56 protein-coding genes (2 of these 56 running past the window's edge) are annotated in these 55,221 nt (G+C 65.2%); 21 read left to right on the forward strand and 35 right to left on the reverse strand.

Features of this window, described 5'->3' with window-relative positions:
- Both AC20117_RS09640 and AC20117_RS09645 read left to right on the forward strand, forming a co-directional pair.
- Positions 1–641: the 3' portion of a CaiB/BaiF CoA transferase family protein gene (locus AC20117_RS09640; RefSeq protein WP_074699910.1), read on the forward strand. The gene continues 580 nt to the left of window position 1, outside the view; the window shows 641 of its 1,221 coding nt (coding positions 581–1,221); its start codon lies off the left edge, out of view; it ends in the stop codon at positions 639–641.
- Entirely contained in the window at positions 638–1,465 is an 828-nt protein-coding gene (locus tag AC20117_RS09645; RefSeq protein ID WP_074699909.1) for an enoyl-CoA hydratase/isomerase family protein, read from the forward strand. Before AC20117_RS09640 ends, AC20117_RS09645 begins: the two co-directional genes overlap by 4 nt.
- A gap of 210 nt (positions 1,466–1,675) precedes the next feature.
- Here the strand turns inward: AC20117_RS09645 and AC20117_RS09650 are convergent, their stop codons facing one another.
- From AC20117_RS09650 to AC20117_RS09685, 8 genes are read right to left on the reverse strand one after another with little or no spacing between them, the layout of a single operon-like run.
- Complete coding sequence (locus AC20117_RS09650; protein WP_158300451.1) at positions 1,676–1,945, reverse strand: hypothetical protein; 270 nt, start codon at positions 1,943–1,945, stop codon at positions 1,676–1,678.
- A 35-nt stretch (positions 1,946–1,980) separates the two neighbouring features.
- Positions 1,981–2,196: a tautomerase family protein gene (locus AC20117_RS09655; protein WP_074699907.1), complete on the reverse strand. Its 216-nt coding sequence runs from the start codon at positions 2,194–2,196 to the stop codon at positions 1,981–1,983.
- A 9-nt stretch (positions 2,197–2,205) separates the two neighbouring features.
- On the reverse strand, positions 2,206–3,687 hold the full coding sequence (locus tag AC20117_RS09660; RefSeq protein ID WP_170837943.1) for an aldehyde dehydrogenase: 1,482 nt from the start codon (positions 3,685–3,687) through the stop codon (positions 2,206–2,208).
- Entirely contained in the window at positions 3,680–4,432 is a 753-nt protein-coding gene (locus AC20117_RS09665; protein WP_074699906.1) for an alpha/beta fold hydrolase, read from the reverse strand. Before AC20117_RS09665 ends, AC20117_RS09660 begins: the two co-directional genes overlap by 8 nt.
- A gap of 2 nt (positions 4,433–4,434) precedes the next feature.
- Positions 4,435–4,986: an amino acid synthesis family protein gene (locus AC20117_RS09670; RefSeq protein ID WP_074699905.1), complete on the reverse strand. Its 552-nt coding sequence runs from the start codon at positions 4,984–4,986 to the stop codon at positions 4,435–4,437.
- A complete protein-coding gene (locus AC20117_RS09675) occupies positions 4,983–5,612 on the reverse strand; it encodes an amino acid synthesis family protein (RefSeq protein WP_211482287.1) in 630 nt (209 codons plus the stop codon). Before AC20117_RS09675 ends, AC20117_RS09670 begins: the two co-directional genes overlap by 4 nt.
- A complete protein-coding gene (locus AC20117_RS09680) occupies positions 5,605–6,723 on the reverse strand; it encodes an LLM class flavin-dependent oxidoreductase (RefSeq protein WP_074699904.1) in 1,119 nt (372 codons plus the stop codon). Before AC20117_RS09680 ends, AC20117_RS09675 begins: the two co-directional genes overlap by 8 nt.
- Positions 6,724–6,771: 48 nt before the next feature.
- The gene (locus AC20117_RS09685; RefSeq protein WP_074699903.1) at positions 6,772–7,458 is read right to left on the reverse strand and encodes a GntR family transcriptional regulator; all 687 of its coding nucleotides are present in this window, start codon (positions 7,456–7,458) and stop codon (positions 6,772–6,774) included.
- A 141-nt stretch (positions 7,459–7,599) separates the two neighbouring features.
- On the opposite strand from AC20117_RS09685, the gene AC20117_RS09690 reads away from it, so the two are divergent.
- Together AC20117_RS09690 and AC20117_RS09695 are read left to right on the forward strand one after the other, a co-directional pair.
- Positions 7,600–8,547, forward strand: coding sequence for a flavin reductase (locus tag AC20117_RS09690; protein WP_074699902.1), 948 nt, complete (start codon positions 7,600–7,602; stop codon positions 8,545–8,547).
- 77 nt (positions 8,548–8,624) lie between these two features.
- Positions 8,625–10,211, forward strand: coding sequence for a BCCT family transporter (locus AC20117_RS09695; RefSeq protein WP_074703089.1), 1,587 nt, complete (start codon positions 8,625–8,627; stop codon positions 10,209–10,211).
- 108 nt (positions 10,212–10,319) lie between these two features.
- On the opposite strand, the gene AC20117_RS09700 is transcribed toward AC20117_RS09695, so the two are convergent.
- Positions 10,320–12,920 carry an ATP-dependent Clp protease ATP-binding subunit gene (locus AC20117_RS09700; RefSeq protein ID WP_074699901.1) on the reverse strand — a complete coding sequence of 867 codons (2,601 nt, stop codon included), beginning with the start codon at positions 12,918–12,920 and terminating at the stop codon, positions 10,320–10,322.
- A gap of 183 nt (positions 12,921–13,103) precedes the next feature.
- Between AC20117_RS09700 and AC20117_RS09705 the strand changes: the two genes are divergently transcribed.
- On the forward strand, positions 13,104–13,379 hold the full coding sequence (locus AC20117_RS09705; RefSeq protein ID WP_236777491.1) for a hypothetical protein: 276 nt from the start codon (positions 13,104–13,106) through the stop codon (positions 13,377–13,379).
- 89 nt (positions 13,380–13,468) lie between these two features.
- Here the strand turns inward: AC20117_RS09705 and AC20117_RS09710 are convergent, their stop codons facing one another.
- Together AC20117_RS09710 and AC20117_RS09715 are read right to left on the reverse strand one after the other, a co-directional pair.
- Complete coding sequence (locus AC20117_RS09710) at positions 13,469–13,849, reverse strand: hypothetical protein (protein WP_074699900.1); 381 nt, start codon at positions 13,847–13,849, stop codon at positions 13,469–13,471.
- Between the two features lie 300 nt (positions 13,850–14,149).
- Complete coding sequence (locus AC20117_RS09715; protein WP_074699899.1) at positions 14,150–14,476, reverse strand: GYD domain-containing protein; 327 nt, start codon at positions 14,474–14,476, stop codon at positions 14,150–14,152.
- Between the two features lie 178 nt (positions 14,477–14,654).
- Between AC20117_RS09715 and AC20117_RS09720 the strand changes: the two genes are divergently transcribed.
- Positions 14,655–15,353: an alpha/beta fold hydrolase gene (locus AC20117_RS09720; RefSeq protein ID WP_074699898.1), complete on the forward strand. Its 699-nt coding sequence runs from the start codon at positions 14,655–14,657 to the stop codon at positions 15,351–15,353.
- A gap of 74 nt (positions 15,354–15,427) precedes the next feature.
- Here the strand turns inward: AC20117_RS09720 and lepB are convergent, their stop codons facing one another.
- The 3 genes from lepB to AC20117_RS09735 form a co-directional block, all read right to left on the reverse strand.
- Entirely contained in the window at positions 15,428–15,946 is a 519-nt protein-coding gene (gene lepB / locus AC20117_RS09725) for a signal peptidase I (protein WP_074699897.1), read from the reverse strand.
- A gap of 6 nt (positions 15,947–15,952) precedes the next feature.
- Positions 15,953–17,443: a multicopper oxidase family protein gene (locus tag AC20117_RS09730; protein ID WP_236777492.1), complete on the reverse strand. Its 1,491-nt coding sequence runs from the start codon at positions 17,441–17,443 to the stop codon at positions 15,953–15,955.
- 169 nt (positions 17,444–17,612) lie between these two features.
- A complete protein-coding gene (locus AC20117_RS09735; RefSeq protein WP_074703087.1) occupies positions 17,613–18,146 on the reverse strand; it encodes a hypothetical protein in 534 nt (177 codons plus the stop codon).
- A gap of 237 nt (positions 18,147–18,383) precedes the next feature.
- Between AC20117_RS09735 and AC20117_RS09740 the strand changes: the two genes are divergently transcribed.
- The 4 genes from AC20117_RS09740 (at position 18,384) to AC20117_RS09755 (ending at position 21,104) form a co-directional block, all read left to right on the forward strand.
- Positions 18,384–19,334, forward strand: a complete 951-nt coding sequence (locus tag AC20117_RS09740) for an AfsR/SARP family transcriptional regulator (protein WP_074703086.1) — start codon at positions 18,384–18,386, stop codon at positions 19,332–19,334.
- A gap of 120 nt (positions 19,335–19,454) precedes the next feature.
- Positions 19,455–19,814, forward strand: a complete 360-nt coding sequence (locus AC20117_RS09745; protein ID WP_139186753.1) for a hypothetical protein — start codon at positions 19,455–19,457, stop codon at positions 19,812–19,814.
- 8 nt (positions 19,815–19,822) lie between these two features.
- Entirely contained in the window at positions 19,823–20,071 is a 249-nt protein-coding gene (locus tag AC20117_RS09750) for a hypothetical protein (protein WP_074699894.1), read from the forward strand.
- A 22-nt stretch (positions 20,072–20,093) separates the two neighbouring features.
- A complete protein-coding gene (locus tag AC20117_RS09755; RefSeq protein WP_074699893.1) occupies positions 20,094–21,104 on the forward strand; it encodes an ATP-dependent DNA ligase in 1,011 nt (336 codons plus the stop codon).
- A gap of 319 nt (positions 21,105–21,423) precedes the next feature.
- Here AC20117_RS09755 and AC20117_RS09760 read toward each other — a convergent pair whose 3' ends face one another.
- On the reverse strand, positions 21,424–22,077 hold the full coding sequence (locus AC20117_RS09760; RefSeq protein WP_074699892.1) for a response regulator transcription factor: 654 nt from the start codon (positions 22,075–22,077) through the stop codon (positions 21,424–21,426).
- A 254-nt stretch (positions 22,078–22,331) separates the two neighbouring features.
- Between AC20117_RS09760 and AC20117_RS09765 the strand changes: the two genes are divergently transcribed.
- Positions 22,332–22,709, forward strand: a complete 378-nt coding sequence (locus AC20117_RS09765; RefSeq protein WP_074699891.1) for a LexA family protein — start codon at positions 22,332–22,334, stop codon at positions 22,707–22,709.
- Positions 22,702–23,997 carry a Y-family DNA polymerase gene (locus AC20117_RS09770; protein ID WP_074699890.1) on the forward strand — a complete coding sequence of 432 codons (1,296 nt, stop codon included), beginning with the start codon at positions 22,702–22,704 and terminating at the stop codon, positions 23,995–23,997. Before AC20117_RS09765 ends, AC20117_RS09770 begins: the two co-directional genes overlap by 8 nt.
- A gap of 66 nt (positions 23,998–24,063) precedes the next feature.
- On the opposite strand, the gene AC20117_RS09775 is transcribed toward AC20117_RS09770, so the two are convergent.
- The 3 genes from AC20117_RS09775 to AC20117_RS23835 are packed head-to-tail and all read right to left on the reverse strand — an operon-like array spanning position 24,064 to position 29,084.
- Positions 24,064–24,444: a universal stress protein gene (locus tag AC20117_RS09775; protein WP_074699889.1), complete on the reverse strand. Its 381-nt coding sequence runs from the start codon at positions 24,442–24,444 to the stop codon at positions 24,064–24,066.
- A 35-nt stretch (positions 24,445–24,479) separates the two neighbouring features.
- Positions 24,480–26,711, reverse strand: coding sequence for a tripartite tricarboxylate transporter permease (locus AC20117_RS09780; RefSeq protein ID WP_074699888.1), 2,232 nt, complete (start codon positions 26,709–26,711; stop codon positions 24,480–24,482).
- Positions 26,712–26,720: 9 nt separating this feature from the next.
- Positions 26,721–29,084, reverse strand: coding sequence for a PrpF domain-containing protein (locus AC20117_RS23835; RefSeq protein ID WP_236777493.1), 2,364 nt, complete (start codon positions 29,082–29,084; stop codon positions 26,721–26,723).
- A 271-nt stretch (positions 29,085–29,355) separates the two neighbouring features.
- Here AC20117_RS23835 and AC20117_RS09795 point away from each other — a divergent pair, with 271 nt between their 5' ends.
- Positions 29,356–30,273 (forward strand): LysR family transcriptional regulator, encoded by a 918-nt coding sequence (locus AC20117_RS09795; protein ID WP_074699887.1) that lies wholly within the window; start codon positions 29,356–29,358, stop codon positions 30,271–30,273.
- 39 nt (positions 30,274–30,312) lie between these two features.
- On the opposite strand, the gene AC20117_RS09800 is transcribed toward AC20117_RS09795, so the two are convergent.
- From AC20117_RS09800 to AC20117_RS09810, 3 genes are all read right to left on the reverse strand, one after another.
- Positions 30,313–31,524, reverse strand: a complete 1,212-nt coding sequence (locus tag AC20117_RS09800; protein ID WP_236777494.1) for an MFS transporter — start codon at positions 31,522–31,524, stop codon at positions 30,313–30,315.
- Positions 31,525–31,657: 133 nt separating this feature from the next.
- Positions 31,658–32,884 carry a glycine cleavage T C-terminal barrel domain-containing protein gene (locus tag AC20117_RS09805; protein ID WP_074699885.1) on the reverse strand — a complete coding sequence of 409 codons (1,227 nt, stop codon included), beginning with the start codon at positions 32,882–32,884 and terminating at the stop codon, positions 31,658–31,660.
- Positions 32,885–33,013: 129 nt separating this feature from the next.
- Positions 33,014–33,445, reverse strand: a complete 432-nt coding sequence (locus AC20117_RS09810) for an SRPBCC domain-containing protein (protein ID WP_074699884.1) — start codon at positions 33,443–33,445, stop codon at positions 33,014–33,016.
- Positions 33,446–33,617: 172 nt separating this feature from the next.
- On the opposite strand from AC20117_RS09810, the gene AC20117_RS09815 reads away from it, so the two are divergent.
- Positions 33,618–34,019 carry a VOC family protein gene (locus AC20117_RS09815; RefSeq protein WP_074699883.1) on the forward strand — a complete coding sequence of 134 codons (402 nt, stop codon included), beginning with the start codon at positions 33,618–33,620 and terminating at the stop codon, positions 34,017–34,019.
- A gap of 266 nt (positions 34,020–34,285) precedes the next feature.
- Here the strand turns inward: AC20117_RS09815 and thiD are convergent, their stop codons facing one another.
- Both thiD and AC20117_RS09825 read right to left on the reverse strand, forming a co-directional pair.
- Positions 34,286–35,131: a bifunctional hydroxymethylpyrimidine kinase/phosphomethylpyrimidine kinase gene (thiD, locus tag AC20117_RS09820; RefSeq protein WP_074699882.1), complete on the reverse strand. Its 846-nt coding sequence runs from the start codon at positions 35,129–35,131 to the stop codon at positions 34,286–34,288.
- A 123-nt stretch (positions 35,132–35,254) separates the two neighbouring features.
- A complete protein-coding gene (locus AC20117_RS09825) occupies positions 35,255–35,755 on the reverse strand; it encodes a hypothetical protein (RefSeq protein WP_074699881.1) in 501 nt (166 codons plus the stop codon).
- 251 nt (positions 35,756–36,006) lie between these two features.
- Between AC20117_RS09825 and AC20117_RS09830 the strand changes: the two genes are divergently transcribed.
- On the forward strand, positions 36,007–36,711 hold the full coding sequence (locus tag AC20117_RS09830; RefSeq protein WP_074699880.1) for a queuosine precursor transporter: 705 nt from the start codon (positions 36,007–36,009) through the stop codon (positions 36,709–36,711).
- 50 nt (positions 36,712–36,761) lie between these two features.
- Here AC20117_RS09830 and AC20117_RS09835 read toward each other — a convergent pair whose 3' ends face one another.
- Positions 36,762–37,175, reverse strand: coding sequence for an SRPBCC domain-containing protein (locus AC20117_RS09835; RefSeq protein WP_074699879.1), 414 nt, complete (start codon positions 37,173–37,175; stop codon positions 36,762–36,764).
- A 103-nt stretch (positions 37,176–37,278) separates the two neighbouring features.
- On the reverse strand, positions 37,279–38,070 hold the full coding sequence (locus tag AC20117_RS09840; RefSeq protein ID WP_074699878.1) for a ZIP family metal transporter: 792 nt from the start codon (positions 38,068–38,070) through the stop codon (positions 37,279–37,281).
- Positions 38,071–38,131: 61 nt separating this feature from the next.
- Here AC20117_RS09840 and AC20117_RS09845 point away from each other — a divergent pair, with 61 nt between their 5' ends.
- The gene (locus tag AC20117_RS09845; RefSeq protein WP_074699877.1) at positions 38,132–38,743 is read left to right on the forward strand and encodes a DUF4126 domain-containing protein; all 612 of its coding nucleotides are present in this window, start codon (positions 38,132–38,134) and stop codon (positions 38,741–38,743) included.
- On the opposite strand, the gene tgt is transcribed toward AC20117_RS09845, so the two are convergent.
- From tgt to AC20117_RS09870, 5 genes are all read right to left on the reverse strand, one after another.
- Positions 38,709–39,977: a tRNA guanosine(34) transglycosylase Tgt gene (tgt, locus tag AC20117_RS09850; protein WP_074699876.1), complete on the reverse strand. Its 1,269-nt coding sequence runs from the start codon at positions 39,975–39,977 to the stop codon at positions 38,709–38,711. The two genes, AC20117_RS09845 and tgt, sit on opposite strands and share 35 nt — an antisense overlap.
- Before the next feature lie 55 nt (positions 39,978–40,032).
- Positions 40,033–40,815 (reverse strand): SRPBCC family protein, encoded by a 783-nt coding sequence (locus AC20117_RS09855; RefSeq protein ID WP_335644992.1) that lies wholly within the window; start codon positions 40,813–40,815, stop codon positions 40,033–40,035.
- A gap of 72 nt (positions 40,816–40,887) precedes the next feature.
- A complete protein-coding gene (locus AC20117_RS09860) occupies positions 40,888–41,790 on the reverse strand; it encodes a DUF6707 family protein (protein WP_074699874.1) in 903 nt (300 codons plus the stop codon).
- Positions 41,791–41,969: 179 nt separating this feature from the next.
- On the reverse strand, positions 41,970–42,509 hold the full coding sequence (locus AC20117_RS09865) for an NUDIX hydrolase family protein (RefSeq protein ID WP_074703084.1): 540 nt from the start codon (positions 42,507–42,509) through the stop codon (positions 41,970–41,972).
- An 80-nt stretch (positions 42,510–42,589) separates the two neighbouring features.
- A complete protein-coding gene (locus tag AC20117_RS09870) occupies positions 42,590–43,357 on the reverse strand; it encodes a VOC family protein (protein WP_074699873.1) in 768 nt (255 codons plus the stop codon).
- Between the two features lie 71 nt (positions 43,358–43,428).
- On the opposite strand from AC20117_RS09870, the gene AC20117_RS09875 reads away from it, so the two are divergent.
- Positions 43,429–44,025, forward strand: coding sequence for a YdeI/OmpD-associated family protein (locus AC20117_RS09875; protein WP_074699872.1), 597 nt, complete (start codon positions 43,429–43,431; stop codon positions 44,023–44,025).
- Positions 44,026–44,109: 84 nt separating this feature from the next.
- On the opposite strand, the gene AC20117_RS09880 is transcribed toward AC20117_RS09875, so the two are convergent.
- The 4 genes from AC20117_RS09880 to AC20117_RS09895 all read right to left on the reverse strand — a co-directional run bounded on the left by AC20117_RS09880 (position 44,110) and on the right by AC20117_RS09895 (position 49,352).
- Positions 44,110–45,207 carry an ABC transporter ATP-binding protein gene (locus AC20117_RS09880; protein WP_074703083.1) on the reverse strand — a complete coding sequence of 366 codons (1,098 nt, stop codon included), beginning with the start codon at positions 45,205–45,207 and terminating at the stop codon, positions 44,110–44,112.
- Positions 45,208–45,227: 20 nt separating this feature from the next.
- Entirely contained in the window at positions 45,228–46,703 is a 1,476-nt protein-coding gene (locus tag AC20117_RS09885; RefSeq protein ID WP_074703082.1) for an ABC transporter permease, read from the reverse strand.
- Between the two features lie 278 nt (positions 46,704–46,981).
- Positions 46,982–48,031 carry an iron ABC transporter substrate-binding protein gene (locus AC20117_RS09890; protein ID WP_074699871.1) on the reverse strand — a complete coding sequence of 350 codons (1,050 nt, stop codon included), beginning with the start codon at positions 48,029–48,031 and terminating at the stop codon, positions 46,982–46,984.
- A gap of 169 nt (positions 48,032–48,200) precedes the next feature.
- Complete coding sequence (locus AC20117_RS09895; RefSeq protein WP_074699870.1) at positions 48,201–49,352, reverse strand: glycoside hydrolase family 76 protein; 1,152 nt, start codon at positions 49,350–49,352, stop codon at positions 48,201–48,203.
- A 127-nt stretch (positions 49,353–49,479) separates the two neighbouring features.
- Between AC20117_RS09895 and AC20117_RS09900 the strand changes: the two genes are divergently transcribed.
- The gene (locus tag AC20117_RS09900) at positions 49,480–50,256 is read left to right on the forward strand and encodes a 3-hydroxyacyl-CoA dehydrogenase (RefSeq protein WP_074699869.1); all 777 of its coding nucleotides are present in this window, start codon (positions 49,480–49,482) and stop codon (positions 50,254–50,256) included.
- A gap of 7 nt (positions 50,257–50,263) precedes the next feature.
- The gene (locus AC20117_RS09905) at positions 50,264–51,481 is read left to right on the forward strand and encodes an acyl-CoA dehydrogenase family protein (protein ID WP_418202246.1); all 1,218 of its coding nucleotides are present in this window, start codon (positions 50,264–50,266) and stop codon (positions 51,479–51,481) included.
- Between the two features lie 5 nt (positions 51,482–51,486).
- Here AC20117_RS09905 and AC20117_RS09910 read toward each other — a convergent pair whose 3' ends face one another.
- The gene (locus AC20117_RS09910; RefSeq protein WP_074699868.1) at positions 51,487–52,305 is read right to left on the reverse strand and encodes a DUF1684 domain-containing protein; all 819 of its coding nucleotides are present in this window, start codon (positions 52,303–52,305) and stop codon (positions 51,487–51,489) included.
- Between the two features lie 143 nt (positions 52,306–52,448).
- Between AC20117_RS09910 and AC20117_RS09915 the strand changes: the two genes are divergently transcribed.
- Both AC20117_RS09915 and ppc read left to right on the forward strand, forming a co-directional pair.
- Positions 52,449–52,835 (forward strand): VOC family protein, encoded by a 387-nt coding sequence (locus AC20117_RS09915; RefSeq protein WP_074699867.1) that lies wholly within the window; start codon positions 52,449–52,451, stop codon positions 52,833–52,835.
- Between the two features lie 28 nt (positions 52,836–52,863).
- Positions 52,864–55,221 carry the 5' portion of a phosphoenolpyruvate carboxylase gene (gene ppc / locus AC20117_RS09920; RefSeq protein WP_074699866.1) on the forward strand. It continues 432 nt past the right edge of the window, so the window shows 2,358 of its 2,790 coding nt (coding positions 1–2,358); its start codon is at positions 52,864–52,866; its stop codon lies off the right edge, out of view.

Genomic DNA, 55,221 nt, shown 5'->3' on the forward strand with positions numbered 1-55,221 from the left:
CTACTTCTCTTTTCGAGACTGCTCTGGCCCTGTCAGCATTTCAGGGCCAGTCAGCGCTCTCCCTCGGCGTCGCACCGACGCCCCAAGGTAACAATCATCCGAGCATCGCACCTTACGGTGCCTTCCCGACAGCGACGGAACCTGTGATCATTGCAGTTTCGACCGAGCGCCACTGGTCGTCCTTTTGCAGTGTCATCGGTAGGACAGAACTGGCGGATGACCCGCGCTTCTCCACTGGTCGTACCAGATCGCTCCATCGGCAGGAGCTGACGGAACTGATCGAGGAGGTCCTGCGGCAGGAAGGGGCAGACGTGTGGATCGACGGTCTGAGCGCAGCGGGAATTCCGTGCGGTCCTATCTATGACTACGCCCAGGTGATGGACTGCGAGCAAACCCGGGCACTAGACATGGTGCAATCGGTTCAGCGAAGCGACGGTTCCGAGCTGCGTCTACTCCGCGGCCCGCTCAGCGTGGATGGTGTTCCTGTCTCAGTTCGAACGGCACCGCCGTCTCTCGGAGAGCACACGAGGGACGTCCTCGAGACCATGGGCATCTGCCCTGAACAGATTGAATACCTAGAGAACAGCGGGACCGTGCAAGCAGGGACGCGAGTGGCAGCAACGGCGGGAGCGAATCAATGACAGCGCAAGCGTTACCCTTAGCCGCAAACGACGGGGCGACCGTAGACGTCACCGTCGAAGGAGACATTGCAACCGTAGTTTTGAACCATCCGAAACGGCGTAATGCCCTCACAAAGGGGATGTGTCTTGGTCTAACGGAAGCCGTGGGCAGACTAGATGACGATCCGCAAGTCAAAGTTATCGCCCTCCGTGGTGCAAACGGCGACTTCTCCGCTGGGGCGGCATTGGATCAGCTCGATCACGTATTGTTTGACAAGGCTGATGAGGCACTAGGAACCGACCGTTTGAGCGAAGCAGACGCAGCAATCTGCTCCGTCCGAAAACCAACTGTGGCCTTGGTCGAGGGTATCTGTATGGGCGGAGGCTGGCAGATTGCGTCAGCTTGCGACGTCCTGCTGGCGGCCGACGACGTCAGACTCGCTATCACGCCATCAAAGCTTGGGATCCTCTATCCCCGAGCCGGATTGGAACGGCTCGTCCGACGGGTGGGGGCAGACCGAGCCAAGTACTTGCTGTTCAGTGCGGAGGAGATTGGCCCGGATAAGGCCGCTGCATGGGGACTTATCACCGATCTGGTGGCTACGCATGAATTTGAAGAAGTTTCGATGTCATTCTTGCGAACCATCTCGCGACGGTCGCAATACTCCAATGTGACAATGAAGCACTTGATCCAAGCCGATGAGAGTCAAGAAAACGTAGAAAAGCGTTGGGATGCGGAGTGGTCACATTTCCCAGACAACGAGGATTTGGCTGCTGGACGAGCAGCCTTCATGGCGAAGGAGAGACCCGCGTTCACCTGGAGTCCCACTTCTACCCGGATCTAAATTGAGCAGCTTGGTGTACCTCGCGTGAACAGTGCCACATGTTCGCTGAAATATGATCCCTACGAAAAACTAAATGGGAGCCGGGCAGTAAGAAGGCGCTCTTCCTGCCCGGCTCTTTTTGGTTCAATGGCTGCTTAGGCAACGGGTGCTGCAGGCTCAACGCGGACATCGATGCTCCCACGGCTGCGGAAACCCGCAGCTGAACGCCCACTACCCCAGGTGTTCAAGATGGGCGCGGACCCTGGTTCGGTCTTCGTTGAGCCAGCCTTGCTTCCCGGCATACGAGATCATCCCGTCGAAGCCCTCTCTCCACTGGGTCAATTCGGCAGGCCCGCTGCGGCGAAGCCCCTCCACATCCAGCCAGGCGTGGTCGCCTTCCACCGTTCCCAGGCCGCTGGCCTGCAGCGCGGCAGAAATCCCATTCACATCCACGCCGTGAGCACGAACAGCCAGCTCGCGGAGGTTTTCAACGTCCTGCACGGAAGCTTCCCCGGCTGAACGGACCTCCACATACATTAGGCCCGCTCCTGTTCCAGCGCCGCCTGCTGCCGTTCCGCGATGGTCTGGTTCCCCTTGGACCAGTGCGTGGTGGGAACCTCACGGATAATCACCGTGGTGTTCTCGGGAAGCGCGCCGACGGATTCTTCCGCGGCCCGGTGCAGGGCAGCGGTCAGTTCCCGAAGCTGCTCCGGCGTACGGCCCTCGGCAATGGACACATCAATCAGTGGCATTCGTTTCTCCTATGCACGCATGACGAACGGGTCCGCTACTGGGCCCTCATCGGTGTTGATCCAGACGCTCTTCAACCGCGTGTACTCGTGCATGGACTCCAGCCCGTGCTCGATGCCCACGCCGCTGTTCTTGAACCCCTGCCGGGGCGACATCGGCGACATGGCGCGGTAGGTGTTGACCCAGACGGTGCCGGCTTCCAGACGGCGGCTCATCCGGTGCGCCCTGGCCAGGTTCTGCGTCCACACGCCGGCGGCGAGGCCGTACTGGGTGTCATTGGCCAGGCGCAGGACCTCTTCCTCAGAGTCGAAGGGCATGATGGCCGCGACCGGTCCGAAGATCTCCTCGCGGACCACGCGCATGGAATTATCGACGTCGGTCAAGACAGTCGGCGCGTAGAAGTAGCCGGGGAGGTCGATCTCCGGCCGGCCGCCGCCGGTCAGTACCTTGGCGCCTTCCGAGACGCCCAACTCAACGTAAGAGCCGACCTTTTCCTGCTGGGCAGCGAACGCCAGCGGACCGAGCTCGGTGCTGTCTTCGCGCGGATCGCCGATCACGATGCTCTTTGCCCGAGCGGAGACTTTCTCCAGCAGTTCGTCGTAGACGGACCGGTGGGCGAAGACGCGGCTGCCGGCAATGCAGGTCTGACCGGCAGCGGCGAAGATGCCGGCCACCACTCCCATGGCGGCATTCGAAATATTGGCGTCTTCGAACACAATGTTCGGGCTCTTGCCGCCGAGCTCCAGAGTGCATCCGATGAAGCGGGCTGCCGCGGATGCCGCGATGGCGGAACCGGTGGCGGTGGAACCGGTAAAGGAAATCTTGGCAATCTCCGGATGGTCCACCAGCGCGGCGCCGGCCTCGGCGCCGAGGCCGGTCACTACATTGACCACGCCGTCGGGGAACCCGGCCTCGACGGTCAGCTCGGCCAGCCGCAGCACGGTACGGGACGTGTATTCGGACGGCTTGATGACCACGGTGTTGCCGGCCGCCAGCGCGGGGGCAAGCTTCGACGTCGTCAAGGTCAACGGGGAGTTCCAGGGGGTGATGGCGCCGACCACGCCGAGCGGCTCGCGCTGGGTGTAATTGAGGACGGCGGGATTCATCGTCGGAATCTGGCTGCCCTGCACCTTGTCCGCCAGCCCGGCGTAGTAGTACAGGTACTCGGGCAGCGTTGCCAGCTGCCCGCGCATTTCACGCAGCAGTTTGCCGTTGTCCGCGGTTTCCATCTGCGCCAGTTCCTCGGCATGCTCGCCGACGAGGTCGCCCAGCTTGCGCAGGAGATGGCCGCGCTTGGTCTGGCTCAGGTCGCGCCAGAGCGGATTCTCGAAGGCGGCGCGGGCAGCGCGGACGGCCGTGTCGACATCGGCCTTGCTGCCGCGGGCGGCGGCGTAGAGGACCTCGAGGGTGGCCGGGTTGGTGCTCTCGAAATAGGCGCCTTCGGCCGGGGTGGCCCATTTGCCGTTGATGAAGTGCTCGTATTGCCTAGTCATGGATATCTCGACTCGATTCTTCGATGAACTCGATGATGATGCGTGCCAGTTCCGCCGGGCGCTGCACGGGAAGCATGTGCCGGGTATTAGGTACGACGGCGGTGCGTGCTCCCGGAATTGCCTCACCTAAACGCCTGGTCATCTCCGGCGTGGAGCCCGGGTCCTGGTCTCCGGTCACGGCCAGGGACGGTACCGCGATGGCCCCAAGCTCGGCCCCGATTTCGGCGTCTGCTGTGGCAAACACACGGTACGCGTGCAGGTAGGAGCTCGGATCGTTGGCCAGCAGCGTCCGGCGGACACCGGCCACCGTGGCCGGATCCGTGCCGGCATCGGCCGGGAACCAACGCTCGATGGACGCCTCCACGCTCCCGGAGAAGTCCGCGGCGGCATTCTGCAGCCGGGCATCCACGGACTCAGCCTCCTGGAGTGTCCGAAGGCAGACCGAACTGACGCTGGTGAGGGTGGCCACCCGCTCCGGCTGGAACCGGGCCAGATGCTGTGCGATCAGCGCCCCCAGCGAAAACCCCACCAGGTGGGCTCGCGCTGGGAGCCGGTTTCCGACGTCGTTAGCCAGGTCGCCAAGCGAAACTTCCCGTTCCAGCGGCGGCCGGCTGCCGTGGCCGGGCAGATCCAGGGCAAGGACCTCACGATCGCTGGCCCGGCGTACTTCGTCCCGGAACTGGTCCCACATGGTGCTGTCCAGCCCCACACCGTGGAGCAGGACGATGGGCAGTTTCGCGTCCATGGCTACTGTTCCGTTGACAGGGCTGCCAACCGCTGCTGCGGACGGCCCTGGGACGCGGCGGCGAGGGCAATGACGATCTCGCCCGGGTGCGGTGCGTCGGCCAGACGGACCTCAATGCTCTGGTGGTGCGAGCGGATGGTCGCGTCGGTGATGTGCTTGAGGGGGATGTCGAACGTGACTCCGGCCGGTCCGCGCTTTTCCACGGCCGGCAGCAGGGTGGTGGCGTTGGCCGCGTTGCGGAAGTGGTCGCCGAACTTCAGCGTGTGGATCAGGGCCGAACCATGCTCGATCTCGCCGTCCAGGCCGACAATCGCGGCCTTGCCGTAGGCTTCGACGTTCCCGCCCAGTGTTTTGACCACGCGCGGTGCGAGCAGTTCGCCGATGTCGGAGGCTACCGCGTCGATGCCTTCGGTCAGGTCTTCGACGAAGCCCTGTCCGTGCCAGGGGTTGTCGATGATGGCGGCGACGACGACGACGCGGGCGTTAGGTTCGACGGGCCGGCCGCCCTCGGTGAGAGTCTCTTCAACCAGGGTGACGATCTTGCGGACGTTCATGCGGAGGCTCCTTCAAGGGTGCGGGAAGTTACTGCAGGGTCTGTTTTACGGTCGCCGATTCGGGCGTGCGGACGCGGTCCGGTTGAGGCTGCGGCAACGACGACGATCTCGTCCGCCCGGGGCCCGTCCGGAATCCGGGCGGTTATGGTCTGGTAGTGGCTGCGGGTTGCCGCGTGGGTCTTGTGCCACATCGGCACGACCAGCGGTTGCCCGGCTTCGGCCCGGTCGTCGGCAAAGCAGATGATGGACGAGCCGTCGAGGTACTCCCGGACGAGGTTGCCAAAGAACGGAGTGTGGATGAGTGCACCGGCGTGCTCGATCTCGCCTCCGGTGCCGACGATGGCGGCCTTGCCGAAGGCCTCGATCTCCTCGACACCGCCGAGCCCGTCAATCAGACGGTCGGTAAGAGCCTTGGCGAGGTGCGGAGCGATCCGCTGGGCCTCGGGTCCGAGATCGGTGTCCGGCGCGGTGCCTTTCCAAGGGTTGGCAATAACGGCGGCTGCGGTGGCCCGCAGGGCCGGCACCGGCGGCATGGAACCGTTCTCTACCAGGATCTCCTCCTGGTAGTACACGATCTTGCGGATGCCGGCGGCGGCGTCGGGGCTGGGCTGCTCAATGCTAGTCAAAGTGGGGCTTCACTTTCTCGGAGAACAGCTCGAGGCTGCGCATTGCCTTCTCGTGCTTCAGGCCGGGATGCGTGGTCCAGAGCATCATGTGCTCAAGGCCGACCTCGCGCTTCAGCTCGTGGATCTTTTCGGTGACGAATTCGGGCGTGCCGACCAGCATGTTGCGGTCCATCAGGAGATCGAAGTCCAGCTTGTGCGCGTCGGTGAGCTCTTCGCCCTCTTCCATCAGGTTCGACAGGCCGCGCCAGTGGGTGATCCATTTGTAGGTGTTCAGGACCGCTTCCTCGAACTCTTCGCGGGCCTGCTCCATTGTGTCCGCCACGTAGACATCGCGGACCAGGGCGATGCCCTCGCCGAGCGGAACCTCGCGGCCCTGGGCCTTGGAGGCATGTTCGCGGTACAGCTCGAAGCGGCCCTTGAGCGCGGACACCGGCGGCAGCCAGAAGATGCCCTGCACGCCGGTTTCGGCGGCGCTAATGATGGAGCGGGGCGTATCGATGACCTGCCACAGCGGGAGTTCGGGCTGCAGGGGGCGGGGAACCACTGCCATCTTCGTGATCTCCCCGTTTTCGGTGAAGTCCGGGGTTGCCGGCGAGAGCGGATGGCTCCACTTCACGCCCGGAGCGGGGAACTCGTAGAACTCGCCCTTGTGGCTGAAGAACTCGTTGTTCCAGGCCTTCTGCAGGATCTCCATGGTTTCGGCGAACAGCGCGCGGTTCTTTTCCTGGTCGCGCGGATCGGCCGCAGGGTTCAGGTTCAGTGCTTCGCGGCCGTACAGTCCCCGGCCCACGCCTACTTCGAGGCGGCCGTCGGAGAGCTGGTCCAGCAGGGCGAGATCCTCGGCAAGCCGCAGCGGGTGCCAGAAGGTGACGATTGAGGCGGCCTGGCCGATGCGGATCTTCGAGGTGCGGGCGGCAATGTCGACACCCATCATGATCGGGTTCGGAGTCAGCTCCTGCCCCTCGTGCCCGAAGTGGTGCTCCGTGTACCAAGTGGACCAGAAGCCGTACTTCTCGGCGGCTACCGCGTACTCGCGGGCGTCCTTCATATGCTGGTTGTAGTTGGCCAGATCGCCGGGGGCGCCGAGGCCGTGGAAAATCGAAAAGCGCATGGTTGGTCCTTTCAGGATGGCTCAAAAATGGTTTAGCTAAGGAAGTCTTCAGTCAGTTCGGTCGCGGGAGTCCGTGAGGACTTCGCGGGAAGATGCATAAACGTGGTTGCGCATGGCCGCTTCGGCGCCGAAATGGTCTTTGTCTTTGATCATGGCCAGCACGGTGCGGTGTTCGGAGGTGGAGGCGCTGATACGGCCGGGATGACCAGCCGTGCGCAGTACCAGTCGGTGGTAGGCCAGCTGGTTCATCAGCCGCTCGTAGTGCTCGGCAAGTTTGCTGTTGTCGGCACCAGTGATGATCGTGTGGTGGAACTCGTGGACCAGCTCGGCGTAGCGTTCGACATCCTGCTCGGCCGCGGCTTCGTCGGACTCCTCCACGTTGCGCTCAAGGATGGAGATCTCCCGTACTTTGCCCCTGCGGGCCAGCAGGCCTGCTGCGAGTCCTTCGAAGCTTTCCTTGAGTTGGAACAGTTCGACAATCTCGCGTCGCGTGGGTTCACGGACGAAGGTGCCTACCTTCGGGCGGATCTCCACCAGGCCTTCATGCTGCAGCTGCTTCAACGCCTCGCGGATGGGAGTGCGGCTGACATCGAATTCCTGCGCGAGGAAGACCTCGGACACTGGGGCCCCGGGTGGATAGTCGCCGCCGAGGATAAGGGTGCGCACCTTGTCGAGCAGAGGCTCTCCCTGAAGGGCGCCATTTCTGCCCGGCTGATTCACGATCGTCTGTTGCATACATGAGAGATTATGTTGCATGCATCACGTCGTCAAGTATGAGAGGCGGTTACTGAAGAGAAACCCCGTATTTTCGGGACTTTTGAAGATTCTCGATTTCCCTGTTGACCGTTCGACGTGATGCAGATTACTCTATCTGCCATGCAACAGACTTTTGAGAACGCAGTAGCGAACGCGTGGGAAGCCGCTTGGGACCAGGGAGAGGTGGAAGCGCTTGAGGCGCTAGTCACTCCGGACTACGTCAGGGTCAGCAAGGGCAGCGGCAAGGCCTCCAACCTCAGCCAGCACCAAAATGAAATCCTCGCGATCCGGGAAGGATTCCCGGATCTGGTGACTTCGGTCGATGCTGTAGTCGTGAACGGTGAGACCGCCGCGATTTTCTGGACGTCGACAGGGACGCATAGGGCTCCGTTCATGGGTGTTCCGCCCACGGGACGCCAGGTGCAGACGCGTGGCTCCAATTTCCTGACCATGGAAAACGGCCGGATCAAGCAGGAAACCGTTACCTGGGACAGCAGCGAGCTCCTCGCCTCCCTCGGCATCCGCCATTTGGGCGACGCGATGGCGCCGGCAGACCCCGCCGTCGTCGTTGATTCCCTCGCGGGTGAGCCGGACCTCGAAATCATGAAGACCTTCAACCGCCAGTTCGTCACCGGCGTTACCGTAGTCACGACCAGCGAAAACGGCGTTCCGAAGGGTCTGGCCGTCAACGCTTACGCATCCGTTTCGCTGGAACCGCCGCTGGTCATGGTCTGCATCCAGAAAACATCCTCCACCTACCCCGCCTTGTTCGCCTCCAGCCACCTGGGCATCAACATCCTCAGCAACCAGCAAAAGGACACCGTTTCCACTTTCGCCTCAAAATCGGCGGATAAATTTGCGGATCTGGACTGGCACGCAGGCCCCAGCGGATCACCGTTGATCGACGGATCTTCCGCGGCACTTGAAGCCGAGATCCGGGAACGCTTCCAAGCGAAGACCCACACCATCTTTATTTGCCGCGTCCGCCACGCAGAAGTGAGCGAGACATCGCCGATGGTTTATCAGGCAGGCCGCTTCTTCGACAGCGAAGGCCTGTCCCAGCTCTGACGTCTACGCGACGCCCTACTCCTGAGAATCGGAGACCACTCATGGTTCAACAAATCACCCGTCCGACGGCGGATGACATGCCTCACGACAGCCTGCCGGACAAGCCGGAAGGGACCGAATCACGGCGTCTTGGTGCCGTTTTCTGGTCGTCCATCGCACTGATCGCGGCCTTTGTCTTGTGGTCTTCGGTGTCGCCTCAGGGCTTGGGCGACGTCATGACGGCCAGCATGAACTGGGTAGCAGCCTCCGTAGGATGGAGCTACCTGGTGGTGACCCTGCTGTGCATTGGTCTCATGCTCTACCTCGGCTTCAGCCGCTTTGGTGGAATCCGACTCGGTTCCGATAGTGACCGGCCCGAATACAGTACGTGGGCGTGGCTGGCCATGATCCTGTCGGCTGTGATGGGGATCGGCCTCATCAGCTACGGTGTAGCGGAACCCATTTCCCATTTCATGGCGCCGCCGCATGCTCTGGCGCAGCCCGAAACGATGGAAGCCGCAGTCCGGGCCATGCAGTTCAGCTTCTTCGATTGGGGTCCGCATGCCTGGGCGGTCTTCGGAATTTTCGGCCTGGCGATCGGGTACTCGACGCACCGCAAGAAGCGTCCTGGCTTGGTCTCCCCAATGCTGCGTCCGATCTTCGGCAAGCTGGTGGACGGTTGGTTTGGCAAGATGATTGACGTTTTCGCCATCATTGCCACTCTCTTTGGCACCACGACTTCGCTGGGGCTGGGCGCTTCGCAGATCGCTGAGGGCCTGGGGCGTGTCTTTGGGGTCTCATCCGGCCTCGTCACCCAGATTCTGATTATTGCAGTGGTGACTGTCCTGTTCACCCTATCGGCACTCTCCGGCGTGAACCGAGGCATTAAGTACATCAGCCAGATCACTATGACGCTGTCGCTGGCATTGGCGGTCTATGTCTTCATCGCGGGCCCCACCAACTTCATTTCCAACCTGTTTTTCCGCTCGGTGGGGCAGTACTTCAGCGACTTCCTGCAGGTCAGCCTGATAACGCCCAGCACTCCGGACGATCTCCAGTGGATGCAGTGGTGGACCTACTTCATGATGGCCTGGTGGCTCAGCTGGGGCGCTTTCGTCGGAGTCTTCCTGGCGAAGATTTCCCGCGGCCGCACCATCCGCCAGTTCGTGGCAGGCGTGCTCGGTGTGCCCAGCTTGGTCTTCTTCGCTTGGTTCACCATCTTCGGCGGCTCCGCCATTCAGATGGACATGAACGGCGCAGGTATCGGTGCGGCGACAACTGAGAACATTAATTCCGCATTCTTTGCAATGCTGGAGAACCTGCCGCTGGTCCAGCTCACGGCCGTGGTCACGGTTGTCCTGGTTGCCCTCTTCTTTATCTCGGGCGCCGATGCGAATACGTTTGTCCTGAGCATGCTCTCCTCGAAGGGAAGCCTGGAGCCAAGCAAGCCGGTTCTCGGGCTATGGGGCGGACTGACCGGAGCCTGCGCCGTTCTCCTGCTGCTGGTCGGCGGCCTAACGGCCCTGCAACAGGCGGCGATGCTCTCAGCATTGCCCTTCACCGTCATCGTGGCACTCCTCGGAACATGCTTGGTCATGGAATTGAGGAAGGACCGGGAGTTCGAGGCTCTGCGGCACGCACGGCTCAAGGACCTGGACGAAAAGGGTAAGAACACGTCGGCATAGGTAGCTGCTGGTCAGATTAGACAAAGAGCCGGCCCGGGAAGATGCAACTCTTCCCGGGCCGGCTCTTTTATGGCTCCCTAGCCGATCAGGCAGCCGGTGCCGCAGACCTTACGCGGCCAGCGGTGCTTCCACACCTGCGGAAACCCGCAGCTGCCCGCCGTCAACGCTCACGGTGACTCGTCCGCCGTCGTGCAGTGCCTCGGTGACCAGCAGGTCCGCGATCCGGTCATCGAGCTCGCGCTGGATGACGCGGCGCAGCGGGCGGGCGCCGTACTCCGGCTCGTAGCCGGCCTCGGCGATCCACGCCACGGCGTCCTCGCTGACCGCCACGCCGATGCCCTGGGCTTGGAGCCGGGCCTCGGTCTTGCCCAGCTGCAGGCGGACAATCTCGCGCAGCTGCTCCTGGTTGAGCTTGCGGAACAGCACGATCTCGTCGATCCGGTTGATGAACTCCGGCCGCATGCTCTCGCGCAGCCGGCCCATCACCCGGGCGCGCAGCTCCGGTTCGGAACCGAAGCCGTCGCCGTCGTTGTTCGCGGTGAAGCCCAGGGCGCCGCCCTTGCTGGCCAGGAATTCCGAGCCGAGGTTGGAGGTCATGATGACCACGGTGTTGCGGAAATCCACCGTGCGGCCCTGGCTGTCGGTGAGGCGGCCGTCGTCGAGCACCTGGAGCAGCAGGTTGAACACGTCCGGGTGGGCCTTCTCGATCTCGTCGAGCAGCACCACCGAGTACGGCTGACGCCGCACGCGTTCGGTCAGCTGGCCCGCCTCGTCGTAGCCCACGTAGCCCGGGGGAGCACCGACCAGGCGGCTGACGGTGTGGCGCTCGCCGAACTCGCTCATGTCGAAGCGCGCCATGGCCTTCTCGTCGCCGAACAGGGACTCGGCCAACGCCTTGGCGAGCTCGGTTTTGCCCACGCCGGTGGGGCCGAGGAACAGGAAGCTGCCCACGGGCCGGCCCTCGTCACCCATGCCGGTGCGGTTCCGGCGCACGGATTTGGCGATGGCGGCCACCGCGTCCTCCTGCCCGATGACCCGCTGGTGCAGGTCCTCCTCGAGCCGGGCGAGGCGCGCGCGATCGCCCTCGGTCAGCCGGGCGGTCGGAATGCCGGTGGCGCGGGCGATGATCGCGGCGATCTCGGCCTCACCCACCACGGACGGTGAGCGTACGACGCCGGCGCTCGCCCCGCCGTCGTTAGGTTCCGTTGCGCTGTGGCCGTCCTGGGTTCCCTCCGCGGCGGCGATCTGCTGGTTCAGCGCCTCGATCTCGTCGCGCAGGCGGGAGGCTTCCTCATAGTGCTCCTCGGCCACCGCGGCGTTCTTGGAGGCCTCCAAGGTGGCGGCCTGTTCGCGCAGTGCCGCGACGTCGACGCGCGGACCGCGCTGCAGGCTCAGCCGGGCGCCGGCCTGGTCGATCAGATCGATCGCCTTGTCCGGCAGGAAGCGGTCCGTGATGTACCGGGCGGACATTTCGACGGCGGCGCGGATGGCCTCGTCGGTGTAGGTGACGCCGTGGTGCTCCTCGTAGCGGTCCTTCAGCCCCGCGAGGATCCGGACCGCGTCCTCGATGCTCGGCTCGCCGACCGTGACCGGCTGGAAGCGGCGTTCCAGCGCCGGATCCTTCTCGATCTTGCGGTACTCGCCGAGCGTGGTGGCGCCGACCAGGTGCAGTTCGCCCCGGGCCAGCCGCGGCTTGAGGATGTTGCCGGCGTCCATGCCGCCCTCGCCCGAGCCGCCCGCGCCGACCACGGTATGCAGCTCGTCGATGAACACGATCATGCTCTGGCTGTTGTCGCTGATCTCGTCCATCGTCTTGGTCAGCCGCTCCTCGAAGTCGCCGCGGTAGCGGGTTCCCGCGAGCATGCCGGGCAGATCGAGGGAGACCACGCGCTTGCCGCGCAGCTGCTGGGGGACATCGCCCGCCACGATCGCCTGCGCCAGGCCTTCAGCGATAGCGGTCTTGCCCACGCCGGCTTCGCCGATCAGCACCGGGTTGTTCTTGGTACGCCGGGCCAGGATCTCGATGGTCTGCTCGATTTCCTCCGACCGGCCGATCACCGGATCCAGCTTGTTCTCACGCGCCAAGGCGGTCAGGTCCGTACCGAACTGGTCCAGCATCGGGGTGTCCGAATTTTCGGTGGCCGCGGTTGAGCCCTGCCGGTTGCCGGCGCCGTTGGACTGGGCTTCCCGGGCACCTTCCTGCAGCGACTGCGGCGTGACGCCGGCCGCAGCCAGCACCTGTCCCGCGGGCGACTCTGTGTTAAGGACGAACGCGATAAAGAGGTGTTCGGGATCGATGTAGGTGGACCCGAAGGAGCGGGCTACCTGGTGGGCGTCGAGCAGCACACGCTGGGCCGACTGGGTGAGCGACGGCGGAGTGTCCGGCTTTTCGTCCGACTCCTCGGGCAGGCGCTCCTCGGCAGCCTTGGCGATGGCGGCTGGCTCGGCGCCTGCCTGCTTGAGGTGGCTGGCGCTTGGCTCCTGTTCGACTGTGACGCGCAGGATGTGCAGCGCGTCGACCTCGGAATGGCCGTGGTCGGTGGCGAAGCGGGCCGCGTGGCCGAGCAGCTCGTGCGAGCGGCGGCTCAGCAGCCGGGTGATGTCGATGGGGCGCCGGGCCTGTGCGGCCCGCTGGCCCTGCAGGTAGCGGGCCAGGAATTCGTCGAATGAGCCGCTGCCTGATGTTGCGGGTCCGAAGAACAATGGCATGTATCCTCCTCAGGAACTTGAGTACCTTCGACTCATGTTAACGCTGGTGTCTGAGAATTATTCCGCCGACCTGAAAAAATTGAGCGATGGTGACTCAAGTCTTAGATTCTTCGGGCTCGTCCGTCATCGAAAGACAATCCGGACGACACCCGAGGTTAACCTGGCGACGCCAGACTGGAAGCAGTGCCGCTATGGCTGGAATCCGCACAAACCGTCCACTACGAAGATCGGTTGGTAGAGATGAACGCCCAAGAACGAGATCCCACCGCTCCGCAACCGCACAACGTAGGGCAGGAACGGCCCGACCTGGCCAACCCACATGTCCGCGAGGATGTCGGGCGGGCCGGCCGCTGTGCCAACCTCCACCTTCCGACCGGCCGGACCTGCCTGCTGCCGGAACGCCATCCCGGTACCTGCGATTTCACCGAGCCGCTGGAAGCCGGAGAGGCGCTGCTGTGAAGCCGCAGACATAGTACGGCCACGGGAACCGTTGGCAGCCCCTTCCGCAAGATTGCGGAGGGGCTGCCAATGTGCAGCCTGCGGGCTGCTTAGCGGCCGCCCCTGGACCGGGAACGTTCCTGGGTCTTTCCCTTGGAAGCGTGGAACGAGTAATCGGACTTGGAACCGCTGCTGTCGGAGTACGAGTATTTAAAGTGCGTTTCTTTGGTTCCCTCGTCGTCCATGAGTTCATGGCCGTGGCTGGAGCTCTTCCAGGACGAATCCTTGCCGGATCCGCTGTGCTCGTTGTACTGGACGATCAGCTTCGAGCGCGAAGTCTGCACCATGTTGTACTCGTAGACAGAGCCGGAATCTTTGTAAACCTGCGCTCCATAACTGCTCCGTGCGGCCGACGCAGGTCCGGCTCCCATCGCTAGGAGTGCACTGGCTGCTAGCGCGGCGGTCACGGCTTTCAAGATGTTGTTGTTCATAGTTCTGCCCCAATTGCATAGATAGATACGGGATCGAGGCACGAAGACCTCCTCGTCTCCGGGCACACGTTCCCGCTGGGCTAAGCGCCCTTAGCTGCGACTTTCCCCTTCCGGCTGCCCCGTCCCAGTGGGATAACCCCGGAACCCTTGCGGGGAGGATGGATGACCTCCGAACGCAAATCCGAAAGGAGGTTCCCTAAGATAGGAGCGGAAGCTGAAGGCAAGCTGGAAATAACCTTGGGGAAGCCTTGGCTGGGAAAAATCGGGCCGAAAGTCCCGCCGTCGTACGTTTTCTTGGAGTCAGGTGCCGGGAGCGCGGTAGCGGACCTGGTCGGCGTGCCGCAGCGCCTGCATCGTGTCGTCGACCGTCATCAGCACGGTTGTTTCCAAGGTGCTCAGCGCGCCGCCTCCGGTGATGGCGAGCGCCACGGCGGCCATGGAAACGTTGTCCGGTGCTTCCCAGAGCGTGTATCCGTCATAGGAACCGAAGGCGTACCAGAAGCCGTGGAGCTTGCCGCCAACCGCCTCGATGTACGCCTGCGCGGCCTGGCGCCGGTCCTCCGGTTTGCTGATCAACCTGGCCCAGGTCTCCGGCGTGTAGCTGAACTTTGAAAGATAGAGCGGCATGTCTATTCCTCTCGTCCACCGGACCGGCGCGGTTGCGGTTCGGCTTAAAGTCTAGATCCGGCAGCCGCGAAAAGATCGGGTATCCACCGCCCTGATTGCGGCTCTTTTCTGCGGGCTCGAGGCGGCAGGTTGGAACCGATACGTACCATTTGCGAGTGGGCCCGCGTAGGGTACGGGCATGGATATCATCCTTGTGCCCGGATTCTGGCTCGACGCTTCCTCATGGTCGGAGGTCACGCCGGCGCTGGTCGCGGCAGGTCACACCGTCCACCCGCTCACGCTGCCAGGGCTGGAGTCCGTGAACGCATCGCGGGCCGGCATCGGGCTGCGGGACCATATCGACGCCGTTGTAGCGGCGGTCGATGGGATGGACGGGCCGGTAGTGCTTGTCGGCCACTCCGGAGGTGGTGCCATCATCCACGGTGCCGTCGACGCGCGGCCGGAGCGGGTGGCCCGGGCGGTTTATGTGGACAGCGGTCCACTGGCGGAGGGTGGCGTCATCAACGATGCGTTGCCGGCGGAGGGCGATGAGATTCCGCTGCCGCCGTGGGACGCCTTTGAGGAGGCCGACCTGGTGGACCTGGATGATGGACTTCGAGCGGCTTTCCGGGCGCGTGCCATTCCGCAGCCGCGCGGTGTGGCTTACGACCAACAGCACCTGACCGACGAACGGCGCTTCGACGTCCCAGTCACGGTCATCGCATGCGAGTTCCCGTCGTCGGTGCTGACCGATTGGATAGAGTCCGGCCACCCCTATGTGGCAGAACTGGCGCGGATCCGCGACGTAGGGTACATGGACCTGCCCACGGGGCACTGGCCGCAGTTCACGAAGCCTGCCGTGCTTGGCGCGGTCATTCTTGCCGCCGTCGAACGTTGAATCGCGCGACGAAGGACCTGTCCGCCGGGGCGAGCCGGCGGGCACACCGGAGGAACGGACGTCCGGTTTAGCTCCTACCTGCCCGCTCCGAGCACCAGACCCTGGAGGGAGGAAAGCGGTAGCGTACCGAAATCGCGGGAATCGATGGAGCGCTCGCGGTTGTCTCCCATGACGAACACCTCGCCCGGAGGTATGCGCCGCAAGGAGAAATGAGTGCCGTCAATACTCTCGTGGTCCACAAACGGCTCATCCGGAGCGAAGCCGTCGACGTACAGCACGGCGTCCCGAACCTCGACGGTCTGGTTTCCCACCGCCACCACCCGCTTGATCATCATCGAGTTGTCCTGGGGTGACTGGAAGACCACGACATCACCGGGGTGGATCCCGGACAGCTGGGGTGCCGCTTTGAAGACAAACACCAAGCTGCCCGGATGCAGCGTGGGTTCCATACTGTCCGAATCAACGACGGCGGGCTCCATCACCCAGATCCGGATGGCCAAAAGGCTGGCCAGGCCCAGCAGGACAAGGCCTGCCCGGCCCCTCCGTTTCCGGGGACTGGAAACGGAGGGACGCTGTGCCGCGCCGGTAGGCATGACCGGTTAGTCCGGGTCAGTGTCGAGTTCCGCCGGCGCCGCAGTCATGGGATCGCAGGGATCCGGATCGTCTTCGCCCAGCCCCACCCGAAACTGGAACATCATGGAGTGGTCCTCGTGCGGCAGGTTGTGGCAGTGGACCATGTAGCGGCCCTCATGCGGTCCGAACCTCATGACGAGGTCCACTTTTTCGTTCTCGCCGACGTAGACCACGTCCTTGGGCCCGCGCTCCCAGGCAAAAGGTGCCTTGCCATTGCGGCTGAGGACCCGGAAGTCGACCAGGTGGATGTGCACGGGATGGAACCACCCGCCGGACTTGTTCTCGATCTCCCACACTTCCACGGAATTGAGGGCCGGATCTGCGCTGGCAAGTTTGAAATTGCTGGCGATGACGTCTTCCCACGTGACTCCGTTGAAGGTCCATGGTTCCACCACACCGTCCTTCTCCAACCGGAAACGGCGCTTTTCGTCTGCGTCGTCGTCGGTCAGGGACATGACTTCACTGTCCACCAGCTTGGTGGGAATATGGTTCCACTTCGGATCCGATTTCATATCGGGGGCGGCAGCAACGACGTCGAACCTCATCACCTTGTTGGTGTGGTCGTAATCGCGGTTGTTGTCGTTGGAAAGATTCTTCAGCTCCACCCGGGTCCCGGGCGTATATTTGCTGAAGTCGATCAGGACCTCATACCGCTCGGCCATGCCCTGGCGGAAATTCTTGACAGACTGGGTCGCCGGCACGAGGCCGCCGTCCGTTCCGACTATGTGGAAGGGCTGGCCGCTGCTGAGGGCGAACCGGTAGGACCGCGAAATGGAGGCGTTCAGGACCCGGAAACGGTAGACCCGGGGCTGTACCTTCATCACCGGCCATGGCTTCCCGTTGACCAAGATGATGTCGCCCCACAAACCCGAATGTTCCCGATCGTCGTAGGCGAGGGAACCGTTCGCTGCGAACATCGCATCGCTGACCACCAGGGGCACATCAAAGTCGCCCTGCGGCAGCAATTCCCGTTCCACCTGATCATGCATCACGTACACCGCGGCCAGCCCGGAATAGACATTCTGTGCGGTGAAATGCACGCCGTGGTCGTGGTACCAAAGTGTCCGTGCAGGCTGGAAATTCGGGTAGTGGTAGTCCTTGCAAAAGCCTGGCTGGATGACATCGCTGGCGTAGCCGTCATACTGAGGCAGCGACGCCGAACCATGCAGGTGCGTCGATGCCGCCAACAGGTGGTGGTTCCACAGCGGGTGGTTCTTCGGCATCCGGTTGCGCATGTGCACCACGGCCTTGGTGCCCTGGTCGAGCTCGATCGTCGGACCGGGAAATATTCCGTTGTAGCCGAGAATTCCGGTTTTTTTGGTCGGCAGGATCTGGGCTTGCGCTTGGCGCATTGCGAGCGTGTAGTGGTTGACCGGCGTGCCGTCGGATTCGTAGCTGACGGAATCCGGCTTGAGCTTTGGCGGTCTGGTAAAAGCGGCCTTGTAGGGCCGAGGCATATCCCTCGAACTTAGTTGGCTCGCCGATTTGGCGGTCACGGTAGAAATAGGGACGGTTACCAAACCGGCCCCGACAACTCCTAGACCTCCCCAGGTGAGGAGTTGCCGTCTTGTTACTGACATATCGAGTCACTTCCCAACGATGACTTCGTGGATCAGGCTAGGCTGCTTAGCCCGCCGTATGATGTTCGACGCCGAGGGAGAGTCGGCTGCCTGCAGCATCTTCGAGGACCAGGGCTATGGCCTTGTCCGGAAGTTCGAACACCATGGTGGTATTGACGGATTCACCCTGAGCCAGCGTCGTGGAGGACGACGAGGTCCACAGCGGGCCGGGCATCCCCGAGCCCAGTCCGTCAACGAAAAATCCTTCAGGATCCAGCGGCAGGCCGGTCTTGTCCAACGCCGTGAATTGCACCTGGATGCGGACGCGGTGTGCGCCTTCCTGCGGATCTTTCTGAAGGGTAGCCACAGGAGAGGGCGGCAACCATCCATCGCTTTCGAGCGGTATGACCCCGGTAATGCTGGCCACCCCGCCTTCAACCTCGGCAGATGCGCCCAGCGGAGTACTGGTTTTTACCTCTGCGGTGAGGAACAGGTACCCGAACGCAAGTCCGAGCAAAGCCACGAGCGCCAAGGGAACGACGATCACGCGGCGGCGGTCGGTTTTTACGCGGCCGTCAGTGCTGACATTTATTGCTGACATGTCGCCATGATTCGCCGAAAACTTGCAAAAAACTTTGGTCGGGCCACACGACGGTCCGGCGCGTTCCAAGCGGTGCAGTTCTTCCTTCAATACTAGGGTCCGAAGTCCCGGGTCCTGCTCCCCGAATTTGAGGGTACATTCCACCCTCAACCGTGGGCTGGCGAACCGGTGACAGGAGGCCGACTATTAGGTCAGATGCCCGCTAGGGCGTTGGTTTATCGGGGGTTGGGGCACATCATGAACAGACCTATTGGTCCATCCGTGGGTATTTCCATCAAACTCATTGGTCCTTTGCGCGTGGAGCGGGACGGGCAGGTATTGACGGCCGCCAAGCTCGGCAGCCCGAAGGCCCGCCAGATCCTGGAAATTTTGGCGCTGCAGTTGGGCCGGCCGGTCCCGCGGGAACAAATCATCAACATCCTTTGGCATGGCAACCCGCCGTCGGCGGCCAGCGCCACGGTGGAAAGCTATGTCAGTGTCATCCGCAGGAACATCCAGCCCGGGCAGGCGAAAAACGGTCCGCTGCGCACGGATAAGGGCAGCTACATTCTGGACCCGAAGCTGGTGCAGGTGGATCTTGACCTGTTCGAACGCACCATCGGCGCGGCAGATGGCACCAAGCCGGCGGAGGCTTATCCTAAGCTCGTCAGCGCGTTGGACCTGGCGTCCGCGCCCTTGCTGAGCGATGAGCTGACTTTCGAATGGGCGGAATCTGCCCGAGCCCGGCATGCGGCGCAAGTCGCCGACTGCAGTGCCAGGGCAGCCGAGATGGCAGTGAAGCTGGGAAAAACGGACGAAGCCGTCCACTGGGCGCGGCAGGCTGTTGCTGCGGAGCCGCTGAACGAACGCGCATGGACCGCTTTGGTGGACGGACTGGAACAAGGCGCGCGCTACATTGAAGCGCTGCAGGCCTACGACAACTGCCGGTTACTGTTTCGGCGTGAGCTGCGCTGCAACCCAGGACCGCTGCTGCAGGCCGCATATGCCCGGCTGCTTCGCTGCACGTCCGACGAGGACGCGGAGCTGGAGGAGGTACTGTCCGCGCTGATTTGCTTGAACGAGCGGGTCAAGAGCCGGACCGGCAAGGCCTGCACATTGAAACAAGCCGATGGCCATGACACCACTGTCTACGAGACCGCCGGCAGCGTGATCGACTCGTTCTTGCGCAGGGCACTCGCCTCCGCATGAGGCAAATATCCCCTTCCGTGGCTCAAAAAGGCTCCGGGGCATTGTGAACGTGACAGGCTCATGCCTAGTCTTGAAGCGGTGAAGCAGGCGCCGCAATTCCCATTCCTTTGAGAAGGACCAATGGAACATAGTTTGAATGTCTGCGTGTGCCTCGATACCGATATGTCTTCGGTCCGCATCGAAGTCCGTGGCTGTGTAACCGCCCGGAACTATAAAGCGCTCCTGCCTCTGCTGACTCGTGCCAAGGGGCTGCCCGCTGATGCGCAGATCAGTCTTGACCTGCGCGAGGCCGCTCACCTGGAGCAGGATGTCCTGGACGCCCTCGGCTACACGGCGTTGGGCGAAATGACGGGACAGCTGGAGATTGCGGGAATCGGCAGCATGAGCATCGTCCTTCCCCCGAATCCAGGCGTTTGCATGCAGGGCGAACTGCCGGGCAGCAGCCAACCGATCAGGCCGGCACAGCCGGCAGCAGCGTAAGTGTTTCGATGACTGCCAGCAGTCTGCCGCCGCATGCACCCTTCCCCATGGACCTGACGACGCTTTCAGACACGCGGCTCCATGTGCTCAACAGCTTGTTGCACCGGCAGCTGGATCTGGAATATCAGCGTGCAGGTTCCCCCGACCGCGAGACGGAATTCCGCGTCGACGAGATCCGGCAGGAACTCGACCGCAGGGACGCGAACGAACTGCTGCGCAGGGCATCGAACGGCCGTCCTGCCGGAGCAGCGGTGTAGGCATGGCATTCCGGTTCGCTTAGTGTCCGACCGCCTGCCGCCGGAGCTGCGGCCACCGCTGGATGTGGCGTTGGCCCGTAGCGTCCCATCGATCCCGAAACCGGATGCCCTGCCCGGCGGTTGCCTCTTTGAACCCAAATGGGACGGCTACCGGCTCCTCATCGGCCGGGACGGTGATGCCACGTCCTTGCAGTCCCGCCAGGGCAAGGACCTCACCCGCTACTTCCCGGATTTGGTGGCAGCTGCCCAGGAGCAACTGCCACCAGGATGTCTGCTGGACGGCGAGGCGGTGATCTGGTCGCAGGACCGGCTGGACTTCTCGCTGTTGCAGCAGCGACTGAGTGCCTCCGCCCGTTCCTTGTTGCGTCAGGTGCAGGACAAGCCCGCGCACTTCGTCGCCTTCGATCTTCTCGCCGTGGCTGGCCATGATATTCGACGGGAGCCGCTGCACGACCGCCGCGCACTGCTTGAGGAGCTGGCCAAGGAATGGTCCGGCCCGTTGGAGTTGTCCCCGGTAACCGCCGATCCGGAAATAGCCGCCGGCTGGTTCCGGGATTTGCCGGCAACCGGCGTCGAAGGCCTGGTGATCAAAGGCACCGGTCAAAGTTACGACGGCGGCCAGCGCCAGTGGCTCAAGGTCAAGCACAGGGAAACACTGGACGTCGTCTGCGCAGCCGTCATCGGTCCGATGGCCAGGCCACAGGCAATTGTCGCCGGCCTGCCCATCGATGGTGAGCTGCGGATAGTGGGGCGGTCTGTTCCGCTCAAGCCGGCGGCGGCCAAGCTTCTGGGGTCGCGGCTGCAGCCGCCGGCCGGGGAGCATCCGTGGCCGCACCGCGTGAAGTCCACCGCCATGGACCGGTTCAACGCAAGCGGGGGAGAGACGGAACTTACCCTCATCGAGCCCATCGTCGTCGAGGTTTCCGCCGATACGTCCTGGTCAGGGCGGTCATTTCGGCACCCTCTGCGCTACGTGCGTTACCGTCCCGAGCTGGATCCGGATGAGGTCTCAGCTCCCTTCGGTAACCCCTGAATGCCGGCGTCTTGTTTCCGACACCCCGCGGAGCCGGGTTGGTTCATAAGGGCTACTGCTCTGGCACCGTCAGTCGAATAAGGGCTTGGTACATCTGCCCCTTGGTGGGCGGGTCCGGAGCCCGGCGGGCTGGGGCGAGCTTCGCCGGACTCCGGAGTCTTGATCACTTCGGGACCAGTGTCAGCGGGTTTCTGGGGATCAAGATAGGACAAAGCTTGCCCTGTCATCCTTCGAAAAATCTCAGTCCCAAAAATCAATCCCCAACGGACCCCCTATTCTGGGGATCCCAGTTGGAACATTTGCCTAAAGGAATCTTTCTTTAAATGGGCTGGGCCGGTTCCAGCAGTTGCATCCGCCTGGCCACGGCCACCGCTTCGAGCTGGGTGTGCGCGTCCAGCTTGGACAGCACGGACTTCACATATCCGCGGCAAGTGCTGATCGTGACATTCAGCCGCTTGGCAGAAGTCTTGACGTCGCAGCCTTCGGCCAGCAGCGCCAGAACCTGCCGTTCGCGCCTGCTCAAGGTCGGCAGGCCAGCAACGCCACTGGGTGGCGTGACCGGTACGAGGAAGGACGGATGGATCACCATGGCGCCGGGCCGGGCGTGCTCAATCGCATCGAACAGCGAATCGACTGTGCCGTGCAGCGGCAGCAGTCCGCAGATGCCCAGGTCGGCCGCGCGGCCCAGCAGGTCGTGCGACGGATGCGCGGTCAGCAGGATGATCCGCGCAGCCGGTGAATCGGACAGGATCTGTTCGGCCGCCTCCAAGCCCTCGCCGTCGGGTAGCCGGTAGTCAAGGACCACGGCCTCCGGGTGCAGGTTACGGCACAGCTCGATGCCTTCCGCCGCATTGCCTGCAAAGCCTCCGGACATTAGGTTGTGGGATGCAAGCGCGCCGGAGAGCAGTTCTGCGAACAGCAGCTGGCCGCTGATGATCACGATGCATGGACGCTTGTCTGTTGGTTCGTTCATTTGAAGGGCCCCCACCCTGTCTGACTCAACCGAGGAGATGCTCGGAACTCGTACCCGAATCTGTGCTGTCCCCATCGTCTATGACCATAATCGTGCCAGCGGCAACTCAAGCCAAGGTTCCGTTCTTGCGCAAAATTAGCTCAAGAAATCCCTGTCCACCCGGTGGTAAGGTTATCTATCGAAGATAGATTCGAAGGGTGGCGGCTGCTGTGTTCGGTATGGAGACGCCTTCACCATCCAGTTCAGGTCCGGAGATGAACGACGGCGGCGGGCCCGGGGATGCGCGCGGTTTTCCTTCTCCTGCCCAGGACTACTTCCACGGCGGTATCGACTTGAACCGGCATCTGATCCGCGACCGCACCTGCACCTTCGTCATGCGGGTAAGCGGCAATTCCATGGCGGCGGCGGGCATCAGCGACGGCGATGAGCTCATCGTGGACCGGTCCCTTACCCCGCGGGACGGCTCCGTGGTGGTGGCGGTGGTTAACGGCGAACTGCTCATCCGGCGCCTGCATCTCTCCGGCGACCACGTCAGACTGCAGACGGACGACGGCGGAGTCCCCACCGAAGTGCCCGAGCTCGCCGACTTGAGCATCTGGGGCGTCGTCACCCGGTGCCTGCACCATGTCTAGCGAACCATCACTCCCCGGCGGGCGGATCGCGCTGGTGGACGTCAACAATTTTTATGTCTCCTGCGAGCGGGTCTTCGACCCCGCGCTCGAGGGGCGTCCCGTCGTCGTACTTTCCAATAACGATGGTTGCGTGGTGGCGCGCTCCGAAGAAGCGAAACAGCTCGGCATCGCCACCGGAACGCCATGGTTCAAGGTGGCCCCGGAGGCTGGGCGATGGGGGCTGGTTGCCCGTTCCAGCAACTACGAGCTCTATGGTGATTTGAGCGCGCGGGTGATGGAGGTCCTGGGCCGGTTCGGCAGCTGGCAGGAGGTGTACTCGATCGACGAGTGTTTCCTGGGGCTGCCCGGGGACGAGCGGCAGCTGCTCGGGACGGCGGCACGGATCCGGTCGGCCGTCATGCGGCACGTCGGCGTGCCGGTGTGTGTAGGAGTAGCCGGAACCAAGACGCTGGCTAAGTTTGTGAACCACATTGCCAAGCGAAACCCGCACATGCAAGGCGTCTGCTCGCTGGACTCCATGCCGGCCGCGGAGGTCGCGCGAATCCAGTCGCGCGTGCCGGTCACGGGGTTGTGGGGCGTGGGTGGACGGACCGCGAAGCGGCTGAATGCGATGGGGATCGAGACCGTGGCGGACCTGAAGGCGGCGGACCCGCAGCTGATCCGCAAGCGGTTCTCGGTGGTGCTCCAACGGACGGTACTGGAATTGAACGGGACCGCCTGCATCCCGCATTCCGAGGAACGGGCCGACAAACAGCAGATCATGTTCTCGCGCAGTTTCTCGACGCCGGTGACCACTGCGGAGGAGATGGACCAGGTCATGGCGGTCTACGCCCAGCGAGGTGCCGCCCGGATGGCGGCCCAGGGTTTGAACGCCTCGGTGCTCACCGTGACCGCGGGAACCAGCCGCTTTGCCGGCGGGGAGAAGTCCTTCCCCTCTGCATCCGCGCGGCTGCCGGTGCCGACACAGGATCCCATCCAGCTGACCCGGGCCGCGGTGGCGACGATGCGCACCTGCATCTCTGAAGGGACCCAGTATGTGCGGGCGGGCGTTTTGTTTACCGGACTCGAGCCGGCCGACGGGCAGCAGACGCTGGACCCGTTTGTCAGTGATCTGGACCAGCGGCACATCGGCGACCTGCTCGGCAGCGTGCGGGCGAAGTTCGGCGAAGCGGCCATCGGCCTCGGCCAGGGCGGGCTGGCCGTTCCGGCCGCCTGGTCCATGAAGCGGGACTTCTCCTCTCCGCGCTACACCACCGAGTGGAGCGACCTGCCGGTGGTCCGGGCCTGAGGCCTTAAACCACCCGTCCCCGGGCATCGCTTGCGTGCAATGCCCGGGGACGAGTTTATTTCCCGGTCAGTTTGCCTTGACGGTGAGGACCGGACAGCCGGCGTCGAGCAGGATCCGCTGCGCGTGGCTGCCGAGGATGAGCTTTCCCACCCGCGAACGCCGGCGCAGGCCCAGGACGATCAGTGCGACCTTGCGCTCCTGCTCGGTCTGCAGCACCAGATCCGCGGCGTCATGGATGACCGACGACGGCGGCAACACGGCAACCGTGCGGCCCCCGCTGCTGAACGAGGCCGGATCGATGTCCAACTCCGCCAGCGACAGCTCCCGCCGATCCGTGTCGATATTCGCGATCAGCACATCGGAGTCGAGCCGTCCGGCTTCTTCGACTGCGCGGCGAACGGCAGTCCGGCCTTCAGGACTGTCGGTAAAGCAGGCGAGGATTGTCATCGGTGGTTCCTTTCGTTTCCGTATGGTTCGCTGGCTCAGCCGACAAGCTGGCTGAGCCAGCCCTGCGGCAGATCGATGGGCAGGAGTGTCGGCAGGGCCAGCAGTACCACGTAGAGAACCGCCGTGTAGATGATCGTCGTCTTGGTTTTGGCCCGGGCGACGATGAGCAGGAAGGCCGGAACGAAGATCATGACGGCAACGAGGTAGCCAAGGATGCCGATCAAAACCAGGAACCCTGCCATCCAGCCGAACGTCTTGAAGGCAAACCCTGCCTCCTTGGTCCAGCCGGGTCCATACCCTGGTGACGCCTGACCGCTCGCAGGAGCTTCGCCGGTTGCGGACTTCGCCGAAGGCACGGCCGTGGCCACTGCGCCGGCGGCCCGGCGGGAGCCTGTCCCAGTGCCTGCCGGGGAAATCGATTCCCTAGCGGTTGAGCCGGGGAACCCGGCGGAACCAGCCGAGCCGGTGGCATGAACGGAGCCCGTGGACCCGGTGGCGATGGACGACGACGCCGCCGCTTCCGCCATAACCTGGGTGGCCATGGCGGCTTGGGGCTGCCTGGCCCGGCGCCGGATCAGGATTTCCTGGCAGAGCAGGGCAAGGCCCATGATGAGGCCGCCCCAGCCCACCAGTTGCGGCACCAGCCGCGCTTCCGGGGAGAAACCGGAGGAGATGACCAGCGAGCCGGCGAAGATCACGATGACTACCAGTGCGGTGGCCAGCGACCAGGTGGAGTTCTTCAGCGGGCTTTCGGCGTCGACAGCATTCTCCTGCGTCGGGTCGTCGTCGCGGTCCAGCCGGCGGCGGGCACGGATCCACTTGAAGATGTTCCACAGGATCGGCAGCACCAGGACCGCCAGGAAAACCATGGTGCCCGGACGCAGCATCCACTCGAACCCGTTGTACAGGCTGTCGGTCAGGAAGTAGTAGCGTTCCAGCGGAATGGCCAGGACAAAGCCGATCAGGAACGGAGCCCGCGGGAAGCCGGTGGACTTCAGGACCCAGCCGGCCACGCCCAGCAGCACCATGACCCAGAGGTCGCCCAGCTGGCCGCCCTCCTGGAAGGAGCCCAGCAGCATGATCGCAACGAGGCCGGATGCCAGGACGGCGAACGGAACTTTGGTCAGCGAGGCCAGCGGGCGAACGGTCAGGAAGCAGAACAGCGCACCGAGCACGGAGGCGATGGCGAAGGACCAGACGATCAGGTACATCAGGTCAAGATGGTCGGTGATGATGGACGGTCCCGGCTGGATCCCGTAGGTCAGCAGCATGCCGAGGAGCATTGCGGAGGGGACGCCGCCGGGGATACCGAACAGCAGGGTGGGGATCAGGTCCCCGGCCTCCACCGAGTTGTTGGCGCTTTCCGGCCCGACGATGCCGCGCGGGTCGCCCTTGCCGAACTTGCGCTTGTCTTTTGCCGTGGCCACGGCCTGGCCGTAGGCCAGCCAGGTGCCGGCGGTGGCGCCGACGCCCGGAAGCACGCCGGCCCAGATGCCGATCAGCGAGCCGCGGATGACCTGCGACCAGTGGGTGAGCCACTCGCGGATACCCGAGCCCCAGCCGCCCGTGACCTTGACCGGAGCATTTTCGCCGCGCCGCTGGCTGGCCCGCGAAGCGATCTCGGCGAGGCCGAAGATGCCCAGGGCGACGGCGACCAGGGAGAGCCCGTCGCCGAGGAACAGGCTGCCGAAGGTGAAGCGCTCTTCGGCTGTTGTGGGCGAGGTGCCCACCATGCCGAGCAGGAGGCCCAGGAGGCCGGCGACCAGGCCCTTCACTACGTTGCCGCGCGAGAGAACTGCGGCCAGCGCGACGCCGAGGACGGTCAGCATGAACAGTTCCGGGCTGGCAAAGGAGAGCACCAGCGGCCGGGCCAGCGGGATCGCCAGTGTCAGGCCAACGGCACCGATGAGGCCGCCCGCCATGGAGGAGAGGAAAGCTAGGCTGAGTGCACGTTTGGCCTGGCCCTTGCGGGCCATTGAGTAGCCGTCGAGCATCGTCACCGATGCCGACGCCGATCCCGGTGCGCCCAGCAATACCGCCGAGACGGTGTCCGAGGTATGGACGACGGCGAGGGCTCCGATGAGCAGGGCCAGTGCCGGGGCGGGTTCCATGCCGAAGGTAATGGGCAGCAGGATCGCCACCGCTCCGGTGCCGCCGAGGCCCGGGATGAGGCCCATGACCAGGCCTGCCACAACGCCGACGAGCAGCATTAACAGCAGCGCCGGGTCCGCCAATGAGGCCAATGCGGCCATAGCTGAATCAAGCATTGTTATTCCTTAGTCGACTTCGATGTCGTAGGTGTCTTTGAGCAGGCGCAGCACATATTTCTTGGTTGCATCCGTCACCGTGTAGGCCTCGGCCACGCGTGCGGGCAACTGTGCATCGGCCGTAATCGGGTAGCCGCCCAGAATCTTGTCTGCCTTGGCATTGAAGGCCTTGTCCGAGGCCATCTTGTGGGCGGACTCGCGCAGCAGCTTCACGGCTTCGTCCGGGGTGCCGGCGGGCGCCCACAGACCCTTCTGGTACGTGTAGGTCAGGCCGAGCAGTGTCTTGTACGCTTCGAGCTTTTCGCCGCTCGGCTCGGTCCCGTGCAGCTCGCGGTAGACCTCGACGACGGTGGGGACGTCGGGGAAGTTCGGATCGCGGATGACCTTGCCGCCCGCGTCCAGCTGGCCGAAGGACATCAGTACTACGGCCTTTCCTTCCTCGGCGATGCCTTCGACGGCCGAGCCATAGGAGGAGGTGGTGGTGTAGTCGATATCGATCTCCCCGCGCTGGAGCGCCAGATTGACCGGCCCGCGGCCCTCGAAACCAAAGGTGGCCGTGGTCTCCGCCTTGAGCAGGTCGAAGGCGACGAGAGTGGTGAGGTCGAGGCCGGTCGCGCTGATGCCGCCGAAGACCAGCGGCTTGTCGCGTCCGATCAGATCCTTGACGGACTTGATGCCGGCGGCGGTCCGGGCATAGATGACTCCGCCGGTCCCGTTGACCAGAACCGGAGTCAGGTCGCTGAAGGAGTACTTGACCGCATGCCGGCCGAGAACCCAGGGAACCACGGTGGTTGCGGTGCTGACCAGCAGCTCCGTGCCGTCGTCCTTAGCGGAGGTGGCGAAGTGGTTGCTTCCGGTGATGCCTTCGCCGCCGGACTCGTTGGTCGGCGCGAATCCGGGTACGCCGGGAACAAAATGGACCATCTCCGTGCCGATGAAACGGGCCCAGGTATCGGTGCCGCCGCCCTCCGCCAGCGGGATAACCATCTTGATGGTCTCCCCGGCGTAGTCCCCGTCGGCAGTCGTGACGGGCGGCCGCAGCAGTCCGCCGCCGAATACGGTGGTGCCCAGGCCGAGCGCGGCGAAGAGCCCGACGGCGGTCAGCACGGTGCGGCGCGAATGCTGCGGCGGATCGGCAAGTTCGGCCAATTCGTTGTCGGCGGGCGGCAGCTCATCGCGCCCGTTGCCGCCGTCGTTATTTGGCGTCTCATGGGGCAGCTGGACCATCGGTGTCTCCTTTGACTGGCTGGGCCTGGCAGATTCCGCTGCCTGCGCCTTCGCAGCAGGCAGCGGGGGCAACGGAAGCGAAGCACGGGCCAGGATCCTGGCGGTGCGGACGGAGCCGACGATTTCGCTGCCGTCCATGGTGCTGCGCCACGTGGAAATGATTCCTGCCGGGGTGCGGATATTCAAGGAAGTTTCCGCCGGTGACTTGAGGGCACGTTCGACAACTGTGCCGGGGGTGCCCGCGGCCAGCGTCAGGCCGATGCTCCCGGTGATGGCCAGGGCGGGGTGGGGGTTGCCCATGGAGAGCATCATGATCTGGACGTCGGCCTCGCCCGGGCTGTCCGGCGGCGCGGCGATGGCCAGCTTGGGGATGGCTCGTTCGGCGCTCTCCGGCGTGGCGGACAGGCCCATGGCTACGGCGCCCACGCGGCGGATCGCGTCCAGATTCTCCAGTTCGGGGAGTACTTCCAGGCCCCACTCGCGGAAATCCGTCTCGCCGAGTCCCGCTGTGGTGGCGGAAATGATCACGAGCGGCGCGCCGGCATCAACCATTGAGGCTTCGACGAAGCGGCCGTCCACCATCAGCAGGTCGGCCGCGTTGCCTGTTGGCAAAAGGCTGCCGGTGGTTTTGCCTGCCGGTTCGACGAAGCCCAAACCTACCTCGGTGCCGGGGAAAGGTACCCCGGGAATCATCGTGTCGAGTTCGGGCTCCCACCTGCCGCCCGGCGTCGCGACCCGCTGCACAATCTGCTGTTGCGTGTTCGTGTTGAGGGCGCGGACCAGTGTCTCGTCCGCCTGCGGCCGGACCCAGCCGCGATCCATGGCGTAGAGGGCGACTACGGCGGAACAGTTGCCGCAGTTGCTGCCCCAATCGACCTTGCCTTCGTCAATGCCGACCTGGGCGAATGTGTAGTCAACATCCGTATCCGGTTCCTGGGAAGGGGACAGGATGACGGCCTTGCTAGTTGTCGAGGTCCCACCCCCAACGCCGTCGACCTGTCGTGAATCGGGGCTGCCGAAAAGACGAAGCAGGACCTCGTCCACCGTGTAGCCGGGGATATTCAACTGCTCGCGCTCGAACACCCAGCACTTGCTGGTTCCGCCGCGCATCCAGACGGCGTCGACTGATCTGGTAATTGTCCTCACCTACTTTACGAATCGGAGAGTGGGTTCCCCAGATGTGATGGGGCCCACGAAGTTTGTTGATTCGATAGTGAGGGCAGCAAGAGTTAATTACCAGTTACCAAAAGTAGACTTCCATGTAGTACTCCTTCATTCATTGGCAACTGAAGGCTTAGGGGACACTCTTTGCCGGAAAGACGCCCTGTCGCGAGCCGCGAAGCGGGTGGGGCAGCAAGGAGCATGTAGCCGAATCTCATTTTCTACAGTATGTTGAAGCAGCGCTTAAGGAGGCGGCATGCTGGATATCAAGAGACTGCAGATATTACTGAAGGTTGTCGAGACCGGTTCGGTTACCGCCGCGGCTGACGAGTTGTTCTATACCCCCTCGGCGGTGTCCCAGCAGCTGCGCAAACTTGAGGAAGAGGTGGGGCAACCGCTGCTTCAGCGCCGCTCCCGCGGCATGGTCCCCACCGACGCCGGTCACGTCCTTGCCAGCCATGCCCGCTCCATCCTGAGGGAAATGGATGCGGCGGTTGCGGACCTTGCGCAGATCGCGGGGCTCAAGCGCGGCAGCTTGAGCCTGGGCACCTTCCCAACTCTGGGAGGATCCTTCCTGCCGATCGTTATCAGCAGGTTCCGCCGCGAGTACCCTGCCATCCGGCTGGATGTACGCAGCAGCAGGCTTGAAGGACTGGTGGAACTGCTTGCCAAAGGCGAAGTGGGGCTCTGCCTTCTCTGGGAGTACGACTGGCACCGGCTCGATCCGAAAATGTTCGAGCTCACGCAGGTCTTCGTCGAACCCACGGTGCTGGTAGTCGGCGCCGAACACAGGCTGGCAGGGATGGGCAAAGTGGAGATGGCCGATCTTGCCCAGGAACAGTGGATAGTCCGGGCAAACGAGCATCCGGTGGCCGAGGTGCTCGAACGGAGCTGCAATTCCGCCGGCTTCGCACCCCATATTGCTTTCCAGGCCAACGACTACCAGGAAGCGCAGGCGATGGTGAGCGTCGGACTCGGCATCGCGCTGGCGCCGCAGACCGCCGTCGTCAATCAGCATCCTGGGGTCAGGGTGCTGCAATTGGGTGATTCCGTGCCGTCGCGGCGGGTCATGTTGGCCCAACGCCACGACCGGGTGCGGGCGCCGGCGGAGGTTGCGTTCCAGTCGATGCTGCTTGCCGTCGGGGAGCAATGGAGCGCGGGCATCCACGCTTGATGCCGGTGCAACTAGCGGCAGTTGCGCGCCGGGGTGCAGTTAGCGGTGTGCGAAGCTCAGGCCGAGGCGCTTCTCGCTCAGGTAGAGGCTCAGCCCGATCCCGAGCGCGGCGAAGGTACAGGTCATCCACCAAGTGGAGTCCCACCCGCCGGTGGCAGTGGCCAGCCAGGCGACGATGGCCGGCCCGGTAAAATTGCCGACGTTGAAGATCTGCTGCATCAGGCCCATGGCCGCGGGGGTGGAGCCGCCGGGCGGCGCCAGATCCACTGCCATCCGCGTGAGCGTGGAGGGAATCGCGGCCCCCACCAGGGAGAAGGCCGCCACACAAGCGAACTGGATTGCAATGCCTCGCGGCACCGCGGTCCAGTCCACCGCAAAGGTGAGCAACGACGTCGTACCCATGAGGATGAAGGTGGGGATGATGAGCCGGCGGGCGGTGACGCCGCGCTGCAGCAGGGGAGCGGTGGCGATGGCGCCGACCGCATTCAGGCCGCCCACCACCGCGCTGAGCACGCCCGGCCAGATCCCGGTGACGCCGTTCTGCTGGTAGACAGTGGGCAGGAAACCGACCACGGCCATCCACTGGATGGTGTAGCAACCGAAGACGACGCCGGCCACCCACGGTTTCGGCGACCGCACGGTCACGCCGATCCGCTGCACCGCTGCCTTCGGTCCGTTGCCGTCGCCCGCCGGATCCTTCGGGACAAACGCGAGCACCAGCGGCACCGGCACCAGCGTCAGGGCTGCCATGATCCACCACCAGGTATGCCAGTCCGTCACCTGCAGCACCAGCGCGCTCGCGATCAAACCAACGAACGTGGCGCATCCTTGGTAGGCGCTCCAGAAACCCACGGCGGTGTTGACCCTGCGCAGAGGGGTGTTGGCGCGGATCAGGCCGGGTGCGACGACGGTAGCCAGCAGGAAGCCGGCGCCTTCCACGGCGCGGCATGCCATCAGCAGTCCGGCGGTCTCCGCGAAACCGCCCACCACGGAGCCGACGAACAGCAGGCCCAGTCCGATCAGCAGGCAGCGGCGCGCGCCGATCATCTCGGCGAACAGGGAGACGGCCAGTCCGCCCGCCATACCGGCCACCTGCACGAGGCCCAGCAGCACTCCGGCCTCCACCAGGGACATGTCCAGCTCGGCCTGGATGACGGGGATCGCCGACGGCAGCTTCCAGATGTGCATGGCTGCGGTAATGCCCGCAAGCACGACGACGATCCACGCCGCATCGGTTCGCTGCCGAGTCATGACCGGGGCCGCCACAGCTCTCCTTCCGCCTTCGGGTCTTTCCGTCCACATTATCCGCAGGCGCTCAAAGGCGACGCCGGCCACGTAAGACGCGTGCCGGCGTCGTAATAATGCGGTGCTTGGCGGCGGCTGCTCAGTCCTTGGGCGTTGCCTTGGTGGGATCCACGAAAGGTTTCTGGACGACGGTTCCCGGGCGTTCGCCGTCGGGCGTATGAATGGTGAGTTCCGTGCCGAGGCGGCTGTGGGCGATCGTGACCATGGCCAGGCCGATGTTGCGTTCCAAGCGCGGGGAGTGGCACGCGCTGGTGACTTCGCCGGCCGGGACGCCGCCGTGGGTCGTGATGGGGAACGGCTCGATCATCGATCCGTCGTTGTAGCTGCCCAGCGGGTCGCCGCCGATCTCCACGCCGACCATGAGCCGGCCGATCCCGTCGGTGCGGGCCTTGCGGAGTGCCTCCCTGCCAACGAAGTCGGCGTCCTGGTCCAGATCCACCATCCAGTCGTAGTCGTAGCCGACCTCCAGCGGATTGGTGTTCAGGGTGATGTCGCAGCCGTACGCCAGCATGCCGGCTTCGATCCGGCGGATGTGGCAGGGGCCGATCACGCGGAGGTCGTGAGGCTGCCCGGCTTCCCAGATCGTATCCCACAGCTTTCCGGCGTTCAGGGTGGCGTTGTAGAGGTAGATTTCGTAGCCGATCTCGCCGGTGTAGCCGGTTCGGCTGACGACGACGTCCATCCCGTTGAGCGTGTGGTGCTGCAGGTGGTAGTAAGGCATATCGAGGATCTGGGGCCCGAAGAGGTCGCTCATCAGCCCCTTGGCCTTGGGGCCCTGGATCTGGACCGGTGCGACGTCGACCTCCTCGACGGTGACGTCCCAGCCGCCGGCGTGCGCCAGGCCCATGGCCCAGAGGCGGACGTCGCTGTCTGCGAGCGAGAGCCAGAACTTGTCCTCCGCCACGCGGAGCAGGATGGGATCGTTGATGATTCCGCCGTCAGGAGCGGTGATGAAGACGTACTTGCACTGGCCTACCTGGCACTTGGTCAGGTCGCGCGGGGTGAGCATGTTGGCGAAGTCGAAAGCCTGCGGGCCGCTGATCTGCAGCTGCCGCTCCACGCCGACGTCCCACAGGGTGACATCGTTCAGCAAGGACCAGTACTCGCTGACCGGATCGCCGTAGTGGCGCGGGTGGTAGGTGTGGTTGTACACGCTGTAGGCGGCGACGCCGTGCTCCCGGGACTTCCAGAAGTAGGGCGATTTCCGCAGCCGGGTGTAGAGCGTGATCTCGGGATGCGGGACGGGGCCTGGCAGGTTCGCGGCGGCCTGCCGGGCGGGACCCGAACCGGGAATGGTCTGTGACATGAGGTGCTGCTCCTTCGAGAGTTTGGCGCCAGTCCGAACTCTTCAGTTGCGCATGCTGCGCAACGCTGCGCCATGTGCCGTTTATGGTGGCAGTCGTTGCGAGGGGCAGTCAAGGGGTAGGTGGGTGCGCTAGCTGCGCTCGGCGACTGTCTTTACGCCCTGGACCAGGCTGTCCCACATGCCCTTTGAATGCTCCGCCTCTTCGGCGCTGGCGTTGTTGTCTTGCGAGAGCGTCAGTTTGGTCTTGTCTGCCTTGTTCTCCAGCGTCCAGGTCAGCGTGTGGTAATTCTCCGGCACGTCCGCCTGGCCGGAGAGCGGGCTGAAATGCGTGTGTACCAGCCGCTTTCCGGAGTCGATTTCAAGGATTACGCCCTTGTCCTCGTATGCCTTGCCCTTCCACTCACCGCGCCAACTGATCGGGCTGCCAACGGTCCAGTCAGTGACGACGGTGGTGCCGAACATGAACTCTTGGATCGATTCGGGGTTGGTGATGACGGACCAGACTTGGCTCGTCGGAGCGTCGATCAAGATTGTCGAGGTGGCGACATAGTTCCCGGGCACAGCCTTCTCCTTCGTCGAAGCAGCATCGGCGCTGGCCCTAGAGTACTCCCGCTGAGGGGAGTTCGGGAGGGCTGGCTGTTCCGCTTCCCGTCCCCAAACGGGACAGCGCCGACGCACCGCCGCTGACCTGCCGGCGGTTGACGCCCGGGGATGGCTGGGACAAGATCGCGGAATGGAGCCATTGAGCAGCCGCATACTTCTGCGGCCTTCCGACTCGGCGAAGAGCCAGTCCTTTTACCGCGACGTTCTGGGGCTGGCCGTCTACCGTGAATTCGGCGATCCTGAAAGCCCCGGCATCGTCTTCTTCCTGGGCAATGGTCTGCTGGAGGTTTCCGGGCAGCGCGGGGATGAGGGCGCCGGGCGGCTGGAGTTGTGGGTCCAGGTCCGCGACATTGAGGCTGAGTGGAAGAACCTTCAGGCCGCCGGGGTGGAGATTCTGCGTGCGCCGGTGGAAGAACCGTGGGGGCTGCTGGAAATGTGGATCGCCGATCCGGACGGCGTGCGCATCGTGCTGGTGGAGGTCCCGGCGGACCACCCGATCCGGCGCGACACACGGAATCCCCGGGACCTCTGACCGGCGGAATCCCTGGGACCTCTGCCCGACACGGCCCCCGCCGTCGTCGTTCCACCTGGTCCCCGCTAACGACCCATGTTTAAAACGCGCCCCAAACATCGTCCCAAGTCAGCGCCATGCTTGAAGCCTAAAGTTGGACCGATAAGCCTGAACGTGGGTCTGAACGGGCGGACAGAGGGCGGGAAGGCCTGAAAGGCGGGCGGACATGGGGCGGGAAGGCCTGAAAGCGACCGGTCCGGCGACCGGACCGGCCGCCGCAATCGGCTTTAGCCGGCGAAGCCCTGCCACAGTGCGTCGAACGGGGCGTGGGAGGAGACGCGCGCCTTGATGCCCTCGGTCACGAAGGCCTTGGCGGTCCGCGCGGCCTCCAGCGGGGTGGCGCCCTTGGCCAGTTCGGCGGTTACCGCCGCGGCCAGTGAGCAGCCGGCGCCGCTGACGGCCACCTCGCCGATCTTCGGCGCGCTGAGCACTTCCAGGGTCTCGCCGTCGAAGAAGACATCCACGGCGTCCGGTCCCTCGAGGCGTACGCCGCCCTTGGCCAGCACGGCAGCGCCGGAGGCTTCGTGGATGATGCGGGCGGCCTTTTCCAGATCCTCGACGTTGTTGATGGTGATGCCGGACAGGGATTCGGCCTCGAAGTGGTTGGGGGTGACGAAGGTGGCCAGCGGCAGGACCTGGGCCTTGAGCGCCTGGTCGGTGTCCAGCGCGTGGCCGGGTTCCTGGCCCTTGCAGATCAGCACGGGGTCCAGCACGATGTTGTCCCACTCCTGGTTGCCCAGAGCCGTGGCCACGGTGTCGATGGTGGCGGGGGAGCCGAGCATGCCGATCTTGACGGACTTCAACGAGCCTGCGTAGCAGGTCTGGATGGCTTCGAGCTGATCGGCGATGACGTTTGCGTCGACCGGAACAAAGCGGTGGTTCCAGTTGTCCTGCGGATTGAAGGACACGATGCACGTGAGGGCGGTGATGCCGTAGGTGCCGAGCTGCTGGAAAGTCTTCAGGTCTGCCTGCGCACCGGCGCCGCCGGTGGCTTCCGAGCCCGCAATAGTCAGGGTGATAGCGGGACGGGCGGTCAGGGCAGCGTCGGCGGAAATGTCAGTGGAAGAAGGCATGCGTCCATTTTCCACCGTGACCCCCGCCGATGGCCAACCGGCGGGACGACGGCGCTCAGCCAGGACGTTTGGCCGGCGCGCACCGGAGAGGCCGGACCCGGCCGCACCGCACCGGCACCCGCCTCAGTCGTAGACGGTCACGAGCTTCCACACGGAGGCCCGGCCGATCGCGGCGCACAGCCCGATCAGCGCGGCCAGCAGCAGCGTCTCCCACGCGGCCCCGCCGTACATCACGCTGAAGATCAGCCAGGCCACCAGGGTAATGACCACGAAGAACACCAGCACGTGGACCCACTGGCGCCGGACCGGCCGCAGCGCCAGGCCCAGCAGGAAGGCAATGGGTGCCCCGATGATCAGGCCGATGCCGGCGGCATAGAGCAGCACCACGAACGCAATGCCGAAGGTCGGCCAGACCTGCCGCCAGCTGAACGTGCCGCCGGCGATCGAGATCAGTATCAGGGTTAGCGAGAAGGCCGCGATGGTGACGAAGAAACCGGTGAAGAACGCCAACGGGCCGAACGTGACGCGGTGGCTCTGTTTGTGATCCAGCAGTTCGTCCGCGAACTGCTCGTCCTCGGGCAGGCCCGGCTCGAGCGGATCCGCATTGGTCCCGTCCTGCGTCATTGCGTGCCCCTTCCGAGGTCAGTGACAGTCGCCGCGGCACTGTCCCCTGCCGGCGCCGGACTGAGGGTCTAACCCCAGAATAGATCGAAGCGCCCGTAACGCAACCACTCATCCGGCGACGTGGGAGAATTGATGCCGGTCCGGGTGCAGACGGGCCCAGTGCTAATACAGCCAACGCTTTCGACGCCGGCCACACCGGCAGCATCGCGGCGCTGCGCGAACCACTACTTCTAAAAAGGTACAAAACCACCATGACTGACCTGCAGAAATCCCGCCCCGGCCATGCTCCGGCCAAGTTCGCCTCGATCGGCAGCCCGTACTTCGGCATCATGCTCGCGGCCATGGCCGTAGTGCTGATCCTGTCCAACATCGGCGCGTCCAAGGGTGTGGCCATCGGCCCGATCATCACTGACGGCGGTTTCTTCCTCTTCCCGCTGGCCTACATCCTGGGCGACGTGGTCAGCGAGGTGTACGGCTTCAAGGTGGCGCGCAAGGCCATCCTCACCACGTTCGCCCTGTCGGTTTTCGCCTCGCTCTGCTACTGGATCATCATCGCGCTGCCCGGCTTCAACGACGATTTCGGCATCGCCAAGCAGGAAGCGCTGGAGCTGGCCCTCGGCCCGGTGCCGCTGATTGTGCTCGCCAGCCTGTTGGGCTTCCTAGTCGGCCAGACGCTGAATTCGTGGGTGCTGGTCAAGATGAAGGAGCGCTTCGGGGAGCGCAAGCTCTGGGCACGGTTGATGGGCTCCACCGGCGTCGGCGAATTCGCGGACACCCTGATCTTCTGCTCGATCGCGGCCTCGGTCATCGGCATTACCGACATCCCGACGTTCGTGAACTACGTCGTCGTCGGCTTTGTCTACAAGACCCTGGTTGAGTTCCTCTTCGTTCCGCTTACGACGGCGGCCATCGGCTGGGTGAAGAAGCGCGAACCTTCGTACGGGGTTGCGCCCTAAACCCAGGGAAGTGTCCGCACCTCGGGCCGCGCCCTGGCGGCAGGGCCGTCCTAACGCGTGCGCCGCTTGCCTAGCGCGGCGGCGATCCGATCGGCAACATCGTGCCAGTGGTCCAGCATCTTCTCCCGCTCCGCGGCACTGGCCAGATGCTCCTGGTGGAAGCCGATGGTAGTCCCTGCCTGGACCTGCATCAGCGTGATCTGCAGGATGGAATCGTGATCCCAGTCCTGCGGCTCCCAGGTCAGCCTGATCCGCTCATGCGGGTGGAAACTGCGGATTTCGCCCCGGGTGCCATCCGCGGTTTCATACTGGTCGCGGCGGCGGGTGCCGAGGGCCGTTTCGCCCAGCCACAGCGGCAGACCCTCGCCGATGAGGAAATCCCAGACCTGGGGCAACGGGGCCGGAACCGTCTTGCGGACTCCCATTTCCCAGCCGGCATCCTGCGTTAATCCTGTTGGAGTCATGTACTCCGGATTACCCGCTCGCAGGGCAAGCGTCAATGGCCCGGCCATGGGAAGTGCCGCGGGAAAGTGCGGCGGGTCAGGAGGGAGAACGGAGCGGCCATCTTCAGGCGAGCGACAGCACGAACGACAGGACAAAGCCGGCGGCGGTACTGAGCGCAACGGCCGGCCCGCCGTGCTCGAACGCCTCGGGCATGAGCGTGTCCGCAAGCGAGGCGATGACCGCGCCGGCGGCGAAAGCCAGCGGCAGGGAGATCGTTTCCGGGTCGCTGCCGGACAGGGGACCAGCCCCAATAACGACGGCGGCGACGAGCAGCACCGCGCACGCCAGCCACAGGCCGAGGATCGTGCCCGTGGACTTGCCCTTGCTGCGCATGGAGGAAGCGCCGACGAGCGACTCCGGCAGGTTGGACACGAAGATCGCGGCCAGCAGGGCCAGCCCGCCGGTTCCTTCCGTCAGCGAGACGCCCAGGGCGATGTTCTCCGGCACCCCGTCGAGCGTCACAGCGGCCAGCAGTGCCATGCCTGCCGCGCCCCGGGTGGATTCCTTGGTGGGCGCGCGGTCCTCGGCGGCCGCGTTGGTGTCCAGTTTGGCACTGCCCTGGTATTTGTCGGCCGGGGTGGGCCGTGACTTGGGCTGGGCCCAGCGGTCAAGCAAGGCACTCAGGGCGGTGAAGACGGCCGCCCCCACGAAGAGCCCGATGGCCGCGCGCCAGATGCCGCCGTGCTGGTAGGCGTCTTGGAAGAGCTCGAAACTCAAAGCGGTGATCAGGGCACCCGCCGCGAAGGAGAGCAGGATGGCCAGGAAGCGCTTGGGCAGCTCGAACTTCACTCCGATGAGCGCGCCCAGCACCAGTGCGCTGGAAGCCACGGCGCCAAATACCAGCGACGGTCCCATGGCGCCAGTATAGAAGCGTTTTGCCGCGTCAGAGCCGCTGAATTGGGATTACTCTTATGCCATGTTCGAAATCCTGACCGGCACGGGATTATCTGCGGCAGCGGGACTGAATGCGTTCATTCCGATGCTGATCCTCGGCCTGCTGGACCGGTACACGGACCTGGTCCAGTTGCCCGCCGAGTGGTCGTGGCTGGGCAACGGGTGGGTGCTGCTGATTGTGGGCCTGCTGCTGGTGCTGGAGATCGCCGCGGACAAAATCCCGATGGTGGACAGCATCAACGACTGGATCCAGACCGTCATCCGGCCCGCGGCGGGCGGCATCGTCTTTGGCAGCGGCGTGTCCTCGGAAACCGTGACCGTTTCGGACCCGGATGCCTTCTTCGGGGGCGACGCCTGGATCCCCGTGGTCATGGGCATAGTCATCGCCTTCGCCGTCCACCTGGTGAAGATGATGACCCGGCCGGTGCTCAACGCCGCGACCGTGGGCGCGGCGGCGCCGGTGGTCAGCACGGTCGAGGACACGGCGAGCCTGTCGCTCGCGTTGGCTGCCGTACTGTTGCCGGCGCTCGTGATCGTGGTGATCGCCGCCGTCGTACTTGGCTTGTGGTTGCTGTACCGCAGGTTCCGCCGGCCGGGGGTCAGGCGTAGTAGCGTCCCAAGGTCTCGTTTTTGAAGTCGAAGAAGGAACCGTCCTCGATGGCCAGGCGGGCGTCGTCGACCAGTTTCACCGTGAACCGCTCGTTGTGGATGGAGATCAGGGTGTGGCTGACCATCTCGTTGGCCTTGAACAGGTGGTGGATGTAGGCGCGCGTGTAGTTGGCGCAGGCGTAGCAGTCGCAGCCCTCCACCAGCGGGGTGAAATCGCGCTTGAACTTGGCGTTGGAGAGGTTTTTGCGGCCGTCCGGGGTGTAGAAGGCGGAGTTGCGGGCCACCCGGGTGGGGGAGACACAGTCGAAGGTGTCCGCACCGTTTTCGATGGCGGTGAAGATGTCATCGGGTTCGGAAATGCCCAGCAGGTGGCGCGGCTTGTCCTCGGGCAGTTCCTCGTTGCACCAGCGCACGATGGTGCCCAGGTTCTCCTTTTCCAGCGCGCCGCCGATGCCGAAGCCGTCGAAGTTCATGGCGCCGAGGTCGCTGCTGGCCTTGCGGCGCAGGTCCTCGTACTGGGCACCCTGGATGACGCCGAAGAGCGCCTGGTACGGCCGGTGCGAACGCTCCTTGGTCAGCCGCTCATGCTCCACGATGCAGCGCTCGGCCCAGAGCCGGGTCCGTTCCAGGCTGAGCTCCTGGTAAGCGCGGGAGTTCATCAGCGTGGTCAGCTCGTCGAAGGCGAACATGATGTCCGCGCCGAGCTGGTGCTGGACCTGCATGGAGATCTCCGGCGTGAAGCGGTGCCGGTCGCCGTTGAGGTGGGACTTGAACCAGACGCCGTCGTCGTCCACGTGGGCGAGGCGCTCCTTGCCCGCCGCCACCCGGTCATCGGCGCCGGAACCCGCCCCGGCCTCCGCGGCCGCGTCCATGTTGATGACCTTCTTGAAGCCGGAGCCCAGGCTCATCACCTGGAAGCCGCCCGAGTCGGTGAAGGTGGGGCCGGCCCAGTTCATGAACTTCCCCAGGCCGCCGGCCTCGTCCAGGATCTCCGGGCCGGGCTGGATATAGAGGTGGTACGCGTTGGCCAGCAGCGCCTGGGCACCGAGGTCCTTCATGGATTCGGGGAGCACCGCCTTCACCGTGGCCTTGGTGCCGACGGCAATGAAGGCCGGCGTCTGGATGTCGCCGTGCGGGGTGGCGATGGTGCCGGTGCGCCCCTTGAATTCACCGCCGTTGGCCTCGACCTGGGCGGCGGTGGGAGGGGCGGTTTCGGACAGGCGTTTGCCTACGGTGAAGGAAAAATCAGATTGCGGCACCTATCCATTTTGCCTTATCCCGCGGGGCGGGCTGTTCCGTCCAGCTGCTGGGCAGCTAGCGCACGGGCAGCTCGTCGCGGGAGCGGCTGCGCGTGGACAAGGGCTCCGAGGAGGGGAAATGCTGCTCCCGCCAGCCATCCCAGGCCTCCCGGAGGGCGGCCAGCGATTTGGCACCCAAGCCGTAGGTGGTAATCAGAACCTGCGTGCCGCCGTCGGGCCTTTCGTCCATAAGCTGGGGCATGGTGGCGAGGATCAGCAGGCCGTCCCCGTGCTCGGCATAGGACTGGACCGTCAGCCCGAGCTGTGATTTCGTGCGGAACCAGACCTTCCCGCTGATCGATTCGCCCGTGCTCAGGGCTGCCTCGTACGGCTCGCCGGGCTCCGGCAGGTCCGTCAGGCCCAGGCTCTGCAGCAGGCCGCCTTCGGGTACGGAATCGGCCGAAAAGTACGTGGTCTGCCGCGGCGTGTTCGGGTGCCGTTCGAGCATGAAACGCAGCTGCTGCAGGAACGTGGTCCACCCCTCGGTGAGGTCCTTGTCCCAATGCGCCATTTCCGACGCCGGGTCCAGGAGTCCGCGTTCGAGTGTCAGCTGGACGCCGTCCTCCACCGGCTCGATGATGAACGTATCGCCATTGCCCAGGGTGAGCTTCTTGTGGTCAGGGCTTTCGACGGCGCCGGCAAAGTAGATCTCTTTGATCTCCTCATCGAGACCGTCCAGCTCCCAGCCGTGCCATTGCGCTAGCCGTTTCGGTTCGCGCAGCATGATCCATACCTGCTGGGCGTCTGCGTTGATGTGGACGCTGAGCTTGCGGGGACCAGATTCTGATTCTGTTTTCACAGCGCTATCCGTCATGAGGCCGACTTTACCCCCGGCCCCTTGGACCCGCCAGAGGTCTGGGCGGGCTGGAGATCAGGGAGCGGTCAGCTTGCCGTTCAGTGCGCGGATGGCCACCAATTCATTCGCGATGCGGCGGTCCAGTTCGGCCGGCTCCAGGGTCTCGGAACCGCCGTGGGTGCGCAGGTACATCAGGGTGGAAAGGCGTTCGACGCGCCACTCGTGCTCCGCCGACTGGTCGCCGGAGGCCATGGCCCGGTGGATTTCCGAGTCGTAGAGGTTGGGCTCGTTGAGCTGGCGCTGGCGGACCACGGCGTTCATCTTCGCGCGCAGCGGATCTTCCTCTTCCGCCTCGTCCGGGGCGCGCATGGCGTCGCCGAGCCGCTGCGACTCCTCGATGTCGCCGGCCTCATGGGTGATGTAGGCGGCGATCGCCAACGTGGACTGGATCCACTTCCAGCGGCCGAAGTTGCCGTCGAAGGGCAGATCCGTTACCAGCCGGCAGACATGGAGGGCGTTGTCCTCATCCGCCAGGTCGACGAACAGCCGGTGCGCCAGATCCCGCACATCCTGTAGGTTGCTGCCGGCCTTGGTGTTCAGCCCCTTGCTCAGGCGGGCCGCGAGGCGCTGGACCCTGATGTCCTTCGGATGGGCCCGCGCGGTGCCCACGATGACCGCCTCGGGCGTGCCCTCCTCGGCGGGGATCAGCTCAAGGTCGCTGTTGGTCAGGACGGTCGGAGCCTTCTGGAAGGGCCGTGTGGAGGCAACCCGGATGCTCGATCCGTGGGCGATACGCACCTGCGTCCCGTCGGCGAGCTTGGCGATCACCAGCGCCGGCGAGCCGAAATCATCCTTTTCGACGGCGGAGGACACCACCGCGGCCGATTGTTTTCCGCGCCGCCGCAGAAACATATGGCCCGGTTCAACCGCCTCAGCTTTGACATTATGGACGTATGTCTGTGGCTGTTGCTCGGTCATTGGGTGGTCCTCCAAAGCTCAGGGTCAAACCTCAGTATATGAATTTGTTACCTCTCAAGCCGAAGTTGCGCCACGCCGGTAGCACGTGGCAGCAGCCGCACGTTAGGACGCGCGGCTGATGACGGCTGTGCCGGTCGAGCAGTTGGACCTTCCGCCGTCGTTATCTAGTTGAGCCGCGGTCAGCGGCACCAGCCGGCATGGGCCAGCGCATGGCGCAGCAGGTTGCCGCGCCCGCCGACGAACTCCGACTGGACCTCCGAGCTCAGGGCGTCGTCCGGCGTCATCCAGGTCAGTTCCAGGGCATCCTGCCGTGGCTCGCACTCACCGGTAACGGGGATCAGGTAGGCCAGCGCGACACAGTGCTGGCGGTCATCCGTCATCCCGGTTTCCGATGGGGAGGGGAAGTACTCGGCCACGGTAAAGGGCACGGGGGAGGCTGGCAGTTGCGGGAACGCCAGCGGCCCAAGATCCTTTTCCAGATGCCGGATGAGCGCCGCACGGATGGTCTCCCGGTACATCACCCGACCCGAGACGAACGTGCGCACCATCTGTCCCTCGTCCGAGGCCTGCAGCAGGAGCCCGACTTCGGTTACGTAGCCGAGGGAGTCCAGCCGCACCGGAACAGCCTCCACATAGACCATGGGCAAACGCTGCCGGGCCTCGTAGAGATCCTCTTCGGAGAGCCAGCCTGGATACGGGTCGGGAGTGCGAACATTCATGTACTTGTTGTACCGCACGGCTGATGCGCCCGTCACGCGGGACCAGCCGGGAGGGGTCGGGTTTTCCGCAGAGCGTAAGTTCAGGCCCGGGGTGCGGTTGCCTCGCGAATGCTGATGTTCCGGCCGCCTGCGCTGGTAGCACCTCCAGCGGCGTCGGGGTCCGGCACGAAGAGGACGCGGGCGCCGGCGTCGTCCTCCGCCAGCCGAGCCTGGATCCCGGCCGAAGCCAGCCTGTCGCGCAGAACCTCGAGCCCGCCGTCGTACTCGAAGCCGAGGGCAATCCCGGCGGCAGCGCCCTGCTGAACCGTGATGATCCCGCCGTTCTTGGCGGCGAAATCAACCCGGCCCACGTCGGTCAGGTCCCAGTCCACATGGCCGGATTCGTTCCGGCCGCCAGCCCGTGCCGCGGAGGGCCGGCGGGCACCGATATCCGCGAGCACCTTGGCCGCCGTGGGCAGCTCGGTGGTGGTCCACACCGCGGCTACCGTCAGCGACGGATCCGCGTCATGCGGTTCGGCCGCCTCGTTGGCGCGGTCCACCAGGAACACGGTGCCCTCCGGCGAAGTGACCTTCACACTGCCGCCGTGGTCTGCCGAGAAGGGCTCGGCCCGCGTCCCGGCCTCCTCGGTCCGGCGGCGGAATTCCTCCAGGTCCCGTGCCTCGAAGCCGAGCGAGGTGACGCCGTCGTCGGGCCCCGCGGGCATGGCGTGGACCGCGAGCCGCCCGTGACCGGCGTCGAACTCCATCCAGGTCCCGTAGTCGGCGGTGACGGCGAGCCCGAGCGCGGTCAGCAGTTCCTTGTACTCGTGCATGCGGGAGGTGTAGTGGACGGGGCGGACTCGCAGCATTTTTGTCTCCTCGGTAGCGGCCTCTTCCCAGAGTATGGCGCGGCGGCCGGTTGCGCGGCTAGTGTTTGCGCATGGCCGCCGAACTCCCCGAACTGCTGCTGCCCGACGCCGCCGCCTGGCGCGACTGGCTGCAGGAGCACCATGACAGCTCGCCCGGCGTGTGGCTCGTGCTGCACAAGAAAGGCGGAACCGTCACCACTCTCGACTATGCCGGCGCGCTCGAAGAGGCGCTGTGTTTCGGCTGGATCGATGGGCAGGCCAAGCGGCGCGACGCGGAGAGTTCCTTCCAGCGGTTCAGCCCACGAAGCAAACGCAGCATCTGGTCGCTGCGCAACGTGGCGCGGATCGAGCAGCTGGAGGCGGCAGGAAAAATGCACGACGCCGGACGCGCGGCGGTCGCGGCGGCGCAGGCCGATGGGCGGTGGGACAAGGCCTATGCCGGACCCGCGACGGCTGAAGTGCCCGAGGATCTCGCCGCGGCGATCGCTGCCGTGCCCCGGGCGCAGGCCATGTTCGACGTGCTGACCTCGCAGAACCGGTTCGCGCTGATCTTCCGGCTCAGCCAGCTCAAGACCGAGGATGCCCGCCGCAAGAAGATCGCAGGTTTCGTGGAGATGCTGGCCCGGCACGAGGCGCCGTACCCGCAGAAGAAGAAGCCTGCTGAATAGTTGAGTGGCGAGAACACGGGCGGCCGAGCGTTCCAGCGCCCCTGTTCTCGCCAGGCAACCTGGCGCGGGCCCGCAACGGCCCGTTCAGGACGCCGGGAAGGCCACGCCCTCGCCGATCACGCGCAGGAACAGTTCCGAGCCGGGCTTGGCCAGCGTCGCGTTCCAGTGGCGGATGGTGATGGTCTCCCCGCGCTGCCTGTTTCCCTGCGCATCCCGGGGCCCGTGCAGTTCCAGCCGCACCGTCACCTCGGGCCCGAAGAAGTCCGTCTCCAGCACGGTGCCGCGGATAGGGCCGCCGTCGGAAATGCGGATCTGCTCCGGGCGCAGCATCAGGTGCACCTTCCCCTGGCACGTTGGCCGGCGGACTGGGATACCGCCAAGCGCGCAGGTGGCCAGGGAACCCTGCAGTTCCGCGTTGAGGATGACCGCATCGCCCAGGAACTCTGCCGTCTCCCGGTCTGCGGGCCGCGTGTAAACCACAAAGGGGTTGCCGATCTGGGCCAGGATGCCGCGGCGCATCACCGCCACCTGATCCGCGAAGGAGAGCGCCTCGGCCTGGTCGTGCGTGACGAGAATGGTGGTCACCCCGGCGGCGGCGAGGGTGCGAGCCACCGCCTTGCGGGTGGCTACCCGGAGACCGGCGTCCAAGGCACTGAACGGTTCGTCCAGCAGCATCAGTTCCGGCTCGCGGGCCAGCGCCCGGGCCAGGGCGACGCGCTGCTGCTGGCCGCCGGAAAGCTCGTCCGGCCGGCGCCCGGCGTACCCGGGTTCCAGCGAGACCATGTCCAGTAGTTCCGCGATCCGGCCCTCCACCGCAGCCTTGGAGCCGAACCGCTTCTTCTCCAGTCCGAAGGCGATGTTCCGCCCCACGCTCAGATGCGGGAACAGCGCTCCGTCCTGCGCCACATAGCCCACGTTCCGCCGGTGCGCGGGGACCAGTCTGCCGCCGTTGGCCACCGCCTCGCCGTCGAGCGTGATGGAGCCGGAGTCCGGTGCCTCGAAGCCGGCAATCAGCCGCAGCAGCGTAGTCTTGCCGCTGCCCGAGGGGCCCACGATCGCCGTCGTAATTCCGCGGTGAACGGACAGGCTGACGCCACGGAGTACGGACGTGTCGCCAAAGGACTTGGTGACGGCGTCGATGACCAGGTGGCCCTTCGGCGCCGGAGCGTCAGCAGGGCTCATGAGCGGGTCCTTCCACAAGGTCATTGGCCGGCCGCCTTCTGCGACTGGGTGTAGAGCAGGTAGGTCATCGGCAGCGAGAGCAGGATCAGGATCAGCGCGTACGGAGCGGCGCCGGTGTAGTCGATCTCCGAACTCAGCGCCCAGAAGCGCGTGGCCAGCGTGTTCACACCCGTGGGCGCGAGCAGCAGGGTGGCCGTCAGCTCGTTGGCGATGCCCAGGAAAACCAGTGCGGCTCCGCCGGCGGCAGCGGGGGCAGTCAGGCGCAGGGTCACCCGGAGGAACGTCTTGAACGGCGGACTGCCCAGCGACTGTGCCGCCTCTTCGAGCTCCTGCGGCGCCTGCGCCAATCCGGCCCGCAGGTTCACCAGCGCCCGGGGCAGGAACAGCAGGACGTAGGCGGCAATGACCAGCGGCACCGTTTGGTACAGCGGCCGCGCGACGTTGATCGCCACGGTGATGAACGCCAGCGCCACCACAATGCCGGGCAGCGAGGACGTGATGTAGTTGGTGCTCTCCAGCTTGGTGAACCAGCCCGGATACCGCACGGCGAGCCACGCCACAGGGAAGGCCAGCACTACGGTCAGCAGCGCGCCGGCCAGTCCGAAGCCGAGGGTCTGCAGCAGTGTCTCGCCGATCACCGGCAGGTCCCAGATTCCGGCTCCGCCGGCCAGCAGCCAGCGCACGATGTTGCCCAGCGGCACCCCGAGCGCCAGCACCGCCAGGGCCAACACACCAACGACGGCGGCAATCCTGTACCGTCCAAGCGGCAGGGCAGGCGGGCGGCTGGCTACCCCGGAACCCAGGCGGGCATACCGGGCGTTGCCGCGCAGGCGGGATTCGGCCAGCAGCATCAGCAGGCAGATGAAGACCAGCACGCTGGCGAGCATGTTGGCGGCCGCGCCGTTGAAGGTGGACTGGTACTGCTCCATGATCGCGGTGGTGAAGGTGGCGAACCGGATCATCGAAAACGCGCCGAACTCGGCCAGCAGGTGCAGGCCCACCAGCAAGGAGCCGCCGGTGATCGGCAGCCAGAGCTGGGGCAGGACCACGCGGAAAAAGGTGCGCCAGCGTCCCAGCCCGAGCGACGCCGCGGACTGCTCGAGCGCGGGATCCATCCGGCGCAGGGCCGCGGCCGCGGGAATGTAGACCAGCGGGTAATAGGAGAGCACCGAAATCAGCGTGCCGCCGCCGATCCCGCCCAGCGACGGAATGGTGCTGACCCAGGCGTAACTGTTGACGAACGCGGGCACGGCCAGCGGCGCGGCGAGCACCAGGGACCAGAACCTCGCGCCGGGCAGCTGCGTCCGCTCCACCAGCCAGGCCGCCGCGATCCCGATCACGATGCACAGCGGCACCGCGGCCAGCACCAGCGCCACAGTGTTGAACAGCAGTTCGCCCACGCGGGGCCGGAAGATCAGCGCCGCGGCCGTCTCCCAGCCGGTGGCCACCGTCATCACGATGACAAAGCCCAGCGGCACCAGGGTCGCCAGCGAAATAACGACGGCGGCCGCTACCGTTCCGTACGGCGGCCGCGCACCGCTGCGCCTGCGCCGGAGAGGGCCCCGAACCGGAGGTCGCGGGCCGGGCGGTGTGGGGCCGGACGGAACGATGCGGGGTAACGCAACGCTGGGCGCAGCCGTGCCAGACGGAGCAGCGCCCGGTGGAGCAGCGTCGGTCAGCTCACCCGGAACGTCTACAGCGGGCGCGCCGGTAGCCGGGACCGCAGGGCCCCGGCTACCGGTGGACGTTCGTGGATGAACCGACATGGGCAGTTCTACAGCAGGCCAGCATCCGTCATGAGCTCGACAACCTTCTGGCTGTTCAGCTTGGCGGCGTCGACGGAGGGAGCTGCGAGCTCCTCGAGGGGGACGAGTCCGTCGCGCGGGGTGACGTCCTTGCCCACCGGGTACTCGTAGTCGCTACCGGTGGCCAGCGACTCCTGGCCCTGCTTGGAAGTGATGAACTCCAGGAACTGCATCGCCTCTTCCGGGTGCTTGGAGGATTTCAGGACCCCGCCGCCGGAGACGCTGACAAAGGCGCCCGGATCCTGGTTCTTGAAGTAGTGCGGGGCGACATTGCCGGAGTTCTCCGCCGTCTCGGCCTGGTCCGCGGTGTAGTAGTAGTGGTAGATGACGGCGCCGTCGACCTCCCCGGTGTTGACGGCCTTCATGGCAGCGCCGTTCTTCGGGTAGGCCTTGGCGTTCTCCTTCATGGCCTTGAGCCATTCTGCGGTGGCCTCTTCGCCCTCAAGCTCCAGCATGGCGGAGACGATGGCCTGGAAGTCCGCTCCGCCCGGAGCCGCTCCCCACTTTCCGGCCCACTTCTCATCGGCCAGATCCATGATCGACGCCGGCAGATCGGCTTCCTTCACGGCGTCCTTGTTGTAGACAAAGACCGTGGACCGCGCGGCGACGCCCGACCACTTGTTCGACGACGGCCGGTACTGTTCGGGCACGTTCTCCTGCACTGTGGACGAGATGTCGGCAAAGAGACCGGCGTTTTCCACCTGCGTCATGGCCGGTGAATTCTCGGTGATGAAGACATCGGCGGGAGAGGCCTCCCCCTCGGCGATGATCTGGTTGCTCATCTCGGTGTCCTTGCCCTGGCGGACGTTGACCTTGATGCCGGTCTCGGCCTCGAACGCGTCCACCCAGGCCTGGGTCATCGATTCGTGCTGGGCGTTGTAGACGGTGATTTCACCGGCTGCGGCCGCGGTAGATCCTTCGGGGGCCGGCGACGCGGAACCGGAGCCACAGGCGGACAGAGTCAGTGCAGCGGCGGCGACGATGGCGGCTGCTGAAAGCTGCGGAAATCGGATCTTCATGGAGAACCTTTCAGGAAAATGAGGACCGGGCGCGGTCCCCACCGCAGTACCCGGAAAAGAAGCTTAGGTAAGGCTTAGCTCACCTGTGCTCAGTCATTGTGGCAGAAGCCAGCGTAAATCAGCAACGCTTTTGTGACTTATTGTCGAAACACAACAACGACGCCGGTTGTCAGGCGACGGAGGCGGCGGCTTCGAGCGTCATCCAAGCCTGCAGCTGGGTGGAAAGCTGCACGCGCTCGCCCGGGGGATAGGTGGTCTTGGCCGGCAGGGCCGGATCCTTGGAAAACACCAGCACTTCCCACGTACGGTGGTTCTCCAGCCGGCGGCCGGACCAGAACGCCCCGGCGGTGTTGGCTACCAGCAGGCGTGCCTGCTCCCGGACATCGGCGGGCAGCCGCTCCGAGTTGGCCGCAACGGCCAGGTAGCGCGCCAGGATCCCGGTGAACAGTCCGCCGTCGCCGTCGCTGTGGGTGCGCAGCACGGGCAGGCCGTCATGGTCCGTAGTGAGCCCCGCGGCCACCGCCTTGATCAGGTCCGCGGCACGCTGCAGGTCCGCATCCCGGCCCAGTTCCAGCAGCGCCGCCAGCACCGGGCCCTGGTTGTAGCTGTAGATGTCCGGCACCAGCACCGGCTCTCCGTTCACAATACGTAGCCCGTCCTGGTACAGCCCGGAAGCGCCGTCGTAAAGCTTGTCGTCCAGCCAGTCCAGCAGGGCCGCCGCGCGGTCCGTCTGGCCGATGCGGGCAAAGTGGAGGGCTGCCGGGGCCGTGGCAGGGGTGTTCTTAAAATCGCGCTTCGTGTTCCAGAACAGGCCGCCGCCCAGGTCCGCGGTATGGGCGGATTCCAGTGCCGGCAGCAAGGCGCGGGCAGCGGCCCGGTTGCGGAACCGCGGCTTGCCCGCCGCAGCGGCCAGCGAGTCCAGGCGCCCGACGGCCAGCGCCAGCCAGGCCATGTCGTCATAGTAGGAGTTGGTGAACCGGAAGCAGTTGCGCCACTTGATGCTGCGCAGCAGGCGCGCCCCGAGCTGGCCGGCGCTGACGCCGAACCCGCCGTCGTAATGCTGCTGGCGTTCGAGTTCGCGCCGGCCGGCATCCACCAGGCAGTCCAGATAGTGCGCCTGCCACCAGTAATGCCACGGCCCGACCAGCGGCAGATAGTTCTGCCGCGGCCTGGCTACCGCACCGAGGTGGGTGAACGGAAGGCCCAGCAGGCGCTGGCCGAAGTGCCGGATGACAGCGGCGGCGGCCTCGTCCGCCCGGCCGGCGGCGAATCTGGGCGGGGGCGGGTGTTCGCCGGGAAGCTTGCTGGACTCTGCGACCATCTGACCAGCGTAACCGTCCGGGTCCGGGTAATCACGGAAGGCGTTTTGCCCAGTAGGCGGTCGGCCGAATGCGCTGTGCGCCGGACCACACTAGGCTGGCGGAAAGGATTCATGACAGGAGGATCACGTGGAGATTGCCAATTCCGTTGCGCTCGTGACCGGGGGTGCGTCCGGCCTGGGAGCTGCCACCGCCCGCCGCTTGTACGACGCCGGTGCCTCCGTGGTGCTCGTTGACCTTCCGGGATCCGCAGGGGCTGAGTATGCGGCGGAACTGGGGGAGCGGGCCGTCTTCGCGCCGGCCGACGTGACCAGCGAAGAGGACGTGCAGGCGGCGGTCGATGCGGCCGTTTCGCTCGGCCCGCTGCGCGTCGTCGTCAATTGTGCCGGAGTCGCCACCCCGGGCAAGGTGCTGGGACGCGGCGGCGTGCTGCCGCTGGAAAACTTCAGCAAGGTAGTGCAGATCAACCTCGTCGGCACCTTCAACGTGATCCGCCTGGCCGCCGCCGCCATGGCCGAAACGGAACCGGTCAGCACGGAACTCGGCGGGCCCGAGCGCGGCGTCATCATCAACACCGCGTCCGTGGCTGCCTTCGACGGGCAGATCGGCCAGCCCGCGTACGCCGCTTCCAAGGGAGCCGTGGCTGCCATGACGCTGCCGATCGCCCGCGAACTGGCGCGCTCGCTGATCCGCGTGGTCACCATTGCCCCGGGCATCTTCGAGACGCCGATGATGGCCGGACTGCCGCAGGAGGCGCAGGATTCGCTGGGCCAGCAGGTGCCGCATCCGTCCCGGCTGGGCCGGCCCGCCGAATATGCCAACCTCGCCGCGCACATCATCGACAACGCCATGCTCAACGGGGAAGTCATCCGGCTGGACGGCGCCATCCGGATGGCGCCGCGCTGAAGCCGGCATGGAGAATATTGTGAACAAAGTGAACATGGCGGACCTGCCGCGGCCGGACTTCTACGGGTTCGAGTCCCTGCTCAGCGGCCGGGAACGGCTGAAGCTGGCCCAGCTGCGCGAGTTCCTCGCCGCCGAGGTGGAACCGCATGCGGTGGACTGGTGGAACCGCGGCCGCTTTCCGGCGGAGCTGCTGCCGGGGCTGGCCGGGCTGGAGCTGAGCACGCCGGTCCAGCAGGGCTTCAGCCATCTCTTCGCCGGGCTGGTGATCGCCGAAATGACCCGGGCCGATACGTCCATCGCCACCTTCTTCATGGTCCACCACGACCTGTTTGTGCAGGCGTTGTACGAGTTCGGCAGCGCGGAGCAGAAGGCACGCCTGCTTGAGGACGCCCTGGCGCTGCGCATCACCGGCGCCTTCGCGCTGACCGAACCGGAGCACGGTTCCGATGTGGCCGGCGGCATGGCAACCACGGCGCGGCGCGAGGGCGGAGACTGGATCCTCAACGGGGCCAAGCGGTGGATCGGCAACGGCACCTTCTGCGACTACATGCTGGTCTGGGCGCGGGAAGAAGACACCAACCAGGTGCGCGGCTTCATTGTGGACTCGAAGCTGGAGGGGTTCCGGGCGGAGCGGATCGGCAACAAGATTTCCCTGCGCACGGTGCAGAACGCGGACATCATTCTGGACAACGTCCGCGTTGCGGAAGCGGACCGGTTCGCCGGGATCAGCAGCTTCGACGACACCAAACATCTCCTGCGCGGCTCGCGCATCATGGTGGGCTGGCAGGCCGTCGGCCAGCAGCTCGCGGCCTACGAGGTGGCCCGGCGGTATGCGCTCGAACGCGAGCAGTTCGGCCGCCCGATCGCCGGCTTCCAGCTGATCCAGGACCAGCTGGTGCGGATGCTCGGCAATGCCACGGCGTCGCTGGGCATGCTGGCCCGGGTCGCCCAGCTGCAGGAGGAGACCCATGCCGGCCCGCAGGGCATCCGGCACAGCGGGGCCGACATGGCACAGGCCGCGCTGGCCAAGTCCTATACCTCGGCGCGGATGCGTGAAACCGTCTCGCTGGGGCGGTCCATTCTCGGCGGAAACGGGATCGTGACCGATTACCTGATGGCCAAGATCTTCTCCGACGCCGAAGCGATCTACACCTACGAGGGCTCGTACGAGATCAACAGCCTGATTGTGGGCCGGGCAGTGACGGGGATATCCGCGATTGCCTGAGCCGGTCAGGCCGGCAGTTTCTCCCCGGCGCTGACGGCGAAGGGCAGCTGGTTCGCCGCCACCGGCGCCGGGCAGACCGCGTACCCGGTGAAGGCAAACGGGTAGTTCTGCGCGCGGTTGAAATCCAGCAGTACCGTACCGTCCAGCGCAGGCGGCGGCAGGTCGAGGAAGCGCCAGTCTGCCGTACCAAGTCCATTGGTCGCGTCGTGGAAGGTCACCCGCAGTGCGCCCGTGCCCGGTTCGAATTCGGCCAGCAGCCGGTAGTTTGAGGCCTGGTGGTTGAAAGTGATCTCGCCGGCCAGCACTGCAGCGAGCGAGGTATCGCTGCGGGCCGTGGCGATCCGTGCGACCTGGGGCGAGCCAAAGGGAACATAGCTGCCCTTGATGATCCAGTCGGGATCGAAGTCGAAGACCGGCACGCCGCTGAAATTCTGCTGTGCCGGCGTGGAGGCGGCTCGCGTGCGGATGAGATAGCGGCCGTCCCGCCTGGCCAGCTCCACTGCCACCGCTTCCGGACCGCCGCACCAGCGCACCCACATTTTCTGGCCGCGCTCGGCCACCGTCTGGGTGAGGATCCCGCGGACCGGTGTGCCGCCGTCGTACATCCTGAAGCCATCCGAGGCACCGGCGTTCAGGGCCGCCACCGCGCGGTCGGCGCTCCACAATCCGGGGACAAGGTCGACGGCGGACGGTTCGGTGGCGAGCCACTGGAACGAGGTGAGGGTCAGGAGCCCGAAATCCTCGGCCAAGGCATCGTTGCGCTGTCTGTGCCAGGCACCGAACTCCGCTTCGGCCGTAGTGACCTCGTTTTCCAGGCTGGTCATTGCGCTCCTTGGGGCTGGCTGAGGCTGTCACCGCCCACCCGGGGCTGTATCAGCACAGTCTGCCCCTGGGCCTGCCACAAGACAAGCCGCACCGGACGAACGGGGAGGTTACCTGAGGCAGTGCCGGGCGCTAGCCTAGGTCCATGATCACTTCCGTGCACACGCTGATCTACTCCGATGATCCAACGGCTACCCGGGCGTTCCTGCGCGACGTACTGCAGTGGCCCTCGGTTCCCGACGCCGGCTCGGGCGATGACTGGCTGATTTTCAAGACTGGTCCGAGCGAACTGGGCGTGCATCCGACCAGCGGCGTCTGGGAAGGCGAGGAGTTTTCCGCCCCGCGCCACCACCAGATCGCCCTGATGTGCGACGATCTGGCGGTCACCATGTCCGAACTGGAAAGCCGCGGCGCGGGCTTCAGCTCAGAGTCAACGGACATGGGCTTCGGCACGGGCGCGATGCTGCAGGTGCCCGGCGCCGACGACATCCTGCTGTACCAGCCTTCGCACGCACCCGCGTTCAATCTGTAGGGCCGGTTGATGGCACAGGAGGGTTTTGATGCCTGAAGGCGATCTCGATGCCAGGCTGCGTGCGGACGTCCGGCGGGTCAGCACGCTGCTGGGCCAATCGCTGGTGCGCCAGCACGGCCCGGAGCTGTTGGATCTGGTGGAGCAGGTACGGCTGCTGACGAAAGAGTCGAAAGAAGCGGCCCGCGGGGGCGGGGAGGCCAGCGGGCCATGGACAGCCCGGGACGTGGCGGACCAAGTGCGTGAATTGCTCGCGGGGCTGCCTACCGTCCAGGCGACGCAGCTGGTGCGCGCCTTCGCCTTCTACTTCCATTTGGCCAATGCAGCCGAGCAGGTCCACCGCGTCCGGACCCTGCGGACCCGGCCGGAACAGGACGGCTGGCTGGCCAAGGCGGTGGCGGACGTGGCCGCGAAGGCTGGTCCGGCAATGCTGCAGGAGGCCGTGGACGCGCTGGATGTGCGGCCGGTCTTCACAGCGCATCCTACTGAGGCATCGCGCCGTTCTGTGCTGGATAAGCTGCGCAAGCTCTCCGATGTGCTGGCGGTGCGGACCGCCGAGGACAGCGTGGCCAGACGGCGGCAGGACCGCATGCTGGCGGAAATCATCGACCAGATGTGGCAGACGGACGAGCTGCGGCAAGTGCGGCCCAGCCCGGTGGACGAGGCCCGCAACGCGCTCTACTACCTCGACAACATTTTCCGCGGCGCGGTGCCGGAACTGCTGGCCGAACTCGAGGAACTGCTGGACGGCCACGGCGCCGCACTGTCGGCCGAGCGCTCGCCGCTGCGGTTCGGCAGTTGGATCGGCGGCGACCGGGACGGCAACCCGAACGTCACCGCCGACGTGACGCGGGAGATCCTCGCCCTGCAGAACCAGCACGCCGTGCGGATCGGGATCGAGCAGGTGGACGAGCTGATCTCGGTGCTCTCCAACTCCACGGCGCTCGCCGAAGCGGAGCCGGAGCTGCTGGAATCGATTCAGCAGGACCTGGAAAAGCTGCCCGGGCTGGATAAGCGCGTGCTCGTGCTGAACGCGCAGGAGCCGTACCGCCTGAAACTGACCTGCATCAAGGCGAAATTGATGAACACTTCCGCCCGCGTGCGGAACGGGACCGCCCACCAGCCCGGGCGGGACTACGCCTCCGCTGCAGAAGTGCTGGACGAGCTGGGGCTGCTGGAACGATCGCTGCGCGCCCACGGGGCCTCGCTGGCGGCGGATGGAGCGCTGGCGCGGGTGCGGCGGATCATGTCCGCCGTCGGCCTGAACCTGGCCACGCTGGATGTCCGCGAGCATGCCGAGCGGCACCACGCCGTCGTCGGTGTGTTGATCGACCGGCTGGGCGAACTCCCCGGATGTTATGCGGACCTGGAGCGGGCGGAGCGCCAGGCGGTGCTGTCGAAGGAGCTGGCTTCACGCCGGCCGCTGGCGCCGGTGCCGGCTCCGCTGGCAGGCGAGGAAGCCAAGACGTACGCGGTGTTCGGCGAAATCCAGCGGGCGCTGGAGACCTACGGTTCGAACGTGGTGGAGACCTACATTGTGTCGATGACCCGCGGACCCGACGACGTGCTGGCCGCCGCGGTGCTGGCGCGGGAAGCCGGCCTGCTGCGGCTGCACGGCGGGGACGCGTTTGCGCGCATCGGCTTCGCGCCGCTGCTGGAAACCGTGGAGGAGCTACGCCGGTCCGGGCGGATTCTGGATGGGCTGCTATCGGATCCGCAGTACCGGGAGATTGTCCGGCTCCGCGGCGACGTGCAGGAAGTCATGCTCGGGTACTCGGATTCGAACAAGGAATCCGGTGTGCTGACCAGCCTCTGGGAAATCCACCAGACACAGCGGGTCCTGCGCGACGTCGCTGCCAAGCATGGGGTCCGGCTGCGGCTCTTCCACGGCCGGGGTGGCTCCGTGGGGCGCGGCGGCGGGCCAACCTACGACGCCATCCTGGCCCAGCCGAACGGAGTGCTGGAAGGCGAAATCAAGTTCACCGAACAGGGCGAAGTCATTTCGGACAAGTACTCGCTCCAGCCGCTGGCACGGGAGAACCTGGAACTGTCGCTGGCAGCCGTGCTGGAAGGCTCTGCGCTGCACCGGGAGCCGCGCACCTCCGCCGGCGAGCGCCATCGCTACGGCAAAGTGATGGCAACCGTCTCCGATGCGTCCTTCCGCTGCTATCGGGAGCTGATTGAAGATCCGGACCTGCCGGAGTATTTCTTCACCTCGACGCCGGTGGAGCAGCTGGGTTCGCTGAAGATCGGCTCGCGACCTTCAATGCGGCCGGATTCAGGGGCCGGTCTAGAAGGTCTGCGCGCCATCCCGTGGGTTTTCGGCTGGACGCAGTCCCGGCAGATCGTGCCCGGCTGGTACGGCGTCGGTTCCGGGCTGAAGGCGGCG

It is taken from the genome of Arthrobacter crystallopoietes, assembly GCF_002849715.1.
Classification (GTDB): Bacteria; Actinomycetota; Actinomycetes; order Actinomycetales; family Micrococcaceae; genus Crystallibacter; species Crystallibacter crystallopoietes.

Bases quoted from the DNA above. Each gene is read 5' to 3' on its own strand.
- AC20117_RS09710 (WP_074699900.1), bottom strand. From the start codon at position 13,849: ATGAACAACAACATCTTGAAAGCCGTGACCGCCGCGCTAGCAGCCAGT.
- AC20117_RS09655 (WP_074699907.1), bottom strand. From the start codon at position 2,196: ATGCCACTGATTGATGTGTCCATTGCCGAGGGCCGTACGCCGGAGCAG.
- AC20117_RS09825 (WP_074699881.1), bottom strand. From the start codon at position 35,755: ATGACGCAGGACGGGACCAATGCGGATCCGCTCGAGCCGGGCCTGCCC.
- AC20117_RS09905 (WP_418202246.1), top strand. From the start codon at position 50,264: ATGGAGAATATTGTGAACAAAGTGAACATGGCGGACCTGCCGCGGCCG.
- AC20117_RS09720 (WP_074699898.1), top strand. From the start codon at position 14,655: ATGGATATCATCCTTGTGCCCGGATTCTGGCTCGACGCTTCCTCATGG.
- AC20117_RS09890 (WP_074699871.1), bottom strand. From the start codon at position 48,031: ATGAAGATCCGATTTCCGCAGCTTTCAGCAGCCGCCATCGTCGCCGCC.
- AC20117_RS09760 (WP_074699892.1), bottom strand. From the start codon at position 22,077: ATGAACGAACCAACAGACAAGCGTCCATGCATCGTGATCATCAGCGGC.
- AC20117_RS09895 (WP_074699870.1), bottom strand. From the start codon at position 49,352: ATGGTCGCAGAGTCCAGCAAGCTTCCCGGCGAACACCCGCCCCCGCCC.
- AC20117_RS09685 (WP_074699903.1), bottom strand. From the start codon at position 7,458: ATGCAACAGACGATCGTGAATCAGCCGGGCAGAAATGGCGCCCTTCAG.
- AC20117_RS09750 (WP_074699894.1), top strand. From the start codon at position 19,823: ATGACTGCCAGCAGTCTGCCGCCGCATGCACCCTTCCCCATGGACCTG.
- AC20117_RS09830 (WP_074699880.1), top strand. From the start codon at position 36,007: ATGACTGACCTGCAGAAATCCCGCCCCGGCCATGCTCCGGCCAAGTTC.
- AC20117_RS09680 (WP_074699904.1), bottom strand. From the start codon at position 6,723: ATGCGCTTTTCGATTTTCCACGGCCTCGGCGCCCCCGGCGATCTGGCC.
- AC20117_RS09775 (WP_074699889.1), bottom strand. From the start codon at position 24,444: ATGACAATCCTCGCCTGCTTTACCGACAGTCCTGAAGGCCGGACTGCC.
- AC20117_RS09730 (WP_236777492.1), bottom strand. From the start codon at position 17,443: ATGCCTCGGCCCTACAAGGCCGCTTTTACCAGACCGCCAAAGCTCAAG.
- AC20117_RS09740 (WP_074703086.1), top strand. From the start codon at position 18,384: ATGAACAGACCTATTGGTCCATCCGTGGGTATTTCCATCAAACTCATT.
- AC20117_RS09915 (WP_074699867.1), top strand. From the start codon at position 52,449: ATGATCACTTCCGTGCACACGCTGATCTACTCCGATGATCCAACGGCT.
- AC20117_RS09875 (WP_074699872.1), top strand. From the start codon at position 43,429: ATGGCCGCCGAACTCCCCGAACTGCTGCTGCCCGACGCCGCCGCCTGG.
- AC20117_RS09845 (WP_074699877.1), top strand. From the start codon at position 38,132: ATGTTCGAAATCCTGACCGGCACGGGATTATCTGCGGCAGCGGGACTG.
- AC20117_RS09665 (WP_074699906.1), bottom strand. From the start codon at position 4,432: ATGGACGCGAAACTGCCCATCGTCCTGCTCCACGGTGTGGGGCTGGAC.
- AC20117_RS09780 (WP_074699888.1), bottom strand. From the start codon at position 26,711: ATGCTTGATTCAGCTATGGCCGCATTGGCCTCATTGGCGGACCCGGCG.
- AC20117_RS09835 (WP_074699879.1), bottom strand. From the start codon at position 37,175: ATGACTCCAACAGGATTAACGCAGGATGCCGGCTGGGAAATGGGAGTC.
- AC20117_RS09735 (WP_074703087.1), bottom strand. From the start codon at position 18,146: ATGTCAGCAATAAATGTCAGCACTGACGGCCGCGTAAAAACCGACCGC.
- AC20117_RS09765 (WP_074699891.1), top strand. From the start codon at position 22,332: ATGAACGACGGCGGCGGGCCCGGGGATGCGCGCGGTTTTCCTTCTCCT.
- AC20117_RS09815 (WP_074699883.1), top strand. From the start codon at position 33,618: ATGGAGCCATTGAGCAGCCGCATACTTCTGCGGCCTTCCGACTCGGCG.
- AC20117_RS09910 (WP_074699868.1), bottom strand. From the start codon at position 52,305: ATGACCAGCCTGGAAAACGAGGTCACTACGGCCGAAGCGGAGTTCGGT.
- AC20117_RS09645 (WP_074699909.1), top strand. From the start codon at position 638: ATGACAGCGCAAGCGTTACCCTTAGCCGCAAACGACGGGGCGACCGTA.
- AC20117_RS09800 (WP_236777494.1), bottom strand. From the start codon at position 31,524: ATGACTCGGCAGCGAACCGATGCGGCGTGGATCGTCGTCGTGCTTGCG.
- thiD (WP_074699882.1), bottom strand. From the start codon at position 35,131: ATGCCTTCTTCCACTGACATTTCCGCCGACGCTGCCCTGACCGCCCGT.
- AC20117_RS09670 (WP_074699905.1), bottom strand. From the start codon at position 4,986: ATGAACGTCCGCAAGATCGTCACCCTGGTTGAAGAGACTCTCACCGAG.
- AC20117_RS09795 (WP_074699887.1), top strand. From the start codon at position 29,356: ATGCTGGATATCAAGAGACTGCAGATATTACTGAAGGTTGTCGAGACC.
- AC20117_RS09715 (WP_074699899.1), bottom strand. From the start codon at position 14,476: ATGCCGCTCTATCTTTCAAAGTTCAGCTACACGCCGGAGACCTGGGCC.
- AC20117_RS09880 (WP_074703083.1), bottom strand. From the start codon at position 45,207: ATGAGCCCTGCTGACGCTCCGGCGCCGAAGGGCCACCTGGTCATCGAC.
- lepB (WP_074699897.1), bottom strand. From the start codon at position 15,946: ATGCCTACCGGCGCGGCACAGCGTCCCTCCGTTTCCAGTCCCCGGAAA.
- AC20117_RS09840 (WP_074699878.1), bottom strand. From the start codon at position 38,070: ATGGGACCGTCGCTGGTATTTGGCGCCGTGGCTTCCAGCGCACTGGTG.
- AC20117_RS09690 (WP_074699902.1), top strand. From the start codon at position 7,600: ATGCAACAGACTTTTGAGAACGCAGTAGCGAACGCGTGGGAAGCCGCT.
- AC20117_RS09860 (WP_074699874.1), bottom strand. From the start codon at position 41,790: ATGACCGAGCAACAGCCACAGACATACGTCCATAATGTCAAAGCTGAG.
- AC20117_RS09700 (WP_074699901.1), bottom strand. From the start codon at position 12,920: ATGCCATTGTTCTTCGGACCCGCAACATCAGGCAGCGGCTCATTCGAC.
- AC20117_RS09865 (WP_074703084.1), bottom strand. From the start codon at position 42,509: ATGAATGTTCGCACTCCCGACCCGTATCCAGGCTGGCTCTCCGAAGAG.
- AC20117_RS09805 (WP_074699885.1), bottom strand. From the start codon at position 32,884: ATGTCACAGACCATTCCCGGTTCGGGTCCCGCCCGGCAGGCCGCCGCG.
- AC20117_RS09770 (WP_074699890.1), top strand. From the start codon at position 22,702: ATGTCTAGCGAACCATCACTCCCCGGCGGGCGGATCGCGCTGGTGGAC.
- AC20117_RS09695 (WP_074703089.1), top strand. From the start codon at position 8,625: ATGCCTCACGACAGCCTGCCGGACAAGCCGGAAGGGACCGAATCACGG.
- AC20117_RS09745 (WP_139186753.1), top strand. From the start codon at position 19,455: ATGGAACATAGTTTGAATGTCTGCGTGTGCCTCGATACCGATATGTCT.
- AC20117_RS09870 (WP_074699873.1), bottom strand. From the start codon at position 43,357: ATGCTGCGAGTCCGCCCCGTCCACTACACCTCCCGCATGCACGAGTAC.
- AC20117_RS09660 (WP_170837943.1), bottom strand. From the start codon at position 3,687: ATGACTAGGCAATACGAGCACTTCATCAACGGCAAATGGGCCACCCCG.